The organism is Saprospiraceae bacterium (assembly GCA_016719615.1).
In the GTDB taxonomy this organism is placed as follows: Bacteria; Bacteroidota; Bacteroidia; order Chitinophagales; family Saprospiraceae; genus Vicinibacter.
The window spans coordinates 1,837,301-1,894,971 of record JADJYQ010000001.1 but is presented as its reverse complement, the minus strand read 5'-3'; the positions used below and the strand labels follow the sequence as shown (position 1 = coordinate 1,894,971).

Sequence of the window (57,671 nt, the reverse complement as noted above, 5' to 3'; positions counted from 1 at the left end):
CAGATTTCATGTACTTACGCAAACTCGATTCCAATTGATTGTAAGGTACTTCCTTTTGTTCGATATAATACCTTTTATCGATAGTTACCGAAATTGCGATGGGTTTCGTTGTGGTTTGCTCGCTTTGCTTAGAAGAAGGAAGTAACAACTTTATAACGTTCGGATTCGCAAGTGTAGATACAATTAAAAAAAATAACAAAAGGAAAAACATGATATCATTGAGTGACTCCACACTTAATTCAGCGGTTTCCCTTCTTCTTCCCCGTATGTTCATATTGGATAATTAAAAGGTTTACTTAACAGGAGTATGAAGAATATCCATAAATTCAATACTTCTTCTTTCTAATTTATTGACGAGTTCATCCAACATCATGGTCAAAAAATAATATCCCAGAAACGCAATAATACCCACTAACAAACCTCCGGCAGAGGTCAACATTTTTTGGTACAATCCACCTGAGATGACACCAACTGATAAATTATCAGAAAGTGAAATATCGTAGAAGATCTTGATAACTCCCATGATCGTTCCTAGAAAACCAAACATTGGGGCGATCCGGGCAATCAAAGAAAGATATGTTACTTTTTTCTCCAAACGGAAAGTTTCGACGCGACCCACGTTTTCAATCGCGTTTTCTATTTCGGGCATTGGCCTTCCCAATCTTGATAATCCTTTTTCAACCATTCGGGCAAGAGGCGTATCACTGCCTGCACAAATACTTTGAATAACCTGAATGTTTCCACTTCCAATATTGGCTCTCAGATTTTGCATTACGCGTTCATCTTCTTTAGCAAGCGCCTTAAAACTTAAAAAGCGTTCAATAAAAATATATAATGCTACAAATGATAGCACCAATTGTATGCCTATGATGCCCACGCCAATAGGTCCACTGGATAATATAATGTCTACAATGCTGGTTCTCGTAACTGCATCTGCGGCAGCTTCTGTTGCTTTTTCAGCCCAAATCAAGGTAAGTAATTGCATAATTTATAGATTCAATTCTTAGTTTAATCGTTAAAACCGTACTTTTTGGTATACCTAATCAAAACATTTGATTAAAAATCTCAATATATCAGGGCACAAAAGTAATGAATAGATTGATACTTAGCAATAGGTTCAAAAAAAATGTTTAATATTTATATAATTGATTATCAGTATTTTAAACTTGTATTCAGTTTCATACATGCGTACATTTGTTGATGTTTTCTCTTAAAACCATCTACTTTTATATAGAAATGGGAATCTGTCTCCTTTTTTCAGGATTGATTTCTAAAAATGAAATAAATTGCTGCTCTACAATATGGTTTTACTATTACTATGAATGGATTTGATTTTTGGCAGTTCATTGCCGGCGTTGCCGTCTTCTTATACGCTATGTCCCTCATAGAGGATTCTTTAAAAAATATTGCGGGCAGGTCTTTTAAAAAATTTTTGCAAAAGCAATCGCAAAGCAAATTCAAAATGATGCTTGCCAGCACTGCCATCACAGCTTTACTACAAAGTAGTTCTGTTGTGATTCTGATGGTGCTGTCATTCGTAGGTGCTGGATTAATCCCTCTAAAAGCGGCCCTTGCTGCAGCATTGGGCAGTAATCTTGGAACAACGTTGAGTAGTTGGCTTATCGCAATGATTGGTTTTAAAATAAACTTTACAGTCCTTTCTTTTCCTTTACTTGGTATCAGTTTGTTGGGCTTATTATTTTTTAAGAGAAATACGAATCTTGCATACATCACTTCATTTTTACTCGGTTTTGCATTCTTATTTATCGGCTTGGAATGGTTGAAAACCTCAGTCGGAAATTCTTTGGAACTTTATTTTCCTTTTTTTGTAAATCTTCATTATCTACTTTTTATTCCGCTGGGATTTATATTAACCGGTATCGTGCAATCCAGTTCTTTAACAATGGCATTGAGTTTAAGTGCACTTTACAATCATCTCATTCCAATTGAAAATGCAGCAGCTCTGGTAATTGGTTCGGAATTGGGGACTTCTCTAAAGTTTCTTCTGGCATCCAAAAGTGGAATTGTTGATAAACGGCGTCTTGCTTGGGGAAATTTTTTATTAAATATATTTACGATCGTGATGGCTGCGGCAATCCTCCGCCCATTTCTTGAGTTTATTAGCAATAACTTATGGATTCGGGATTCGCTCACACAATTGGTCGTTTTTCAAACAGGTATCAATTTATGTTCACTCTTAGTCTTTTATCCCATGCTGTCTGTCTTTGCAAAATTTCTCGAACGACGGATCAAAGAAGATACCCAATTAAGTATCACAAAATATATAGCAAAAGACTATCCCGTTTTACCAGGTGACGCAATGGATTTGGCAGAAAAAGAAATCTTTCATTTTCTCCAACTGACTCTTGATTTAAACAAGAATATTCTTGGACTAACAAATGTTCAGCAAAATGGAATCGTGGAAAACATTAAGCAATTGGCATCTGGTGATCAAATTCATTTTGAAGAACAATACTTGAAGTTAAAATTTATGCATGGCGAAATACAAGAATATCTTTCCGGGATCCAACATGAGCATCTTCATGAAGCGGAAATTCTTAAACTGGCTAAACTCATTCAAATTGCAAGATTGATTCTTAAGTCGATTAAAAACATGAAAGATATTCGCCATAACCTTTTGGAATTTGAAGTTTCGGCAAATGATGTAATTTATCTGAATTACCAGCAAATAAAAAAATGGAACTAAACTTTTACAAGCAATTCGGTTCATTTTTAAAGAATAACCCTATTATCGATGAAAAGCTCATCACTTATTTGACAAATGAAAATATCAAGCAATATGATCAAACTGTAGATGGTATTTTGAATTCCTTACATATGAGTGAGATTACTGAAATTGATTCGTCAAGTTTGCAAAATGTATATAGAGAAATTTATTCTTCCAATAAAGCTTTAATTCAGACATTTATGGAAATTGGTTTATTAAAATCCTTTAATAACTTATCATAAACCAATTTATAGATAGTTAACATGGATTTGTTTAGCTACAAATAACAATGGTTTATTGAGAGTACAATTTTTTGCATTTATTTAATAGATCAGGTGGATAATTAGGGAGCTTCGTAAATTAGATCCAAAATCAAAATAAACAGTTGGCAGATGAAAAGTTTAAGAAACTCTTCACATTCCTTTCCAGGAAATGCTGTAGTTTTGTTACTATTATTAATCACAATAAATTCTATTTTATGAGCTTACAAGACAAATATCGTTCAGTACTGGACTTAGGTACGGATCTGAATATCCAGCATGGTGACGTGCAAGAAGTTGATGGTGTTCTCAAAATGCGGGGAACTGCTCAAACACAATATGAAAAAGACCAAATTTGGGATAAGATCAAAGAAGTTGGAGGCGACAGCCCAAGCGATATTATTGCCGATATTGATGTTGCTTATACTGACTTCTATGCCAAACATACTGTAAAATCAGGGGAGAGTTTGAGTAAAATTGCCAAGCATTATTATAAAAATGCCGGTGACTATATGAAAATATTTAATGCTAATACAAATATTCTAAAGGATCCCGATGTTATCCATCCTGGACAAGAACTTACAATCCCCAATGCTTAAGTACAGGGATTTTTAAAAGATAAAAGGCTGTCAATTGACAGCCTTTTTTTATGGATCTACATCTATATGTATTCTTAAAGTGGAATATGATTTTAAGGACTTTAACTTCTGAATAGTGGCTTGTACTTCCGATTTTATTTTAAAGAGTTGCAGACTATCTCTTTCAATTTTGATTAAAATTTCGCGTACAAAAGCGCCTTTTATTTTAGATAAATGAGGCTCTGAAGGCCCTAATATCCTTTTTCCCAATAGTTTCTTTAATTCTTTACATAAAGTCTGTGCGGCTTCTTCCACAATTTGAGGTTTGGCATGTAGCAGCTGTAATCTTGCCAACCTTACGAAAGGTGGATAATTAAATTTTTGCCGCTCCGCCAATTCTTTGTGGTAAAATGATTCCTGATCGTGTAACATGACATATTGCAATACGGGATGGTCAATATGATAGCCTTGAACGATGACAGTTCCTTTATCAGTTCTTCTGCCGGCTCTGCCACTAACCTGTGTCAATAGTTGAAAAGCTCTTTCCTGGGCCCTGAAATCAGGATGAAACAAAATTTGATCAGCCTGCAATACTCCAACCAATCCAACATGCTCAAAATCCAAACCTTTTGTTACCATTTGGGTACCTACCAATATATCGGTTTCTTGGTCTTGAAATGATTCGATGATCTTTTGCTGCATTTTTCGGCTGCGGGCAATATCAAGATCGAGCCTTTGTAATCGTTTATTTGGAAATATCTCTTTTAATGATTCTTCTATTTGTTCCGTACCAAATCCTAATTGCCTTAAGGTAAATTGTCCGCAATCCGGACATCTTTCAGGCACAGGTTTGGCTTGGCCGCAGATATGACATTTTAATTTATTCAATTGTTTGTGCACGGTAAGCCTGATGTCGCAATGATTGCATACCGCCTCCCAATGGCAATTACTGCATTGTAAAAGTGGACTGTAACCTCTTCGGTTTCTAAATATAATTACTTGCTTTCCCAAATCAAATTGCGATTGCATTTCATCGATCAAGCGATTCGAAAAATGTCCTTGAATTTTGCCAAAGAGTTGTGCTTCTTGCATAGACACCGTTTGGATATCCGGGAGCTTACTATCCCCAAACCGCTGAAACAATTTAACATAATGGTATTTTCCTTCTTTGGCATTATAATATGATTCAAGTGAGGGAGTCGCGCTTCCTAGGATAATGTTGCATTGAAAATATTTACTTAGTATAACTGCGCAATCTCTGGCCTGGTAGCGTGGTGCCGGGTCGTTTTGTTTATATGATCCATCATGTTCTTCATCTACAATGATGAGCCCTAAATTTGTAAATGGTAAAAATATGGACGATCTCGCCCCAATAAAAACAGAATTGGAATCATGTGCTGCGTTCCAGACTGAAATTTTAGATTTGGGTGTAAGGTCTGAGTGATACTCAAGCAGACGATTTCCCAAATGTTGTTTTAGGCGACCAACCAATTGTGATGTCAAGGCAATTTCTGGAACGAGATACAATATCTGCTTACCCTTATTTAGAATTTCTTGAATAATTTTTAGAAAAATTAAAGTTTTCCCACTACCTGTTATTCCATGTAATAAAATGGGTTTTTGGTCAGTCATTTGGGCCATGATTTCCTCAAAAACATTTTGCTGCTCTGGGCTCAATAATATTTGTTTGGAGGGAGCGTCGGTCTCGGGATACTTGAATTTATCTAGTATTATTTCTTCATAAATTTCTTTTTGTAAAAGTGCTTGACTTACATCCGCTGGAGTTTTGCTCATTTTTTGCAGTTCTGTTCGCCGGATCCAGCCAAAATCCTTGCGTTGTTGTAAATAAGTTACAATGGACCTCGATTGTCTTTCAGATCTTTGAATTTGGTCGAGTGCTTTGTGCAATAAGTCTTGTTGCTGTTGGAGTAACGGATGCAGTCTTATCCAGGAAATCTTTATGGCTTCAGCTGCATCTTCTAGTTTTTCGTAAAGTTGTATCCATCTTTTTTCCAACATGATATGCAAAGTTTTTAAGACTGTTTTTTGTTGGAGTATATTTTGGACTTCCTGAATACTTAATTCTTTTCTAAGTTCTAGGGCTTCTAATATCAGATATTCATCTTCGCTTGCATCCGTGGGATATTTACCTTCTTCTAATATCGACACGATGATGGTCTCACTTCCTGGCCGAAATACGGAGGGAATTGCAGCACTCATGATCTCACCATAACTGCATAAATAGTATTCGTTGAGCCAATCCCAAAATTTGAGTTGTTTGGCAGTTAAAAGTGGATGTTCATCAATAATGGCTAGAATAGGCTTAGGCTTTGACCAATGTGTTTCTTTCGTTAAATTTTTTACAATGGCCGAATAATGTTTGCGTTTTCCAAATTCAACTTCCACCCTTTGTCCGATTTGAATGGAACCGTATAACTCAGAGGGAACAACATAGGTGAAAGTGCCTTCCACATATAAGGGTAAAATGAGTTCTGCAAATAGGGTGTTTTTATTTTCCATTTGATATCGATCAAATATAGAATTTGGGCTGGTAAATGTATTCATTGGCTATCTAAATATTTGTAAACTTTTTTTTTGATGGCAAATTATAAGCGTTTTTACTCAATTTGGGCGCCATCTGGCTTTGCCTTCGGAATTTGAATTTTAAGAAGGACTCCTGAATCAATTGCTGAATGATTCTCATTTTAATTATAAAATATTGAATTTCAGCTTTGTAATCAACGATAGAGCTGATCATTGCCAAATGTTAATTTTTGACGAGTGAGATTATTTGTATAAATTTGTAAATCACAATTGAGTATTTAAATTTTGACAAATCGGTTAATAGGCGTTTTTCTTATTTCATTGCTATGTCTTAACCTCGTTGCACAACCTACAGTTGAAGATTGTAATAATGGAGTTGATGATGATGGTAATGGGCTCGCAGATTTAAATGACCCCAACTGCAAATGCAATGGGATAAAAGATACATTATTTGTTCCTTCCTCCTTGATTCCAAATCCATCCTTCGAAGAATTTAATTGCTGTCCAACAGGCTTGGCCCAGTTAAATTGTTCAAAAGGTTGGATTCAGGCTTCTGCAGCCACCTCTGATTATTTTCATACTTGTGGCTTTCGGCAAGATCCTATGCGCGGCAGCCCACCACTGCCACTACCTGCCGGTAATGGATATGTAGGTTTTTTGGATTTGTATAATCATCCTGCCCGCAATGCTACCTATAAGGAATATGTCGGAGCTTGTTTAAATAGTCCGATGATCGCCGGCAGGGAATACACACTGAGTTTCTGGATAGGATTCGGTCAACGTGGCAATGCATATGGTCCTCGGGCAATAACGACTTTAGGAATATTTGGAACAGGTCAATGCAGCAGTTTACCTTTTGGCAACAACAATTCCTGGTTATGTCCTTCTAATTATGCGAATTGGTCTCAAGTAGCAAGCGTCACCGCTTCAGGCACTAATAAATGGGTAAAGGTGAATTTAAAAATAACGCCGACCTCAAATATAGCGGCAATGGCGATTGGCCCCCAATGCCAACGGGCTGATGGTTATTACTATTTTTTTATCGATGAACTCATTTTGGAGGAAACCGTTAAATTCGATTCCTTATTACTGAGCATTTCCGGGGATCCATGTAAAGATTCAGTCAGTTTGAATTCACCGGCTTCCAGGGTCACGCGGATTAAATATCAATGGTATAAAGATGGTGTCGCGATTGCTTCCGCTACGTTACCAAATTTTATCATTCCCCGCGGGCAAGAAGGAAGTTATGTGCTTAAAGCTATAGATGGTTCCGATTGTGAATTGAGTAACTCCTATCAATATCATTTGGATACCAGTTATTATGCATTGGATACCAACATCTGCTCCGGTGATTCACTATCCTTGGCCGGGCAAACATTTAAAAACACGGGCGATTATCAGCTATTGTTGCAAAATAGCATTGGTTGTGATAGTATTATTGATCTGAAACTCCAAGTAAATACTCCTGACGACCGATTTTTATCATCGATGTTGTGCGAAGGTCAATCAATACAATACAATGGAATAACTTATGACAAAACGGGTATCTATAACTGGTACGAGAAAGATATGAATGGTTGCGATAGTCTCACCCAACTCAATCTAACTGTTGCAAAAATAAAAAACACTGTATGGGATACTTTTATTTGTGAAGGCAGAGTCCTGATTGCCGGAATCGATACCTTTTCTTCTACCGGAATTTATACCCAGCATCACATCTCTGCAGAGGGTTGCGACTCTATTCACAGCATCCAATTAAAAGTAGCGCAAAATGCAAGTACCCAAATGGATACTTTTATTTGCGAAGGCCAATCGCTTCAATTACTTGGATACACTTTTGATACTGCCGGGAATTACCAGATCCAATTAAATACTGTAAAAGGTTGCGATAGTATTCTTAATCTACGATTGAGCTTTCATCCGAAATTTAACTTACGTTTGGATACCAGTCAGTGTGCAGGTGATACTTTGAAACTTGCTAATTTAAACATTTTTCAGTCCGGAATATACCAGATCCCATTGTTGAGTCAAAATGGTTGCGATAGTTTGATTACATTGAACTATTATTCCAAACCAAAAGCAGTTAAAAATATCGATACCCTTATTTGTTATGATCAAACAATTGTATTGGGAGCTATTCATTATCCTGATTCAGGGAGATTTCAACAATTTCATATCTCTGCAATTGATTGCGACAGTATTGTAAATATTCAAATATCAAAAACGCAGAAACCGGTATTGAATAGTACCGTGAAAAATATTTTGTGCCATCGTGAAAACAATGGTTCTATCACTACAGGGCTTACAGGTTCAACTCAGCCTTATAGCTATTTGTGGGAGGATGGTTCATCACAGAGTTTACGTCAACAATTAGCTAAAGGCAGTTATCAGTTGACGGTAACCGATAGATTTGGTTGTCGGATATTCGATACTTTCACAATTGCAGAACCTGACCCCATTAACTATGAGATTCAAACCAAAAATGCAAATTGCAAATCGATATCAACCGGAAAAATATTTTTAAACCGAATTGAAGGTGGTGTTGGGCCATATGTATTTAAAATCAATGGTTCAGAATATTCTTTTCAGAATGGAGTGGAAGATATAGCAACGGGCACACATACACTGGAGATCACAGATGCCAATGGCTGCAAAGAATTTGAGACTTTCACAATTCTGGATCCGGTGCTGGGTGCTGTTGATCTTGCCCCGGATAGCATTCACATCATTTTAGGAGATTCTGTATTTCTTATGGCGCAAGTACTAGCCCTTGATTCTATTGTCAGCGTTGAATGGTCAGGTCCCGGTATCATTCGGTGTACGAATTGTCTTTCAAGCTATGTTATTCCTGGAGCTAAGGGTGGTCTTTTTACTGTTAAAATTATCGATGGCTTTGGCTGTGAATATATTGCCTCTGTTTTTATTTCTGTTGAGCAAAAATATTTTGTGCCCAATGCCTTTTCTCCTAATGGAGATCAAATTAATGATTTTTTTAATTTATTTTCTGATAGATCTGTTGAAATGATCGATGTCTTAAAAATATTTGACCGGTGGGGCAACCTGCAATTTGAAGGTAAAAACATATCCCCGCACCGCCTTAATGACGGATGGAATGGTGAGTTTAAAGGACAGAAATCTTTGCCTGGGGTTTATGTTTACTTATTTCAGTTTCACGACAAAGCCGGAATTTTCCATCAGTTAAGCGGAGATGTCACATTGATCCGCTAAGCTCAAGTTGTCAACGAATTAAACTTATATCACCATATAATTTACGGATTTGATTTCCGGGAAACTCAAGTTCAATGGCAAATATGTAAACACCGGGATTCATTTTATCTCCGTTCAGCGAATTTCCATCCCAGCCCTTTAAGTCTCCAATACTTTTATTTCCTTCAGAGTATATCTGATTACCCCAACGATCAAATATAAAAAACGAACGAACGTTTGTTAGTTTGTTTTCGCTGATGATTCGAAATACATCGTTGATGTTGTCTCCATTTGGGGAAAAGGCATTGGGAACAAAAACTTGATCGTCAGCAAACAACCTTACGCGGATGTGTATGGTGATGATACACCCATTTTCATCTGTCAATGTTACGGTATAATCCTGATCTGAGTTCGGTGTTATGACGGGATTCAAACAATCAACACAACTTAAACCTGCAGTTGGGCTCCAGTTGATGGTGCTGGGATTAAAATTAGGAACGAGTTGAAGATTGTGGGAAGCGCCTTGAGATATAGCAACTTCAACCGGGTATTGTACCATCAGTTGACTAAATTGTAAATCAACATCTATTATGGAATCACATCCAAAGGAAGACGTTACGATGCTACTTCCGCTTGGATTGTTTTTATTATATCGAACCCCATGAATGAGAATTTCTTCCTCCTGGCATAAAGTATCCCTGATCATGTTTCTGCTTAAGGGTAGGAGTGTCACATTGACTTGTAGCAAACTATCACAACCATGAACAGAAGCTCCTGACAAAATCTCAATACCGCTGCTGTTATTTTTGTCATAACGGTTTCCATTGATAATTATACTTTCATTTTCACAGATACTGGTATCGACTAACTGCTGTCGTAAAGGGAGTAACTGTAAGTTTATGGTAACAATACTATCGCAACCACCCGTGGCTTGGGCAAATAAAGTATCTAGTCCCTGAGACTTGTTTTTAAAATAATATTTTCCATGAATGAAGAGGCTATCATTTTCACATACCATAGGAGTGTATTGTGACCGTACTGCATTTAAAAAACTTAATTGGATTTCCAGGAGACTATCGCAGCCAAATTGCGAGGCTTTTGAGAAAATTTCAATACCAGATGGATTGTTATTGTCGTAACGTTTACTATTAATGAGCAAAAACTCATTTTCACAAAGGGTGTCGTTCAGGATTTGTCTATTGACCGGATAAAAAGTGAGTTGAATATTCACGATACTGTCGCAAAGATTGGCAGCTCCGGATGGAATTGTATCCTGCAATCCCGGACGTATCTTACTGAAATAAACATTTCCGATCAGAACGCTGTCGTTCTCGCAGATAATATTGGAATAATTGAATACTCCATTTTGCAAGAGTACTATATTTACAAATACAATACTGTCGCACAAGTCGGGGTTGCTAGCAGCAAATGTATCTATGCCGGTCAGCTTGTTTTCATCATAAAATTGTTTTCCAATTTGAATGCGGTCGCCTTTGCAAATGCTGGCTTGTGAGCTGTCTATTTGAAGTGGTATAAAGCTAAGGCTTACATGAATAAAGCTATCACATCCGTAGCTACTTTGGTTCTTTAAGTTTACAGTGCCATTTGGATTGTTGATGTCGAAGATCACATTTCCAATCATCAAATTTTTGCTCGCACAATAGGTTTTTGATAAATTGGATTCTGATACGGGTAAAAAACTTAAATCGACATGGACTATGCTGTCACAACCTGATGCGGAAGCATTTTTTAAAGTAGCAATTCCGGAAGGCCGTTGTTTATCAAAAAGCTCTGTTCCAATCTGAAGTGTATAATCCGGACAAACATTGGAAAGGGAATAATTAGAGTTGATCTCTTGCAACAATTCTATCTTAAAACTATCCTCATCCGTACAATAACCTGTTTCAGATCCGAAAATATAAAGAGTTGATGTTGAGAAAATAGTATCACCTGTCTGATAATTTTTTCCTAGTCCGCCCGGCAAGGCGTAATATGCAGTTCTGCCATTTGTGTTTTTTCCAGTGATCGGAGGCAGGACAAAATAGCCACATTTTCTAATATCAACCGGTTGATCAATTTCAATTTTGGGATACACATCGATGCGCAGGGCAGATGTGTCTACCGGACAAGTAATGCCATCGCCAACCTGGTAAATGATGGTAAAGGAACCGAGCCCTGAAATTTTTGAATCCCACTGATTTTGACTAAGTGCTCCGGTTAATTGTGGATCTATAAAGAGTCCGCCGAAATCAGCATTGATCAATAAATTTTGAAGTTGAATTTGTTCATCTTCACAGATGCTAACGCTTGCATTATTGCCGGCATTTAATTGTTTAACGACCTGAATAGTGATGATCGAACTATCGCTGTCGCAATAAGAATTTCCATTGTGAATATAGGCAAACCTAAAGGTTTTGCCGTTGTGTCCGTTGCTGTCAAACAAACTATCCTGCAAACTTCCGGAGAAATCCAGATCTTCAAAATACCCGCCGGCATCATGGCCGGATAAGGCTGAATTTAGATTAAACACATTTCCTTCACAAATAGAAATACTCCAATCTATTCCGGCATTTGGTTTATGAATAATATCTACCCGGAAACTATCTAAATCAGTGCAATGAGCTAGTGTGTCTGTAAGAAAAATCCATTGGCTGATCAACAAACTATCACCTGCTTGTAGTCGGCTTCCAAATGCATTATAATAAGCTGCATTAGGGCTGAGTTTACTTCCTTTTAAAATTGGAAGAATATAAGTTTCGCATACAACAGTATCATTAGGTTTGGTAAAATACGGGGAAGCTAAAATATCAATAACTAGTTTTGTTGGATTTGAATTACATGGCGAATCCAAAATCACCGCATATAAAGTATCACCAGTACCTGTATAAGTTCCATTTATGACGTTTGTCATGAGGCTGTCTCTTGCAAACAATATTTGTTTTCCGGAATGCTGGGCCCCTCTGATGCAATCTTCCAAAGTGCTCAAAGGAAAATTTACCAGACCTAAACTATCTGAACAAAATTCAAATGTGCAGCTTTGCGCAACCGGGCGGTTCACAGATTCTAAAATGACAGGAATGTATTTCGAAACACAACTGTCCTTGCGCAGGAAGGCATAAATAGTATCAATTCCTGAAATATTTACAGGGGATATTAAAGTATCCACTTTCAAACTATCCCGATACCAACTCACTTTGATGCTTGTGTCTCCTTGTTGTAAATATCTCGTTGCTCCAAAAAGATTAAAAATTGCAGTTCCTGAACCATCATCACAAGCTCTGTCGGATAATAGTAAAACGGAATTCAAATCTGTTACTTTTAAGATGATCTCAACAGGATCTGAAACACAAGTTCCATCCGACACCGTAGCATAAATGGTGTCTCCTGCAGTCGTATAAGGTGGATTTATTTTTTTAAGGAGTAGATCTTCTTCATAAAAATTTACCGCATACCCGGAAGGATTGTTGGTAATTTTAGGAATGAGATCGATCAACAGGAATACAGCCAGTCCATTAGCTCCGGGGCAGGCACTGGCACTGACGGTTGTTGCAACAGGTTTTGGCAAAACCGTTAATTGAATGGCTACAGGTTTGGATTCGCATTTGCCATCGTGGATACAAGCATAGATAATAGTTGAATTTGTATTGTAAGGAGAATTGATTTCGTTCGTTTTGTTGATGTCCTCAAAAAATTTGACGCTCGCTCCATTATTTCCATTTTTAATAGTGTTTTCTAAATTGCTGAGATCAAAACTTGCAAAGCCACTACCATCATCGCATTGTTTATCGGATGTTGCTTTGGCAACAGGTAGCAAATTAACTTTTAACTGGATGGCAACAATATTGGATTTACAATTGCCATCTGAAATACGTGCATAAATAGTCGCATTACCAGATGTATATGGAGAAAAAATGCGCTGGGTTCCTGCCATATCCCGGAAATACTCGACAGTGCCGTTGCTGCTTCCAAGGACGTCTGCGTCTGCATCTTCCAATGTAAATACGGCCTGTCCGCTGTTGGTCTCACATGCTTCTATAATGCTGGTATTTGCAATTGGACATTTAACCCGAATCAATATCCGTTCTGTATAAATATTCATGCAACAATCGGGATCGGGTGCCGGATTGGGAATGCCTACTATTTCATAGTCTTTCTCGCACCAGCTTTGTGGTATCGTATACATAAACGGGCTGATGACACTTGTTGCAGCGGTATACGCAGGAGTAGAAAGCGATGGAACTGCACAGCCATTATTGCTGATGCTGCCTTCAGCCCAAAAGTCACCATTTCCGGTGAGCATCCCGGGGATATCGTAGCTTGCATTTGTTGAACATCCACAGCCCGTAATCGTCATGACCTGTGTGCGGGATCCTGGACTTGCATCAAAATTTGAGAAAGCCCCGATGGTTCTGGTGCAAGTACTTGCGGAAACATAAATTTTACAGCTCAATCCACAAACTGCACTGAAATCATAAGATGTTGATGCATTCGAACTCGTAAAGACAATCCAAATTGAGTTGGCCGGAATATTGAAATTTGCACCCACAGAAATAGCGCTGCAGCCTCCAACCAAACCGGATGGACCAGCCCCAATTCCACAGCCACCAGGCCCGATGTCTGCATTACCAGCACCTCCAGTGTTGTTTTGAGGCGCATAATCAAAATTGAAATCAGAGGTATTTAAACCACTGCCGCTCCACATAATCAGGAATTCATTAGGAGCTTCCGTGCCACAAGCATCAATCATAAAACCTAATAGGGAAGGGCAAATCCTGCATTTTGGATTGCTTGTCGTAATGTTAGCACTTCCAATTTTAACGCCTTGTCCGAGGTAAGGATCAAACCCCGCATTTATATCAGCATAATAATCAATTTTGCCATTGTGCGGGAGGTCGCCCCCCTGAACATTTATGGTAATTTGGTCTCCTCCACAACGTGTACTCTCAGGGATGCAATTAGGAACAGTAGTTGTATTGGTGATCTCAGGACATTGTGCAATGACTTGCAAGGAATATATTAATGCGAGTATGCCTGTAGCAAATCTAAGTTGCAACATGTATCCGGTTGTTTGCCCAAAGATAAGGAAGCATGGGGTATATTAGGCCTGTTCTTAATTTGTTAATAATTAGTAGGATGGAATTGAGATCAAGCAATATACCCTTTAAAACTTATGGTTATTTAACCAATTCCCCACTAATTCTCAGATATTCTAACTCTGCTACTTTGGCTTGGTATTTATATTCAAGCATTTGATGAATGCTGGCTTCCAGCTGGGTCTTTGCTTCTTTGAGTTCCAGAAACAAGGCTTCGCCTGACTGATATTTTTGGCTTACCAGCTCCAGTTGTTCTCTTGCTAATTTGGTGTTGCGTTCCTCTAATTGTAATATTTCTTGGGCCATCAAAAAAGAACTATATGCATCGCGAATTTTGGTCTCATTTTCAAGTTGAAGGGCTTCATACAATAAGCTGGATTTTAAAATCTGGATTTTTGAATTGGCGATTTCTTTTCTCAATTGATGACCATTAAATAAATTCCATTGGGCCGTGAGATTCGCATTCCAACCATGGTTTTTGTTGAATAATAAAAATCCAGCCTGATTTTCTGTATTATTATAACTATAGGCTGTATTGAGATATACTTTAGGGTAAAACTCAGCTTTAAGCTCCTTTAATTCAAATTCAGCTATTTTTTCTCTGATTCCAACAGTTTTAAATTTAAATTTTTTTGCAGAATCTGTGTAGGATCAAATATCAGAAGAGAACTTGTGGAAAGACCTTTTTCATCTTCTACAGCTATATTCGTCTCAGGATTTCTGGCAAGTAATTGATTAAAAATTCTTTTTGAACTTCTTTGCTCCTGTTGTTTCAGAATTAAATTCGCTTTCTGACGATTCAATTCAATTTCAGATTGAAGAAGATCAGTTTTGGGCAATTCTTCAATTTCAAATTTCTTATGATTCCAATCAAATTGCTCTTGCGCAAGTTGTAATAGCTCCCGATCGTATTTAAGGTCTAATTGCAGTTTGGCAAGGATAAGGTATTGCATGGAAAGTTTATAAACAAAATCTTCTATTTGAATTTTATAGAGCTGGTCGCTTTGATTTTTTAATGCGGCTAGTTTTTCAAAACTGATAAACATTTTTAATCCATCAAACAAAGTCCAATGAAGTGCAATTTCAGCATTGTATTGGCTAGATCGCGCATCCGATTTATCCACATTGTTTCCTGTGACAAACTCCTGTTTTGTATTTGAACTCGATTTTGTGAATCCGGCTGAGAGATCAATTGAAGGCAACATTCCTGCATTGCCACGTGTGTAATTATTGCTTGAAATATGCACATCCTCAACTGCCAATCTGATATTGAAATTTTGTTGAAGTCCGATTTCAAGGGCATTTTGTAAACTTAACGTATCTTGCCCATAACTACTAACAAATGTTAGTATGTAAACAAACACCATCAAATTAAATTTCTTCATATACCTTTTTGGACTTTGATAGATAAGAATACATGGCAGGTATAACATATAAGGTAAGGATCAGCGAAAACATGACGCCTCCCACAACAACAATTCCCATACCTTTTCGACTTACTGATCCGGCTCCCAATGCAAGCGCAATAGGAAGTGCTCCTAATGCAGTTGCCAGACTGGTCATGAGAATTGGACGTAATCGCAGGGCAGATGCATCCATAATTGACTGTTTCAAATCCATGCCTTTACGTTGAAGTTGATTTGCAAATTCAACGATAAGGATCCCGTTTTTAGTAACTAATCCAATCAGCATGATGATACCGATCTGACTAAAGATATTGAGCGATTGGTTGAATACCCAAAGTGACAATAATGCACCGGTTATGGCAAGGGGAACGGTCATCATAATAACCACAGGGTCTCTGAAACTTTCAAATTGTGCAGCAAGTACTAAGTAAATAAGGACCAATGCGAGTAAAAATGCAAACCATACATTCGAGGAACTTTCCGAAAAATCGCGCGAGGCACCTGTGAGATCTGTTGAAAAGCTATCGTCCAGTAGTTTTGAGGATATTGTTTCCATTTCATCAATTCCATCTTTGATGGTATAAGCTGATTGGAGTCCCGCAGAAACTGTAGCCGACATGTATCTGTTATAATGATAGAGTTGTGGTGGACTGCTATTTTCTGAAAAGCGAATTACATTTTCCAGTGCAATCGGCAAGCCGTCAGTATTGGCGACATAAAGTTTTCGGATGTCTTAAGGTGCGTCGCGAAATTCACGACTCACTTGTCCGATAACCTGGTATTGTTTACCATTTAAATTAAAGTAGCCAAACCGTTGTCCGCTGTAAGCCATCTGAATGGTTTGAGCAATTTTTTCTGTGCTCACCTTTAGACTGGCAGCTTTTTCTTTGTCGATCTCAACCAGCAATTCAGGTCTGTTGAATTTTAAATCGACATCTATGGATTGAAGAATTTCACTTTTGTTAGCTTCTTCAATAAATTTAGGAATGACTTCTTTTAATTTTTCAAAATTAGGCGCCTGAATTACAAACTGAACCGGTAAACCGCCACGTGGGCCACCGCCTCCGGTTGAAATTGTTTGTTCTTGTGCAACAAAGGTTCGGGCCTGATGTAGTGATGCTGTAAGCTTGGTTAAATTTTTAGCAATCTCATCTTGCGATCGATTTCGTTCTTCGGGTTGTGTTAATCGCAGTCTTACAAATCCTGAATTGACGGCACCTGAACCGGTAAAACCCGGCGCAGTTACCGAAAGTAATACTTGTTTCTCAGGAATGGAGTCATGAATAAGTTGTGCAAGTTGTTTCATGAAATGATCGGTATATTCATAAGAAACGCCTTCTGGTGCTGATACATTCAAGCGAAGCCAACTTCTGTCTTCTAGAGGAGCAAGTTCGGATGGAAGTTTTTTTCCGAGCCAAACGACTGTTAGTACGCAAACTAGGACAAGGACTAATGCCATCCACTTGAAATTCAAAAAAGCTGCCAGGCTTCTCTTGTAAAATGATTCCATTCCTATAAAAAAGGGTTCAGTCATTTCATAAAAGCGACTCTTTTTACTGTGGCTTCGAATCATTCGTGCATTCAACATAGGTGTAAGGGTCAATGATACAAATGCCGAGATTAAAACAGCCCCTGCCAGCACGATGCCAAATTCCCGGAAGAGCCTGCCCACAAATCCTTCCATAAAAATCACCGGTAGAAACACGACCGCTAAAGTGATGGAGGTGGCGATAACCGCAAAAATGATTTCAGTGGAACCCTGGAATGCAGCTTGCATTGGAGATAGACCTTTTTCTGCTTTTTTGAAAATGTTTTCAGTGACGACAATCCCATCATCCACCACCAATCCGGTTGCCAATACAATGGCTAATAGCGTAAGAACATTGATGGAATAATCCATTAAATACATGATAAAAAATGCTCCGATCAAAGAAACAGGTATATCGATAAGGGGCCTGAATGCGACTAGCCAATCTCTGAAAAATAGAAAGATGATCAAGACCACCAAAGCCACTGCAATAAAAATAGTTTCTCCTACCTCGGCCACCGATTGTTTGATAAATCGCGTGTTGTCTAATGCTATAGCCATACTAATGTCTTCGGGGATTTCCTTTTCTAGTTGTGCTTTTCGTTTGTAAAACTCATTTGCAATGTCGATATGATTTGATCCGGGTTGTGGAACAATTGCAAGTCCGATCATGGGAACCAGCGTTTCCCGAAGTATTGATTCTTCATTTTCAGGACCTAATCTCGCTTCTCCTACATCTTTTAGTTTTATTGCGCGACTATTTTCTGTTTTGATGATGAGTTCATTGAATTCTTTTTCTGTACTCAACTTTCCAATGGTTCTGATCGTTAATTCCGTTTGATCTCCGGCAAGTTTACCGGATGGCAACTCTACATTTTCCCGTTGCAATGCATTTTGAATATCCTGTGGTGTAATTTTATAAGCGGACATTTTAATAGGATCCATCCATAAGCGCATGCAATAACGCTTTTGTCCCCAAATTTGAACGGTGCTCACTCCGGGGATGGTAATGAATCTTTGTGCAAGTACGTTTTCAGCATAGTCTGTGATCTCCAGATGATTGCGGGTGTCGCTTCTAACGGTCATTGAAATGATCGCTTCAGAACTTGCGTCAGCCTTACTAACACTTGGTAGTCCATCAATGTCATTTGGCAGATCGCGCATCGCTTGTGATACTTTATCCCTGACATCGTTGGCAGCAGCATCCATATCATAACCCAATTCGAATTCAACGCGAATATTGCTATTGCCTTGAGCACTTGATGATGAAAGGGTCCGAATGCCGGATATACCATTGATGGCTCGTTCGAGAGGTTCTGTGATTTGAGATTCAATGATATCTGAATTTGCACCCGGATAATTGGTCCGAACGTTGATGACGGGAGGATCAATGGAAGGATATTCGCGTACGCCTAGAAAGTGGAAACCGATTGCACCAAAAATGACGATCAATAAATTAACTACGATCGCCAATACAGGCCTTCTAATAAATACATGAGAGAAATTACTCATGGATGTGTGGGTCTAAACTTTCAACAGATACTCCCTCTTTCAAACGCATGATTCCGCTCGTGATCAAGCTATCTCCATCGGTAAGGCCAGAACGGATCAAAACTTTGGTTTCATCTCTTTCACCCGTTTGAACAATGACTTCTTTTGCTTTTCCATTTTTAAGTATGAAAACCTTATATCCTTTGAGTATAGGAATTAATGCTTCATTTGGGATAAAGACCCCTTGATCTTTATCGTACCCGGAAAATTCTACTTTTACAAATGCTCCTGGTTTTAATTTTTGTTGTGGATTATTAAATCGGGCTCTGACTTTTAAGCTTCTGTCATTGGCATCAATAAATGGCTCAGAAGCGTAGGTTATCGCTTGCATCGTATCATTTAATCCGTCTGTGGTGAAGCTCACCTTTAGTCCGTTTTTTATGAGATAGGATTGGTGTTCCGGAACGCTAAATTCGATGCCGATCGGATCAATTTTAACCAATGAAATAACTGGCTCACCTTCCCGAATGTATGCTCCTTCACTCACATTTCGAAGCCCGAGGATGCCCCTGAATGGTGCGCGCATTTCTGTCTTTTGGATTCTGCTTAGAAGTATTTTCTTTTCGGCTTGTATGATTTGTAATTCACTCAAAGCCATTTCATATTCATCTTTGGATATTCCCTGGATTTCCAGTGATTTCTTTTTTCTTTTTTCCTTTTCAATCGCCAGGCTCTCTTGTGTATCCAGTTTTGCCAGCTGCGCCTTCAATTCTGAATCATTTAGTTTCATGAGGAGTTGGCCTTTTTCTATGGTCTTTCCTTCCGGTAAATTTAAAAAAATAATTTTGCCGGAGGCCTCTGCACTTAACATCGTCTGATCCAGGGCAATGAGACTGCCAATCGTAGAGATTTGATGATGGTATGCAGTCGTTTGAATCGTTTGAACCTGGACTTGTATAGCCCTGTTCTGTCCGGTTTTTCCTTCCTGAGCTTGTTTTGATTTTTGGGGATCAACCGTGCAAGTAAAATTTGCAAGGATGCCGGCGAAGACCAAAACTTGAAAATAGATTTTGCTGTGCTTCATGTAATGGTAAAATAAAACAACAAGCACCATCGAATATGGTTTTCAAGAAGAAAGTTAAAATGGCCGCTCAATGTATTTTTTGAATCCAGTTGATGGCAGCCCTGACTTTTTTGTCTGCTAATAGATTTGCAAAATTGTCACCTCTAAAGACCAATTGATCAGGTGAAACGGAATCATTATAGACAGATTGGGCACGATCCATAAGCGTATTTGAAGCAAAATCCATTTTTAGATCATTTGAAAAAGTATAAAACGTTGTAGAACTGGTATACCCTTTCGCCGTGGGCTCACCTATAAAAATGGTTTGTGGCCGGCGTTTAAACGCGATGGCAGTCATTGCACCTGAACTAGCCGTTAAAGGTCCGATCAGCACCGCAACTGGTTTTGATGATATGGGTTCTAATTTTCTGCTTTCAATATAGGTAAGTTGAATGCTGTCTGCAAAAACATTGGCTCCGGAAATGCTCCAGCTTCTGCTGATCCTTCCATCAGAATCCGATTCCTTGGCAATGATCCCATCACCCAACAAGGAACTTATTCCTGCAAGCATAGGATATACGTTTCCACCAGTATTTAATCTCAGATCAATAATATATCCTTTAACGCGTCCTGGCGTAAACAAAACTATCGAATCGTGGAGAGATTGTGCCAACTTATGGATACTTGCAGAATCTGACGGATCCATCGATGGTATGCGAATATAGACGATTCCTTGTAGGAATTTAAATCTGAAGATTTTATTCTTACGATCATCTGCAATTGTTTTTAAATCTTTTATTGCATTATATTCATAACTTGACAATCCTTCAAAGTGATTGTAAGTTTTGCCTTTAAAATAGATTCTACTGTGCACATCTCCTAAAGCTTTAAAAACATTGGAAAATGCCTTTACGCTATCTTGGTCCGTTTGACTTTGCTTTAATTGTAATTGAAGCAGACTATCTATGGACTCCCAGTTTACTTGGTTTTTGTAGATCGAATTGTTTTTGATAAAAGTATGGAGACTATCTGTGGGAATTCCGGTCTGACTTGTAATGCTGTTTGAATAAAGTAACAAAAATGCAAGTCCAAATACGAGTTTATTTTTCATGAGTGCTAATAAAGTTTCTATTTCTACGTGCAAAAATACGACCATTTCTTTTCTAAGTGCAAACTATAAGCAAGGACTGCATTTGTTGAAATTTTAAATAATCTTTCTTGGCGAAATCTATTTAAACTGCCACAGAAAATACTAGACTAGTAGATACATTTTTAGTTAAAATGACTTGAATATTTTAAAAAACCGGTGAAATATTCTGTATTTACTTGAAATTGCTTAATTTTAAAGTGCATTTCGGAAATAAGAGTGTTTCCTGGGAGCCTGGTAAAATTGGGGATGAGCAACAAAGTGTTGATTTAAATTCTTTGTGGACGTAGAAAGCGTTTTAGTGTTCCGGGGTGTCATCAATAGATAACCAACATTAAGGCATATGAAAAAAATCATATTATTGGTATTTGCATTCCTTCCATATGTCAAATTCCTCCATAGTCAATGCAGCCCTCAAATTTCTCAATCCTGTTCAGATGCTTTTGTCTTTTGTTCCCTCAGCGAAATGAATGGCTATGCCTGCAGTAACGCCAGTGGAGCTATAGCACCTTGTATTTGTGATAGCTATGCCTCACATAATACAAATTGGTGGGCATTTGCCAGTGAAGGGGGGCTCGTTGAATTTAATTTGACAGTAGGAAGCTGCGTAAACGATGTGGGCTTTCAGTATGGGATTTTTGAAGATTGTCCTTGTAATGTTAGTCTTGTGTGTTATGGTACTGTTCCTCCTAACTACACATCGACTTCCTTCGCTCACCTTAAAGCTTGTCAAACCTACTACTTTTTTGTAGATGGTTGGAACGCCGATGTCTGCGATTTTACCATCAATACACAGGCTGGCAATGCGCCCGTAATGTCACCCATAGGTTTTATTAATAACAAATCAAATGGAGTTATCGAGCAGGTATGTGTAGGTGTTTGCGATTACAAGTTGTTTGTAAATCCGCAACCGGGCGGTTGTGTTCCAAAGTATATTTGGACCCTAGATGGAAACGAAATCGGCGACTCCAAAAACGAATTGGTTTTGGATTTTCCCGATGAAGGTGATTTTCAGGTTTGCGTTTCAGCATACATCGGAAATATTCATAGTGGTTTTATATGTTCGCAAGCCGCCCCTCGTTGCGCAACGGTGAAAGTAAGACCCTTGCCGAACCGATTGGCTTCAAAGTCTGGAATATTATGTAATGAAAGTGTTCGTGGCGGCGGGTATAAATGGCATTCGAAATTTATTTATTTATCGGGAAGCTACGAGCAGACATTTAAAGAGGCGAACTGTTGTGAGTTCGATTCTATACGCGAATTCATTGTTTTAGATCCTCCAGAGGCAGGAGAAGTTATTTACCTGACCTGTGATAATGAACCCTATATTGACCTTTTTGGAAGAGCATGGAATCCCTGCACCCAAAATTTGAAGATTTCATTGCCCAAATCTTCAGAGCCCTATAAATGTGACAGCTCCATTTTACTAACGGCGGTTCATGTCAATTTTGACGCGAATATTCAGGTAAAAATTAGCGGTGATACTTTAGAATACAATCCAAATGTAGTGATCTTGGATGCTTGTGATGCTGGTGAGGTTTACGAATTTAAATATTCCTGGTTTGATAAAAATGATCCTCTGCAGACAGTTCTATCAAGCGAGGAGCGTTTTAAGCCTAAAAAGCCAGGTGATTATGTGCTGAAAGTAATCGTAACTTGTAAGTTGGGAACAGAATTTCTGGATTGTGAAAAGAGCTTCGAAGAAAATTTCGATGAATTTAATTTTTTGGACCAGCCTGATTTGCTCGCGGATAAATGGGTTTGCCCGGGCGAAGAAAAATGGTTACATGCTTCAAGTTGGATTTCAGATCCTTCGCTGATTTATGTTTGGACAATTCAAAACGGTAGCATCCTTACCAATCCGGATTCTTCTTCTGTTTTGATTCGATGGAACATAGCTCCCGGACAGAAAGGAAATGCAAGTGTAAAACTCAGATTTGGAAATTTTGAAAGCAATACTGCTGATTGTGATATCCTCATTCCTGCGGTTCAGTTTGCCGGAAGCGATGTAATCATCAATGGAAGGAAATATAAACTTCAGGCAAATCCAAGCATTCCTGGCAAATGGACTTTGATTTCCGGACCTGCAAATCTCATTTTGAGCGACTCAACAAAACCAGATGCAGAAATCAAAGTGGAAAAGCGTGGGCTTTATTGTCTGGAATGGCGTGGCAGTCAGGGCACCTGTTCAGAAGTCGATACAGTTTGTCTTACTTTTCAAGGTTTTGTTAGTAAAGATGATCCTCAATCGACAGATACACTTAAAACAGATACCTTTAATTTAAAACCTCAAAATAAAGTTGCTTATTTTTTGAAGAAAGACCAAAAACAATTGCAAGTTTACCAGTCAGGTCAACAATTAGCAGTTCAATTCGTCACCGGGAATTCTACCATTAAAAATTATGTTCTTCAAATTTTGGATTTACAAGGTCGTCTGATCAGTGTGGATGAGGGAATTCTGGAATTAAATAATAAGCCTTCTATTCCTGGAGTGTATTTATTGAGGCTATCGGTTGAGGATATCCATCATTTTCAAAAAATATTTGTGTACTAAATTCTAATCATGAGCTAAGTTTAACTTTAGACATATGAAAACATTCTTTACCCTTTGCATTTTAATCTTTTGTATCCATTTTAAATTGCATTCCCAATGCACACCTCCAATGGCTGAAATCTGCGAGGATGCAAATGTCCTTTGTTCGCTAGATGATCTAAATGGTTATGCGTGCAATAATCCAAGCACAATACCCAGTCCTTGTTCTCCGCTTTGTTCCCAAGGAGGAGTTGGTCACAACACGAGTTGGTGGGGATTTGTAACCCAGGGAGGGAACGTGACGATAACACTTACAATTGGGGGCTGTACTACTACTCAGGGTCTGCAATATGGCATTTGGGGTAATTGCTCTTGTTCTGAGGACGTTTTTTGTCGCTCCATCCCTTGCGTGCCTCCGGGAAGTGTGGAAGTTATAGAAGTTAATCTTATAGCTTGTAAAACATATTATCTCTGGGTCGATGGCTGCTCAGGCGATATCTGCGATTTTACTCTGAGCACAGGTGGAGGAGGAACACCTACTTTAAGTCCGCTCGGATTTATCAATGATGATTCTGATGGTGTGATCGATTCCGTTTGTATTGGGGCTTGTAATTATAAGTTTTTTATTGATACTTTATCAGCTTGTCAACCTACATACCAATGGACACTTGATGGGGATGAGTTTGGATCAAACAGCAATGAAATATTTTTAGATTTTCCTGATGTGGGTAATTTCGTATTATGCGTCACAGCTTATATCGGCAACCCTCAAAGTGGATCAATATGTTCTCAGGAAGGACCAAGATGTGCTACAGTGAAAGTAAGGCCGTTAGCCGATAGAATGGGTCCACCCAGAGTGATCTGTTATGAACAGGCCAATCCTGGTGGATTTAAATGGCATTCGCAAAGAGTGTTTTCAAGTGGAACATATCATCAGGAGTTTACAGATGCGAATTGCTGTAAATTTGATTCTATCATTCATTACACAGTTCTCAATAAAGTCTTGCCCGCCGATGTCTATCACATCACCTGCGATAATGAACCCTATATTGACCTTACCGGCCGGGCTTGGGTAGGATGTAAAAACCAATTCGAAATTCCATTGCCGAAAACTACAGATATCTATCAGTGCGATTCTTCTATTTTACTAACGTCTGTTAGTGTTAACTACAATGCACAAATTTCTGCGAATGTTGTAAATGATACTTTGATCTATTCACCCAATGTAAAAATATCAAATCCATGTAATGTTGGAGAAGTATATGAATTCGAATACAACTGGCGGTTAAAAGCAGATAGTACCAAAACAATACTTTCCAAAGATGAGCACTTCAAAGCTTTTGTTCCGGGAGACTACATTGTTGATGTTTTTGTAAAATGTTTGCTGGGCGCGGATTCTGCCGTTTGTACCCGGAGCTTTGAAGAGAATTTTGAAGAGCTTAAATTCTTAAATGGTCCGCTCATCATTGCGCAACGGGAAATTTGTCCGGCGGATACAAATTGGCTAACTGCTTTGGTGCAGCCACTACAGCCTTCCACTGTTTTTGTATGGGAAATTTCAGGAGGTAACATCCTGTCAAAACCCGATTCATCTTCTGTTCAGATTGTTTGGAATTTAAATATTGGAGATACGGGATTAGTAAAAGTACACTATGCCATTAATGGACAAGAAAGTAATCCAAGTCGGGTATATGTGCATACGATTTCTCCTTTATCTGCCGGTAAAGATTTTACCGTGTATGGAAAATCTACCCGGCTCAACGGGAAGTCAGCTCTGACCGGACGATGGAATCTCATCGGCGGTTCCTTATCAGCGATCATTGACGAACAAACGAACGTTCGTTCGTTTGTTACGGCTGAAGCTTATGGCGTTTATTGCTTTGAATGGCTGGCGCAGTTGGCCAATTGTGAAGAGAGAGATACGATATGTGTAAAGTTCAAAGAGCTGGCCACTTACGATGATAAAGAAGAAAGACAGGAAGAAAGAGGAGATTCTTTGTTTAAGAAATTGATACTTCGAAGAGATATCGTTGCAGAAACAGAAATTCGAATTTCTAAAATGACCAAAGAATTTATTGAATTGGAAATTCACCCGCAGGCAAAAACTATTATAAAATATGAATGGTTAGATTTATCAGGAAAATTGGTCAAGTCTGGTGAAGGGTTCGGTTTAAACGGGCAATCAAAACTGCAACTGGAAGGTCCGAATACAGCCGGAGTATATTTCCTTAAAGTGAATATTGGAATAGAAGTTTTTATTTTAAAGCTGATCATTCCAATGTAAATGCAATACCCAATTAGCTGCTTTTATACAGCTATAAATTAAGAATTATTTTCATGTATCTTTGCGGCTATAATCCGCAATATGTTACATTTGTCCGAACAAGAAATTGTAAGAAGAAATTCATTAACTGAAATCCAGAACTTGGGCATAAATCCATATCCCGCCCAGGCCTTTCACGTAAATACTAATTCGCTCAAAATTAAATCTGATTTCGACCAGAATCCTGAAGCCTTTAAAAGTGTAAGTCTTGCGGGCAGAGTCATGATGGTCAGAGATATGGGAAAAGCTTGTTTTGCAGAATTGCAAGATTCCAGTGGAAAAATTCAAGTTTACATTAAGCGGGATGAAATTTGTTCTGGCGATGACAAAACTCTTTTTGATGTAGTGTTTAAAAGGTTAACTGATATCGGTGATATTTTTGGAGTAAAAGGATATGTTTTTCGAACCAAAGTAGGGGAAATTTCTATTCACGTTTCTGAATTGACAATGCTTTCGAAATCTCTTCATCCTTTACCAATCGTAAAAACAGACACGGATGGCATCGTTCATGATGCTTACACTGATCCGGAGCAGAGATATCGGCATCGATATGTGGATCTTATCGTAAATCCCCACATCAAAGAAATATTTATCAAAAGGAGCAGACTCGTGCAATTGATGCGCGACTATTTTAATGCACATGGCTGGCTTGAAGTGGAAACTCCCGTCCTGCAAAGCATACACGGCGGTGCAGCTGCCAGGCCTTTTAAAACCCATCACAATGCCTTAGATCTTCCTTTATTTTTGAGGATCGCCAACGAATTGTACTTAAAACGATTGATCGTTGGTGGATTTGATGGAGTGTATGAATTTGGTAAAATGTTCCGCAATGAGGGCATGGACCGCACCCATAATCCGGAATTCACATCGATGGAAATTTATGTGGCCTATAAGGATTATATATGGATGATGGAAATGGTCGAAGATATGCTTGAAAAAGTTGTAAGCCAGGTTAATGGAACACATGAAGTTGAAATTGCCGGTCAAAATATTTCATTTAAAAAACCATTCCGCAGACTCACCATGTTTGAAGCCATCGAAGAATACGGAGGATTTCAAGTGGAAGGAAAAACAGAATCCGAATTGAAAGCATTTTGCAAATCAAAAAGTATCGCAACGGACGCTTCCATGGGAATCGGCAAACTGATAGATGAGATTTTCAGTGAATTGGTAGAACCCAATTTGATCCAACCCACATACATTATAGATTATCCCATCGAGATGACCCCTTTGGCAAAAAAACACCGTACGAAGCCGGGCCTGGTCGAAAGATTTGAATTATATATAAACCGGAAAGAAATAGCAAACGCCTATACGGAGTTGAATGATCCGATCGATCAGCGTCAACGATTCGAAGCCCAATTGCAATTGGCAGAAAGGGGCGATGAAGAAGCAATGGCCATGGATGAAGATTTTCTGTTATCGCTGGAGTACGGCATGCCACCCACATCCGGACTCGGAATAGGCATAGATCGACTTACGATGCTGCTGACTGGACAAGAGGCCATCCAGGAAGTGTTGTTATTTCCTCAAATGAAACCCATTAAAAAACAAAATGCCTCAATAGAATAAATCTATCAAGGCAATTCATTTTCAAGTTTTGTTGAATTGTGGAGGTGAGGGGAGTCGAACCCCTGACCCCTTGCATGCCATGCAAATACTCTAGCCAGCTGAGCTACACCCCCAATTCGGTGTGGGTGTGGGTGTGAGTGTGAGTGTGAGTGTGAGTGAAGTGTTCTAATCCAAATCCAAAAATAATTTTTTAAAACATCAAACATCTAAGTCGTCCAATCTACAAGCCTACAAGCCACAAAGAAACAGATATTCTCCAATTTTACTTCATCCAATTTTATGGAATAAACGCAATTACATCTTTATTGCCTTCCACCTTTTGGTCCATTTGTACCCTGACATCTGCGTTCAAGGGTAAAAACAAATCCACTCTGGATCCAAATTTAATAAAACCGAAATCTGTTCCTTGTTTGCAGGGGTCACCCGGTTTTGCATAACTACAAATCCTACGTGCTAACGCGCCGGCTATTTGACGCAATAAAACTTGAGTGCCATCTATGCGCTCAATTACGACTGTATTTCTCTCATTTTCAGTAGAAGATTTAGGATGCCAGGCAACCAGATATAAGCCCGGATGATACTGAGTATATACCACTTTTCCACTAAAAGGGTAACGATTCACATGCACATTTAAAGGATTCATAAAAATGCTCACCATTTTTCGCTTTCCTTTAAAAAATTCAGTTTCCTCGGTCTCTTCAATAACGACAATTTTACCATCTGCCGGTGCATAAACGTAGTGGTCGTCATATTTATCGATGGGACGTTCAGGATTTCTGAAAAAATTAAGGATCAACCAAAATGCGATACCAAGTATTATTACCAATGGCCAGAAAAGGAGTGGGTTTACATGGTGCAAAAGGATGATCAGCACAATGTAAAAAGTCAATGAACCCAGAACCCAGGATCTTCCTTCTTTATGTATATTCATGTTTTATAATTAAAAACTTAGCACAAAAATACCCACAACCACGACAAAGAAAAAACTATCAAAGCGATCTAAAAATCCTCCATGGCCCGGCAAGATACTTCCACTGTCTTTAATTCCAGCTAATCTTTTAAGTCTCGATTCGTATAAATCGCCGGTAGTACCTGCTACTGAAACGCATAAGCCCAGAAGCAAATATTTGAAAAATTGGGTAGGCGCTGATGAACAAAAACTGATTCACTAAAAATGCTGTTAGGATGCTTGCAATCATTCCTCCAATCGTGCCTTCTATTGTTTTGTTGGGCGAAATTTGAGGAGCCAGCGGCGTCTTTCCAATGAGCTTCCCTGTAAAATAAGCAAAGACATCATTGCTCCAATTTATAAAGACCAATCCCAATAAAATCCATTTATGTATTTGAAAATCCTGATGTAGAAAATGAAAACAAATCAGGATTGGAAAAAGTATATAAAAGATCCAATTATGCCAGGATACTGTTGAAGGGACTACTGTTTTGCTATATACTGCGCCTAAGGCTGTCAAGGCTAATAGAAATAAAGTCATTCCTGTGACGAACTCCATATGTAAAATTGAAACCTCAATAGTTTTAAGATATAGCAATAGGATCAAACACAAGACAATAATTGTAAAAATGATATAAACCAGTCGGATCAATGGGGAGTGTAAGCTCACAAAATGTTTAAACCATTCATAAGCCGATCCTAATAGAATCATTATTAGTAATAATAAAGCAGTCCACTCATACTGGGTCAGTGCAGCGATCATGAGAACTCCTAGAACCAAACCAGTGATACTTCTTTTAAGCATGTGCGATCTTTAATTTCGATTTAAATGCAATGATTCCAAACCAGATGGCAAGTAAGGTACAGATAGAGACAGCAAAGAGATTAGGCATCTCAGATTTTTCTAAAAGTGAATCAAGGCTATGATCTTGAATCGCATAAATTGCGACGAGTTGAGTGGCATTGTTGATAAAATGTAAAAAAATAGAATACCATAAATTGCCGGTTCTCAGAAAAATGAAACCAAGGATCCAACCTAGGATAAAACGTGGTAGAAAACCTAAAAACTGCATATGTACCGCGGAAAACAATATGGATGCCAGCAGCAATCCAATCCATTTTTTGCCGGTGAGTAACATTAAATAATTCTGTAGCACGCCTCTGAACGCCCATTCTTCTGCTATTGCTGGAATGATTGCAATGACGACAAGTGCCATTAAAAAGTCCAAAGTAGTTTTGGAATGGAACATTTTTTTCATGAGTTCCAGCATTTGCGTTTCTGAATTGATGACCCAATCCGAAACCGGTACGAGTTGATTGAGATAAGCGCTTAATCCGACGAGTGGCATGAGTAATAGAAAAAAGATAAGGGATTTGAAGAGCAATTTAGGTTCAATGACTCCACCTAATGAAAACGATGCATCTTTCATAAAAAACTTATGCAATAAAAAGCAGGGTAATATCAGACTACAAACTTGTGATATGAGTTGTTGGGTCATTAGCTGTCTGCCGGAGAGCTGTTGGACCCATCCTGCTGAGTCTTGCATTTGCGCTAGTCCAATGTCACCACTCATGGATAAGCTCAGAAAAAGTATCAATTGACTCAAGAGTAATCCTCCTAAAATGAAGCCAATAAAATACACGAGATGAATGGAAGTATTTTTGATCATAAATTTGAACCTGCCTATGAAAACAAGATTAAGCGTAAATATCAATAAAATTGCTTTACTGCGTAATGCCAGGGGCGGGAATCTTCCTGATTTAATACAAGTTGCGATGGATTGTGAGCGCTTTGGAGCGGAAGGTATTACGGTGCACCCTCGTCCGGATGAAAGACATATTCGCCGGGCTGACATTGCTCTACTCAAAAGTTTGGTCAAAACTGAATTTAATATGGAGGGCTACCCTTCAAGAAATTTTATGGATTTGGTCTTATTAAATAAACCTGATCAGGTGACCTTAGTTCCCGATCCACCGGAGGTTTTGACTTCGGATACTGGCTGGAATCCGGTTGAGAATAAAGACTTTTTAAGAGAAATTATCAGCGAATTTAAAGCTCAAGGCATAAGGGTATCCCTTTTCTTGAACCCTATACCGGAGTATGTGCCGGAAGTTGCAAAATTAGCAGCAGATCGGATTGAATTGTACACTGGGAATTATGCTCAAACTTATAGCAAGGACCCTCATTTGGCCATCCGGGATCATCTGGCAACTGCAAAACGCGCTGCAGATTATGGTATCGGACTGAATGCTGGACATGATTTGAATTTGGTCAATTTAAGATATTACAAATTGCACCTTGAAAACTTGTTGGAGGTGTCTATTGGACATGCCTTGGTCTGTGATGCACTTTATTTCGGCTTGGAAAATACCATAGGGATGTACAAATTTCAACTGAAGGAATCTTCCATTTAAGGCTCTCAAATTATACAAAATTCTTGTTTATATATTATTGTATATGAGTAATATACAGTTTATTAATTTGTTAATATATTAATGGTAGCATCCATATATTTAATTTTTTGGCCTTATTCTTGCTTTCCCCAAATTCATGTTAAATTCAATTAATTAATTGTTATTTAATAAAAAAATAACTAAAAATGCTTGGATTTTAGTTTGAATGCTATCTTTGAGGGTTAACAAAACATTTGTAAATTAAACTTACCAGATTATGAAGAAACTTTTATTCATTTTTCTGGCCCTGTTTACTGTTTTGCAGTATGCTGAGGCTCAGAGAGTTGTGAAAGGAACGATTACTGATAAAGAAGGTAATCCCATCATTGGGGCCAATGTGGTCGCCAAAGGCACAGCGATTGGAACCATTACCGACATTAATGGTAATTATTCACTTAGCGTCCCATCAGACGCAAACACATTAGTTGTGAGTTATACCGGTTATAATTCTCAAGACTTGATTCTCGGAGTTAGTAATACCGTTGATGTTACTCTGGAAGAAGGTGTCCTTCTGGGAGAAACGGTGATTACTGCGCTTGGTGTGAAAAGAAACAAAAGTGATGTGGTTTATGCCAATCAAACCATTGGTTCAGACGAACTAAACTCAACAGCTAATAAAAGCGTTTTAAATGCGCTTCAGGGGAAAGTTGCCGGCGTAAAAATCGGGCAGGCTTCCGGTGCTGTTGGTGCATCTACCAGAGTTGTCCTAAGAGGGGAAACTTCTTTAACCCAAGGCAACAATGCCTTGATCGTGGTTGATGGTGTCCCTGTCAACAACAGCAGTACTTCCGGCGGTGGAGGAACAGGTAAAGATGGTGACCGCGACAATTATGTAGATTTTGGTAACCGTGGAAATGACATCAATCCCGATGATATTGAATCAGTTACTGTTTTAAAAGGTCCGGCCGCAACAACACTTTACGGTTCAAGAGGTGGATCCGGAGTAATTTTGGTTACAACCAAATCCGGTAAAAAAGCTGCTAAACCAAATATTTCATTTAATTCATCCTTTAGTGTAGAAGAAGTTTTATTGCTTTATAAATATCAGGAACAATATGGTTCTGGTTATGAATCCTGTAACGGATGCGGCGGTGGAATCAATATTTTTATGGGCGAAAACTTTGCATGGGGTTCCAAATTTGATGGACAATTGCGTCCCTGGACTTCTGCACCGTTTGATGATCATGGTGATTTAATACCACTTTCTAATGGTAAGATCGAACAATTAATCAGACCTTATAGTGCGGTAAAAAACAATGTCAAAAACTTTTTTGAAATCGGCCAGACGGTAAGAAACAATTTCTCCATAAGCGGAGGAACTGATAAATTTAATTACCTTTTGTCCTATACCAATTTCAATAATAAGGGTATCGTTCTTAATACAGAATTGAACAAGCACAACATTCAATTAAATGCCGGAGCCCAGTTCTCTTCTAAATGGAGATCTGATTTTCGCATCAATTACTCAAAATTAGATCAAAGAGGTGCAACTGAAGGTGGATATCCATTTGGTTACTCAGCTGGTACACCTGCAATGTCATTTGTAACGCAAACACCTTCGAATATTCCTTTTGAAGAATTGCGCGATTATAATAGCCCTTATCATGATTTTAAAGGATTTTATGGACAGTATTCTATCAATCCTTATTTCATTCTAGATAACCAAGATTTGCGCAATTCAGTAGATAATGTATTGTCTAGTGCATCTTTATCTTTTAGTCCAACTGAAAAATTGACTTTCACAGGTCGCGTTAGTACGAACTTTATATCAAGCACAGTTACTGAGAAAGGTCCTAAGTTCGCATATCAAACAGCGTATACCTGGGCTGATGGTGAATTATTAGATGGAGGAAGAACTCCGGGTTCAGTTTTTAGTTTAGGATCCTACAAAGAAGCTTCTGCAAGAATCACAGATTTGATTTATGATTTATATGGCAATTATGCGACGCCTCTTGGTAGCGATTTTAAATTAAGTACTACAGTCGGTTTTAATTCAATTGATCAAGCAAGTAGAACCGTGAATGGTTCGACTGTAGGAGGATTGGTAATACCTGGATTTTATGATTTGACCAACTCTGTAGAACAACCTCGGGCGACTCGGAGATCTACCCAATACAGACTTTATGGAATTTACTTAAATAATTCCTTGAGTTATAAAAACTATGCAACTTTTGAATACTCTGCAAGACAGGATTATTCTTCTACTTTGCCAGACGGCAACAGAGGATTCTTTTATCAGGCAGTTGGATTTTCATTTGTGCCAACATCTTTACCAAATGTGGAATTAGGACCTATTAATTACCTTAAATTCAGAGGCGGAATAGGTAGCGCAGGAAAAGATGCTCCATTATATAGGTTGAATACCTATTATAATTTAAATCCATTATTATTGGATTTAGGTGATGATTACCAGACGCGTTTTCCATTTGATGGCCAAACAGGTGCGCAAAAAGGAAATAGCATTGGTAACCCGGATTTGAAACCAGAACTTTCAGTCACCACTGAAGTAGGTTTTGATATGGGATTGTTGAAGGATAGAGTAGAAGTTAATTTTACCTATTACAATATCAATTCAAAAAATCAAATAGTTGATGTAAATATTCCATGGTCATCAGGATTCGCTTTTGTACCGGTCAATATTGGACGAATGACAAATAAAGGCGTGGAAATAGGAGTGTCCTTAACTCCTGTACATACTCAAAATCTGACTTGGAAGGTATATGGTTCTTGGTCTAAAAACACCAATGAAGTTGTTGAAATTATTGACAACGGAATTGAAGGAGATGAGTTGAATATTTACACAAGTATCGTACACTTCACAGGTCATGGTAGTTTGAACCTGGTTGCTGTTGAAGGTCAACCATTCGGTACTTTTAAAGGAACAAATTACGTGTATGATGATCAAGGAAGAATCGTCGTAAATGCTAGTGGAAATCCTGAGAAGAGCGCTGAACTTGAATATCTTGGAAGTTATCAACCAGATTTCTTATATTCATTCGGAACTGAATTAAGAGTAGGTAATTTTACACTTAATGCTTTATTGGATGGTAAACAAGGCGGATTGTTCTATTCTGGTACAAAATTAAGTACTGAATTCAATGGTACAGCAATCACAACTCTTTTGAATGACAGACAACCATTTGTAGTTGATAACAGCGTAACAGCTAATGGTGATGCAAATACAAAAACAACTACAGCATATTCTTACTTTAGAGGATTGCCTGCTAGCGAATACTTGTTAGATGCATCATACCTAAAGTTCAGGGAATTGAGTTTGTTCTATGATTTTCCTTCATTTAAAGGAAAAAATGGTTTCAGTGCATTATCTCTTGGTGTGTTTGCTAAAAACTTAAAATTCTGGGTTGCTGAAGAAAATACTTTTGCTGATCCTGAAGTTGGAGGCGTTGGTGGAGCATCTGATGCTGTTGGTATTGAAACCACAACAACACCTACGTCAAGAAGTTTTGGAGTTGAATTAAGAGTAAAATTCTAATTAACCTGATTAAATATTATGAATATGAACTTAATTAAAAATAAACATATACTTTCAGTAATCATATTTCTGAGTATATTTATTACATCGTGCGACAATTATCTCGATGTAAATGTGGATCCTAACCAGTCGAATACTTCAGACCTAGGTTTGCAGTTGAGCTCTGGTCAGTTGTACACAGCCATTGGTTTCGGCCAAAGAATATTTCCTATTATCAGCATCTGGTCTCAATATCATACGGGCGGACCTGGTGTGTCTTTAGGAGATCCGGATCAACATATCCTTTCTTCAACAGAGGGAAATGAAATTTTCAGATCTGTTTACAGAGCTGCTAATAATATGAACTTTATCATTAAAGAAGCTCCTGAAGAAAAGTTTTATGTGGCAATGGCAAAGATTATGAAAGCCTATGGCATTCAAACCTGTGCTGACCTTTTCGGAGATATTCCTTATTTGGAGGCACTAAAAGGTGATATTGAAGATGGATCCATACTCCATCCAAAATACGACAATGCTAAAGATGTGGTTTATCCTGCACTTGCAGCGGAATTAATATCTGCAGCTCAGATTTTGCATGACGGAGGTTCTTTTAGACATCCTGCAGGCGATGATCTGGTTTATGGTGGCGATTTGGCTAAATGGGAAAAGTTTGCAAATACTTTGTTGTTGAAATTGTATTTGCGCTCAGGCAATACCGCTAAGGCTACAGAATTGATTGCAAGCGGTGCTCCATTTATTACGACCAATGATGAAGCTGCAATGGTTAGATTTCCTGGCGGTTCTACTGGTAGCAATCCATTTTGGACAGCTGCTAAAAGTACGGCACTTGGCAATTTCTATGTTGCTACAACAACTGCATTAAATTATTTGGAAAGTACGAACGATCCACGTATTGACTATCTGTATGATAGAAATGACAATGGAGATCACAAAGGAATGGATCCTGGTGACGTTGAACAAGCACCTACTAGTTCGGCTGTTTTTTCTAAACCTGCCGGCGCACTTAAATCCGCAGGTGGTTTAATTTTTAGCCCTACCGCTCCAGTCATATTTTTATCTGCTTGGGAAGGTAATTTGCTTTTGGCAGAAGCTGCAGCTCTTGGAGCCGGTGGCGATGCAAAAGTTTCCTATGAAAATGCAGTCAAAGAAAGTTTTGCTTATTTGGGTGTTACTGCAGGAGCTGATGCAACCTATCTGGCCGGTAAAGGTGCCTTCGATGCTGCAAATCCAATAAAATCCATAGCATATCAAAAATGGGTCTGTATGAATGGCCTTCAGCCAATCGAATCCTGGATTGAAACCAGAAGAATGGATGACGCCGGACAGCCTTTATTTGCAAGCAATGGCGGTATATTTAAGAGCCCAACAAAAAATGCATTAGGTACTGGAATATTTCCAAGTATACTTCCATATCCGGAAATTGAGGAAAGCTTGAATCAGAATTTTGTTGGACAACATGGTTTAACTGCGAAAGTATTTTGGGATAAATAATTAAACTTACAATGACTATGAAAAATAAAATCTATTATTTAGCTTCGATATTGTTCTTGACACTGCTCATAAATGCGTGTAAAGACGACGATCTTGTACCTTCGACTCCACAACAAATTAGTTTGCCTTTTATTGCTGAAAAGTTGATGGCAGATTCATATGTATATGGAGTTGGACAGGCTACACTTTTAGCCGATTTACCTGAAGTAGTGGCAATTGCAGTGGATACTGTTTTTGGAATGGTAGGAGGCCATGGCGGAAAAACAGGATCAGATTCTGTGAATATTCTTAAGTCCGAGAATCTGGGCGTACCAGATTTATCTGAGATAGGAGGTTACAGTATTGGTTTTGAAAAATTTAACAAGGGTGGTTATAAAGTAACTACAAGTGCCAATATCGTAATTGCCGGTCCAATCGCTAATCCAGGCCCAACCGCAATGGAAGGTACTTACAGAAGAACTGCTAACGGACATTTGCAGGATATCACTAAAGTTTTTGATGGCGTGTATATCATTGGCCAACCAGGAGGCGCTGCTGTCACATTTGTACCTTATTTGCTATATAATTTTAAGAACCAATCCGGAGGTGATTCATTGGCCTTTCCGGTCCAAACCGATGGTTGTGGAGGTGGATTAAGATTGGTAGCACCTGCAGCTCCGGTCTCAAAGACTGCGGGCGAATATGATGCATTCCCACCGGAAATTGCTTCCTTAAGCCCAATTACTTTCAGATGGAAAGTGTTCGAATTTCCTTCTGCAAACAATTCTTCTTTGCATCCCGATGGTGCCTTATGTGCCTGGGGTCACACTGCGATAAGAGTGTTTGAAAAACAATAAATTCTTATCTTTTAGATAAAAAAATAGCGGATTCTTTAATCCGCTATTTTTTTTTATGGGATAACTCAAATAAATTTTACCTTTGCGGTCCAAACATTAAAAGAAAATATGCTCATTATTGATGTAAAAGAAATGGAATCCATTGACAGGGCGCTCAAGAAGTATAAGAAAAAATTTGAGCAATCTCAGACTTTGCGCCAATTGCGCAAGCGCAAGCACTTCACGAAGCCTTCTGTATCGCGTAGATCTGAAGTTCTAAAAGCTGTGTACCGTCAGGAGTATGTAGCTAAGTACATGTAATAAATTTCTTTAATATTTAAATAATTCGTTAGTTGTTAGTTAGCTTTGCTAACGGATGAACTATTTAGATTTATTTGAATCCTACCTTAGGGCAGAAAAACGCTATTCAGAGCATACTTGTCAGGCTTATCTTAGCGACATTGCCCAGTTCTCGAACTATCTTACTATTCATTACGATAGAATGTCTCCAGAGGGGGCTGAATTTTTGCATTTGCGATCCTGGTTGGCTCACCTGAGTTCTGTAAAGATTGAGCCACGGTCAGTAAGGCGTAAAATATCTTCGCTTAATGCATTTTATAAATTTTTGAAGAAGCGCAAAGGTTTAAAAATCAACCCGGCGTCCAAATTAACGGTGCCTAAAATAAAAAAGAGATTACCTGTTGTCATTAGATCGCAGGATCTCTTATGCCTAAAGGACCTTCCCGAAGAGGAATCCGATGACCTTATGTTTCTAAATTTTGCGGTGTTGCGGTGTTTGTATGAGCTTGGTTTAAGAAGAGCTGAGTTGGTGGCACTAAAACTTACGGACCTTAATTTGCATTATCGCCAATTAAAGGTTTTGGGAAAGGGAGGAAAAGAGCGAATTATTCCATTTGGAGAAGAACTTAAAGCAGTATTTTCTCGTTATTTAAGATATAGGGCAAAAGTAGATAGCTCTGGTTTGCAATATTTATTCCTCTTGAAGAACGGTAAGCAATTATACCCCAAAATGGTCTATTTGATAGTCAAAGGCTGGCTTGTTGACAAAACGACAATATTAAAAAAGAGTCCTCATGTGCTGCGCCATTCTTTTGCAACACATTTGGCAGATAGCGGGGCTGACATCAATGCCGTAAAAAGCCTTTTGGGGCATTCAAATTTGGCAGCAACCCAGATTTATGTACACAATTCAATTGAACAATTGAAAAAGGCCTATACCAGTTGTCACCCAAAAGCGGAGTGAACAAATGAATCTTTAATGATATATTATTATTTAACCTAAAATGATAAAAATGATGACCAGAATTCAATCCATTCATTTTGATGCAGACACCAAATTACTTCAATACATTGAAGAAAAATTAGCCAGGTTTGGCAGGTTGTTGGGACAGGATAATCTAGAAGCAAAAGTCATTTTAAAGCTTGAAAAAACAGGCCAGGTACAAGACAAAGTGGTGGAACTTATCATAAATATTCCCGGACATCCTCTTATTGCTAAATCTACCCGAAAATCTTTTGAAGAAGCCATTCGAGATGCACTTAACATTCTCAAAATACAATGGGGGAAATACAAAACAAAAATACAAGCGAAGCATTAATAAGGAGCGAAGCTCATTTTTTAGTACATATTGTATTGATATTCAATTTGATATGTAGTATAGTAATGATTAACAATTACTTGTATTTTTTTTTGAGCCATTTTTTCAAATAGTTATATCTTTGCAATCTCTTTTTTGGAGGGTATAATCGTATGCCTTTTAATAAGCAGAAGCCAGTGTAGCTCAGTTGGTAGAGCAGCTGACTTGTAATCAGCTGGTCGGGGGTTCGAGTCCGTCCACTGGCTCAGTTCTTTGATGGGGGTGCGCCGGAGTTGGAGAGCCGGGCCAGACTGTAAATCTGGTGTCTTTGACTGAATGGGTTCGAATCCAATCACCCCCACAATTCAGTGTTAGTGAGGGTCTGAATGAGCTAGAGAGGGAGAGGTATCGAAGCAGAATTTTAAAGAAATGCCTGCTTTTATCACGAACCCAAAAAGACAAGCAGAGATTTAAAACTGAGGAATTGGAGAATTTTTGATGTTAGGCAGATTTTCATATGCCTGAGTTCAAAAACCACAATTCAAAAATAAAAAATAGATTATAAAGATAAATCTATAAAGAAATTAGCCCTTATCACACACATGCACACACGCATACACATGCCGAATTGCGGGAGTAGCTCAGTTGGTAGAGCATTAGCCTTCCAAGCTAAGGGTCGCGGGTTCGAGTCTCGTCTCCTGCTCAATTAAATCGTGATTAGATTCAATAATATGAATTTATAATCACAGAGGTATGAAACAGGGTTGAAAGCAACATTTGGTGTCAGACAAAAGTGTTTGACAAGAATAGGAAGAAAGAAATGAATATAAGACCTGATCCAACCATCATTAGTAAAAGTAAAACTAAGGTGGTATACAGCACTTTTAGCGCCAGGATTCATGGTTGAGAAGAAAAGATTTCACAAAAGTGTGGAAAATTAAAAACAAAGTCGAGAAGGTAAAAAACCGGATCCAACTATTTCTAGCCAATGTAGCTCAGGGGTAGAGCACTTCCATGGTAAGGAAGGGGTCAAGGGTTCAATTCCCTTCATTGGCTCAACAGGTAATATTATCTTATTTAACATAAAAGCAAAAATAGTCAACAATGGCAAAGGAAACATTTAATCGGTCAAAACCGCACGTCAACATCGGTACTATCGGTCACGTTGACCACGGTAAAACAACCTTGACATCTGCTATCACTATGGTTTTGGCAGAGAAGGGACTTGCTCAAAAAAAGGATTACGATTCAATTGATAATGCTCCCGAAGAAAAAGAAAGGGGTATTACCATTAACACTGCGCACGTAGAGTACGAAACTCTTAAAAGACATTATGCGCACGTAGATTGTCCGGGTCACGCCGACTATGTAAAAAACATGGTAACAGGTGCAGCTCAAATGGACGGAGCAATTCTCGTTGTAGCTGCAACAGATGGACCTATGCCTCAAACCAGAGAACACATTCTGTTGGCAAGACAGGTAGGTGTACCAAGTGTTGTGGTATTCATGAATAAAGTGGACTTAGTTGACGATCCTGAAATGTTGGATCTTGTAGAGATGGAAGTTCGCGAACTTTTAAGCAAATATCAATTTGATGGTGACAATGCTTCTGTAATTAAAGGGTCAGCCTTAAAAGCATTGGAAGGCGAAGAGGGAGGAAAGAAAGCTATCATGGATTTGATGGATGCTGTGGACAATGAAATTCCTGAACCAGTGCGTTTGGTGGATCAACCATTCCTAATGCCTGTTGAAGATGTATTTTCAATCACAGGTCGTGGAACTGTTGCAACCGGAAGAATTGAAAGAGGTATTATAAAAGTAGGTGAAGGTGTTGAAATTATTGGGATGCAGGCACCTGGTGAAAAAGCTTTGACTTCAACTATAACAGGAGTAGAAATGTTCCGTAAATTATTGGATCGCGGTGAAGCTGGTGATAATGCAGGTCTTTTATTGAGAGGTATGGAGAAGGATGATATCCGCAGAGGAATGGTTATTTGTGCTCCAGGTTCTGTAAAACCGCATATGAAATTTAAATGAGAAGTATACGTACTTTCAAAAGATGAAGGTGGTCGACATACTCCGTTTTTCAAAGGATACAGACCTCAGTTCTATTTTAGAACAACGGATGTAACTGGAGAGTGTTTATTACCTGAAGGAGTAGAAATGGTTATGCCGGGTGATAATATTTCTTTGGAAGTTACTTTGATCAATCCAATTGCCATGGAGAAAGGTTTGCGTTTTGCAATCCGAGAAGGTGGTCGTACGGTTGGTGCAGGTCAGGTAACTGAAATATTAGATTAAATAAGATAATTCACGTCTTCATTTTGCTTAATGTAAAAATTAAACAGAATGAAACAAACGGGCATAGCTCAACTGGCAGAGCGACGGTCTCCAAAACCGTAGGCTGAGGGTTCAAGTCCTTCTGCCCGTGCAAAGGCAAATGAAAATGGATAAATTCGTATTATATTTCAAAGAAAGCTATCAGGAACTTGTTGACAAAGTAACTTGGCCAACAAGAGAAAATTTAGTAGATAGTGCAAAAGTAGTCGTGTTTTCAGCACTGCTGCTCAGCCTTATGGTATTTGGTATGGATTTTATTGTGAATCAGGTACTAAACTTTGTCTACAGTTTATAATACCACCAAAATGAGTGACGAAAAAAGGTGGTATTCACTTCGGGTGATCAGCGGTAAAGAAAAGAAAATCCGTGAAAGACTCGAGCTTGAAATTAACAGATCCGGATGGTCTGAACTTATTACACAGGTAATAGTTCCTTCGGAAAAAGTATATAAAATCCGAAATGGCAAAAAAGTAATCTTGGAAAGAAATATTCTGCCAGGTTATTTGCTTGTGGAAGCGATTCCAACAAAGTTAACGGGTGAAATTGTTCAACATATCACAAATATGCCAGACATCATTCACTTTTTAGGAAAGAATAATCCTATACCGATGACACAGGTTGAAGCCAATAGGATGTTAGGTAAAGTTGACGAATCCCAACAAGTTGGGGAAACCATGATTGAACCGTTTATTGTTGGGGAAACTGTGAAAATTGTAGATGGTCCATTCAATGAATTTGTTGGCGATATCAAAGAGGTCAATGAAGAAAAGAAAAATTGAAAGTAATTGTAAAAATATTCGGACGAGGAACAGAAGTCGAATTGAATTTTATGCAAATTGAAAAAACGAATTAATTAAGGATTATGGCAAAGGATATTGAAGGTTATATAAAATTACAGGTTAAAGGTGGACAAGCAAACCCTGCACCGCCTGTAGGTCCGGCATTAGGTTCGAAAGGTATTAATATCATGGAGTTTTGTAAGCGATTTAACGCAAAAACGCAAGACCAACCTGGAAAATTATTACCTGTGTTAATTACCCTTTTTAAGGATAAATCCTTTGATTTTGTAGTAAAAACACCTCCTGCAGCAGTGCAGTTGATTGAAGCTTCAAAAATAAAAGGGGGTTCTCCTGAACCGAACCGCAAGAAAGTAGGTTCTGTAAGCTGGGAACAAGTGGAAACGATTGCGAAAGATAAAATGCCCGACTTAAATGCATTTACGCTGGAATCTGCTATGAAGATGGTAGCCGGAACTGCTAGAAGTATGGGTTTGACCGTTTCCGGGGATGCCCCATGGTCTAAGTAAATAATTTTTTATAATAAGGGAGTTTCGCATAAACAACGAAACGTTGGTACCTAAAAATTTTAAAGTATGGCAGATCTTACCAAAAAAAGAAAAGCAGTAAATGAAAAAGTAGATCCAAAGAAAATGTATAATTTGGATGATGCTTGTGGTCTTGTAAAAGTTGTGAACACCACTAAATTCGATGCTTCGGTTGACTTACACATTCGCTTGGGAGTAGATCCTAGAAAACCAGACCAGGCTATTCGTGGAACTGTTACTTTGCCGAATGGAACTGGAAAAACAAAAAGAGTTTTAGTGCTTTGTACACCCGAAAAAGAAGCCGAAGCGAAGGCAGCTGGAGCAGACCATGTAGGACTTGATGAGTATATCCAAAAAATTGCCGGAGGTTGGTCAGATATCGATATCATCATAGCAATGCCAACCGTAATGGCCCAGTTGGGTAAAGTGGGTAAGATATTAGGTCCTCGGGGACTGATGCCTAACCCTAAAACAGGTACCGTTACAATGGATCTTGCAGGTGCCATTAATGATGTGAAGGGCGGAAAAATTGCATTTAGAGTTGATAAATTTGGAATCATACATGCATCTATAGGCAGAGTCTCATTCACTGCTGAAAAACTTAAAGAAAATAGTATGGAGTTGATTCATGCAATCAATAAGCTAAAACCTTCTTCAGCTAAAGGAGCTTATTTTAAATCTATTTCTATGGCATCAACGATGAGTCCGGGTATTAAATTGGATCCTAAAGTGGCTCATTAATTTTTCTCGCTTTCAAATTTAAAGACATGACTAAACAAGATAAATCAAACGCAATTCAGGAATTAAAAGAACGCTTTTCAAAAGCACAATTTTTTTATGTTACCGATTCATCGACTTTAACGGTCGAACAAGTGAATAAACTTCGCAGAAAATGCTTTGAACAAGGTATAGAAATGAAAGTTGTAAAAAATACACTTGCCGTAAAAGCATTACAAAGTTTAGAAAACGAAGGATACGCAGAAATCTATAGTGCTTTCGAGGGTCCTTCATCTTTGATGTTTACGGATAATCCTTCTGCTCCTGCACGCCTGATCAAAGCATTTCGCGAACACGCTGACAGGCCTTTGATAAAAGCAGCTTATATAGATAGCGCAATATTTAGTGGCGATGACCAACTGGATGTTTTGGTTGCATTAAAATCGAAAGACGAGTTGGTAGGTGATATTATCATGCTGTTACAATCTCCAGCAAAGAATGTGATTGGAGCATTGAAGAGCGGTGGACAAACTATTGCTGGTATTTTAAAAACGCTCGAAGAAAGAGCAAGTGCCTAATCGCACAATTATAAATTTGGCTTCCAAGTATTAAACGCATAAAATTATTAACAACGAAAACAATTAAAACATGGTAGATGTAAATGCTTTAGCAGATCAGCTGGTAAATCTTACGATCAAGGAAGTAACTGAGTTAGCTTCTGTGCTAAAAGATAAGTACGGAATTGAACCCGCAGCGGCAGCAGTAGCTGTAGCAGCAGGTCCTGCAGGTGGCGGAGCCCCGGCAGTAGCAGAAAAAACAGAATTCGACGTAGTCTTGATTTCTGGTGGCGCAAACAAATTGAACGTCATTAAGGAAGTAAAGAATTTGTTGAACCTTGGTCTAAAAGAGGCTAAAGACCTCGTAGATGGAGCTCCTTCTGCATTGAAGCAAGGTGTGTCTAAAGAAGAAGCAAATTCTTTGAAAGATACACTCACAGCAGCAGGTGCAGAAATCGAAGTAAAATAATTTTACATTGATTGATCATCGTACACCTTTGAAAGAAAAAGGTATACATAAAACGTATGGCCCGGGTTATAAGGAAAATTTATGACCCAGGCCATATATTATTTATTGGTAAGGTTCTGGAATTTTAAATAAATTAAACCATAATGGCTTCAGTCGAAACCAAATCACAATTGAGAACGCGGCATAATTTCGGAAGAGCAGTTTTACAAGTGCCATATCCGGATTTTCTTGAAATTCAAATTAAATCCTTTAAAGAGTTTTTTCAGTTGGAAACTACTCCGGATAAAAGGATCAATGAAGGTCTCTTTAAAGTTTTTAAAGAGAATTTTCCAATTTCTGATGCCAGAAACATTTTCGTACTCGAATTTTTAGATTACTATGTCGATCCTCCTCGCTATTCCATTGATGAATGCGGGCAAAGAGGATTGACGTTTTCAGTTCCACTAAAAGCCCGATTGCGCCTTTCATGTAATGATGAGGAGCACGTAGATTTTAAAACCATTGAGCAGGATGTATTTCTTGGAAATATTCCTTACATGACCCCAAAAGGTACTTTTGTAATCAATGGAGCTGAAAGGGTAGTTGTGTCTCAATTACATCGTTCTCCTGGCGTATTTTATAGCCAAACTTACCACCCCAATGGTACTAAAATATTTTCAGCCAGGGTCATTCCATTTAAGGGTGCTTGGATGGAATTTGCTACAGACATTAATCTTGTCATGTATGCTTACATCGATCGAAAAAAGAAATTTCCTGTAACTACCTTGTTAAGGGCGATTGGTTATACTTCAGATAAAGACATTCTGAAATTATTTAACCTTTCTGAAGAGATCAAATCTACACAGAAAGATCTCAAAAAAAGCCATCGGTAGAAAATTAGCGGCAAGAGTTTTAAGGAGATGGACCGAAGATTTTGTTGACGAGGATACTGGTGAATTGGTAACTGTTGAAAGAAATGAAATTATTCTTGAAAGAGATACCATTCTCGATGAAGAAAATGTAAAATTGATCGCAGATGCCAATGTAGATACTATCATCCTTCAAAGAGAGGATATTACTGAAGATTATTCGATCATTTATAACACTTTGCAAAAGGATCCTTCCAGTTCTGAAATGGAAGCCGTTATCCATATTTATCGCCAATTACGTGGTTCAGATCCACCAGATGACGACACAGCCCGGGGCATCATTGATAAATTATTCTTCTCCGATAAGAGGTATAATCTTGGAGATGTTGGGCGTTATAAAATTAATAAAAAACTAAATCTAAATACTTCTGACGAAACTTTGGTCTTGACCAAGGAAGACATCACTGAGATCGTGAAATATCTCATTTCTTTGATCAATCAGAAGGCTGAACTTGACGATATTGATCACTTGAGCAACAGACGCGTCCGCACAGTTGGTGAACAGTTGTATGCTCAATTCGGCGTTGGACTTGCACGTATGGCAAGAACCATCAGAGAGCGCATGAATGTAAGAGACAATGAGGTTTTTACACCAATTGACCTGATCAATGCACGAACACTTTCATCAGTTATTAATTCATTTTTCGGTACGAGTCAGTTATCGCAGTTTTTGGATCAAACCAATCCACTTTCTGAGATTACACATAAGCGAAGAATTTCAGCTCTAGGGCCTGGGGGTTTATCCAGGGAACGCGCCGGTTTTGAGGTGCGAGATGTTCACTATTCGCATTACGGTCGTTTGTGTACAATTGAAACTCCTGAAGGTCCTAATATCGGATTGATTTCTACACTTTGTGTACATGCGAAAATCAACAGTATGGGATTTTTGGAAACACCCTATTGGAAAATAGATTCCGGAAAGGTGAGTGTGAAAAATGGGATCCAATATTTGTCAGCAGAAGAAGAGGATTATGCTCGAATTGCACAGGCCAATGTTCCTGTCGACAAAAAGGGTGAATTCCAAATTGCTAAAGTAAAAGGTCGTGAACACGGGGAATTTCCGGTATTAGATAAGGAAGATTTGCATTTCATGGATGTTGCTCCCAATCAGATTGTTGGAGTATCCGCATCCTTGATTCCTTTTCTCGAAAACGATGATGCTAACCGTGCTTTGATGGGTTCAAACATGCAACGTCAGGCGGTTCCATTGATCAGACCTCATGCGCCAATTGTAGGTACTGGTCTGGAAGCAAAAGTTGCTCACGATTCACGCATGTTGATAACTGCAGAAGGTGATGGGGTCGTTGAATACGCTGACGCAAACAAAATTGTAATCAAGTACGATCGCAATGCTGAAGATAATTTAATTTCTTTTGAAGATAGTTTTAAAGAGTACCATCTTACAAAATTTGCACGTACCAACCAGGCTACCTGTATCAATTTAAAACCATTGGTTAAAAAAGGCGAACGCGTAGCGCTTGGTACTATTCTTTCTGATGGTTATGCTACTGAAAATGGGGAATTGGCATTAGGCCAAAATCTACAGGTTGCTTTTATGCCTTGGAAAGGTTACAATTTTGAAGATGCTATTGTAATTTCTGAGCGCGTTATTCAAGAAGATATTTTTACTTCCATCCACATCGAAAGTTTTGAATTGGAAGTACGAGATACCAAGTTAGGGGAGGAAGAATTGACAAATGATATACCGAATGTAAGCGAAGAAGCTACAAAAGATCTGGATGAGAATGGTATTATTCGCATAGGAGCAAATGCTGAAGAGGGTGATATATTAATTGGAAAAATTACCCCAAAAGGAGAAACTGATCCTACCCCTGAAGAAAAATTGTTAAGAGCAATTTTTGGGGATAAAGCAGGAGATGTAAAAGATGCTTCCTTAAAAGTTCCGCCATCTGTTGAAGGTGTGGTTATTGACAAACAACTTTATGCACGCGCCAAAAAAGATAAGTTTCAAAAAGTTCAGGAAAAAGATTTGTTGACTCGTCTAGATGACAAACATGACATTATTCTGAATGAATTAAAAACAGTATTGATTGACAAATTATTGAAAATAGTTAAAGATCAACTATCATCTGGTGTGAAAAGCATTTATGGAGAAGAGCTTATTCCAAAAGGTAGTAAATACACAAATCCACTTTTGAAAAAATTAGATTTTACAAAAGTTGATTATTTTAATTGGACTAAAGAGACTGAAAAAAATGAGTTGGTAAGTAAATTACTCCATAACTACAACATTAAAGTTAATGAGGAAGTTGGTAAGTATAAACGCGAAAAATTCAACATTAGCATTGGAGATGAATTGCCAGCAGGTGTTTTGAAATTGGCAAAAGTATATATTGCCAAAAAACGAAAATTAAAAGTCGGAGATAAGTTGGCAGGAAGACACGGTAACAAAGGTATCGTTTCCAAAATCGTTAGGGTCGAAGATATGCCTTTCCTTGAGGACGGTAGTCCTGTAGATATCGTGTTGAATCCATTAGGGGTTCCATCAAGGATGAATCTTGGACAGATTTTTGAAACAGTATTGGGCTGGGCCGGTAAAAAAATGGGACTGCATTATGCAACACCCATTTTTGATGGAGCTACCATCCATGATATTGAAGAGCAAATTAGAATTGCTGATTTACCACAATACGGACAGACCTATTTGACGGATGGCGAAACAGGTGATCGATTCCATCAACAGGCCACCGTGGGAGTTATTTATATGTTGAAATTATCTCACATGGTTGATGATAAAATGCACGCAAGGTCCATTGGTCCATATTCTTTGATTACGCAGCAACCATTAGGAGGTAAAGCTCAGTTCGGAGGTCAGCGTTTTGGAGAGATGGAGGTTTGGGCATTGGAAGCATTTGGTGCAGCAAATATTCTAAGAGAATTGTTGACCATCAAGTCAGATGATATTATTGGTCGTGCTAAAACTTATGAAGCAATCGTCAAAGGTGATAATCTTCCGGAACCCAATATTCCTGAATCATTTAACGTATTGATTCATGAATTAAGAGGACTTTGCCTGGATGTTAAATTTGAATAATTTCCTTAATAATCTGAAATATGAACTTTAAAAATAGAACTATAAAGCAAGATCAGGAATTTGATAAAATTACTATTAGCCTAAGTTCTCCAGATGATATTTTGGAGCGCTCATTTGGCGAAGTACTCAAACCTGAAACGATCAATTACCGGTCATACAAACCTGAACGAGACGGATTGTTTTGTGAACGCATTTTTGGTCCTGTCAAAGATTACGAATGTTATTGTGGAAAATACAAGCGCATTCGTTATCGTGGAATTGTTTGCGACAGATGTGGTGTTGAAGTTACAGAAAAGAAAGTGCGCCGCGAACGGATGGGTCATATTAAACTTGTAGTACCGGTAGTTCATATCTGGTTCTTTAAGAGCTTACCTAATAAAATAGGTTATCTGCTTGGCTTATCTTCTAAAAAGTTAGAGTCTATCATTTATTATGAACGATTTGTAGTAATTCAACCAGGTATTGCAGCTTCAAATGGTTCTAGCTATCTTGATTTAATTACAGAAGAAGAATATCTTGATATCCTCGAGGCTTTGCCAAAAGAAAACCAATTATTGGATGATAAGGATCCCAATAAGTTTGTTGCTAAAATGGGCGCTGAAGCGGTGTTTGATCTTTTAACCCGTCTTACTTTAGATGACCTTTCATTTGAGTTAAGGCATCAGGCATCTAATGAATCTTCTCAACAAAGAAAATCCGAAGCGCTAAAAAGGCTTCGCGTTGCAGAAGCTTTTCGGGAAGGTTTAAATTCAAAAAACAATAAACCGGAATGGATGATAATCCAATATCTTCCGGTTATTCCGCCCGAATTGAGGCCATTGGTTCCACTGGATGGTGGCAGGTTCGCAAGTTCAGATTTAAATGATTTGTATCGCCGGGTCATCATTCGAAATAATCGTTTGAAGAGATTGTTGGAGATTAAAGCTCCTGAAGTTATTTTGAGAAATGAAAAAAGAATGCTTCAGGAAGCAGTAGACTCATTATTCGATAACTCCCGTAAATCAAATGCAGTAAAAGCAGAAGGTGGACGTGCTCTTAAATCATTAAGTGATATTCTCAAAGGAAAACAAGGACGTTTCCGTCAAAACCTACTAGGTAAGCGTGTGGATTATAGTGGTCGTTCGGTAATCGTTGTCGGACCATCCCTTAAATTACATGAGTGTGGGTTGCCGAAAAATATGGCGGCAGAATTGTTCAAGCCGTTTATCATCCGTAAGTTGATTGAAAGAGGTGTCGTTAAGACCGTTAAATCTGCTAAGAAATTAGTAGATCGCAAAGACCCTGTGATTTGGGATATTCTTGAGAATATTCTTCGCGGGCATCCCGTATTATTAAATCGTGCGCCGACACTGCACAGGTTATCTATACAAGCGTTTCAGCCCGTATTGATCGAAGGAAAAGCAATACAATTGCATCCATTGGTGTGCGGAGCGTTTAACGCTGACTTTGATGGTGACCAAATGGCGGTTCACGTGCCTCTTGCCAATGCATCTATTCTTGAAGCGCAGTTATTGATGCTTGCAAGTCATAACATGCTTAACCCACAAGACGGATCACCAGTCACGCTTCCATCTCAGGATATGGTTTTGGGATTGTACTATCTGACCAAAGAACGCATCACTGATGTAGTTAAGAAAGAGCGAGTTTACTATGATAAAGAAGAGGTAATGATCGCTTTTAGTGAAAAAATCATTGATTTGCATGAACCAGTTAGTGTCAGAGCTAGAGTTGAAACAGAAGAGGGAGAAATGGGCTGGAAGGTCATCAAAACTACCGTAGGTAGAGTACTTTTTAATGAGGCTGTTCCTGAGTCTGTTCCGTATGTAAATGAATTATTGACAAAGAAAAATCTCAAGATCATTATTGGTATGATTATACAGCGTACCAATTTTCAGGTTACCGCTAAGTTTTTGGATCATATAAAAGATCTTGGTTTTTATTGGGCATTTAAGGCAGGCCTTTCTTTTAACTTAGGTGATTTAATTACACCTTCTATCAAGCAAAAAACGCTTGATGATGCTCAACGTGAGGTAGATGAAATCTGGGATAGCTATAATATGGGTCTAATTACCAATAACGAGCGTTATAATCAGATCATCGATCGCTGGACTTATGCAGATAACAGGATTACCGATAATCTTATGAAAGAATTGGCTACGCATAAGGGTGGCTTTAATTCGGTTTATATGATGTTGCATTCCGGCGCAAGGGGTTCAAAACAACAGATTAAGCAGTTGTGCGGTTTGAGAGGTTTGATGGCAAAGCCAAGAAAATCAGGTGATACAGGAAGTGCAATTATTGAAAACCCGATCTTATCGAATTTTCAGGATGGGCTAAGCGTTTTGGAATATTTTATTTCTACACACGGTGCTCGAAAAGGTTTGGCTGATACGGCTTTAAAGACAGCAGATGCTGGTTATTTGACGCGTCGTCTTGTCGATGTGGCTCAAGATGTTGTTGTTTCAGAACTGGATTGTAATACTTTGAGAGGGATTGAAACTACAGCTTTGATCGATAATGATAAAGTGATTGAAAACTTATCATCTAGAATAGTTGGCCGATTTACCCTACATGATATTATTCATCCAAATACAGATGAAATTCTTTTATCTGCAGGAGATTATATCAATGACAAGGCAGCTAACTTCATTGAAGAAATAGGTATTGAATCTGTTACTATTCGTTCTGTATTGACTTGTGAGTCAAGAACAGGCGTTTGTAATAAATGTTATGGTAAAAATCTGGCAACAGGCAGAAATGCAGAGGAAGGTGATGCTGTAGGTATTATTGCAGCACAGAGCATCGGTGAACCGGGAACGCAGCTTACACTTCGTACCTTTCACGTGGGTGGTGTTGCAGCAGTATCAAAAGCAGAATCTGAGATTACTACAAAGTTTGATGGTATCGTAGAATATGATGGTTTGAAAGTCTCTTTGTTTATGCAGGAAGGCAACAAAACTACGATTGTATTATCGCGCTCGGGAGAATTGAGAATTCTCGATAATGAATCGAAAAAGATGTTGACGAGTATGCATATTCCTTATGGTTCTACACTTTATGTAAAAGAAGGACAGACTGTTTCAAAAGGTGATTTGATATGTAACTGGGATCCGTTTAATGCATTAATAGTATCTGAATTCCCCGGGATCATTAAATATGATTCTATTGAAGAAGGTATTACTTTCCGCATGGAACGAGATGACCAGACGGGTTACTCGGAAAAGGTAATTATCGAATCTAAGAATAAGAAAAAGATTCCAACTATATCCATTGTTAATGCAGCTGGTGAAGAATTGAAAAACTATTCTCTACCGGTAGGTGCATATATTGCAGTTGATGACAATTCGGAAATCAATTCTGGACAAATCATTGGTAAAATGCCAAGAAATGTAAGTAAGGTTTCGGATATTACCGGTGGTCTGCCACGTGTAACAGAATTGTTTGAGGCAAGAAATCCATCAAATCCGGCCGTAGTTTCAGAAATTGATGGAATTGTTTATTATGGAAAGATTAAGAGAGGAAATCGTGAAATATTTGTAGAAGATGAACGAACCGCTCAACGTCGAAAATATTTAATTGGATTATCAAAGCATATTCTTGTTCAGGAGGGTGATTTTGTGAGAGCCGGTACGCCTTTGTCTGATGGTAATATTGCACCACGCGATATTATGATGATCAAAGGATTGTTTGCAGTGCAATATCATCTTGTAAATGGTGTCCAGGAAGTTTATCGATCACAGGGTATCAATATTAATGATAAACATATAGAAGTGATCGTTCGTCAAATGATGCGTTGGGTACAAATTGAAGATCCGGGTGATACTACTTTGCTGGAAGGCGAACCTGTTGATCGCTGGGATTTTATTGAAGCAAATGACGATATTTTTGATAAAAAAGTTGTTACTGAAGCGGGCGATTCCGGTAAACTTAAACCAGGGCAGTTGATTAATATCCGGCAATTACGCGAAGAAAATTCTTTCTTAAAGAGAAATGATAAAAAATTGGTGGAGGTTCGCGATGCAACGCCTGCAACGGCAAGTCCTTTGTTATTAGGTATTACCAGAGCTTCATTGGGTACAAGTAGTTGGATTTCTGCGGCTTCGTTCCAGGAAACTACCAAAGTCTTAAGTTCTGCAGCAATGGCTGCTAAAAGCGATGACTTGTCTGGACTCAAAGAAAATGTAATCATTGGTAAGAAAATACCAGCAGGTACTGGCTTGAAGAAATTCAAAGATGTGTTTGTCCGGGTAGGTGAGAAGGCCGCTGAAATAAGCGAATAAATAATATTTAAAAGGGCTTTTAAAAAAGCCCTTTTTTATTTGAGGAGATTGTGAGCTCTTAAAATATATTTCCCTAGCATATCAAATTCAATGTTTACGAAGTCTCCTTTTTTAAGAAACTGCAATTGTGTATGCCTCCAGGTATATGGAATGATCGAGACGCAAAATGATTTCTTTTTTAAATTTATTACTGTAAGGCTTACCCCATTTATACAAACAGATCCTTTTGGGATTAAGTAAATTCGATCCTCACTTTCGAGTTTGAATTTCAAGATATAACTGCCTTTCTGGTCTTCTATTTTTAGAAGCTGCGCAGTTGTGTCAATGTGACCACTAACCAGATGTCCGTCAATTATTTGTTCAAATTTTAAGGCGCGCTCTAAATTTATGGCATCACCTGAATTCAACAAATTCAAATTTGTTTTCATTAAAGTCTCGTGGACAGCCGTAACAACATGAGTGTTTCTTGTTTTTTTGATGACAGTCATACACACACCATTATGTGCCACACTTTGATCAATTTTGAGCTGATTAGATATCTTAGAACTGATTACAAAATCAATATTTTGCCCATTTTTATTTAATGATTTGAGGGTTCCAATGGTTTCTACAATTCCTGTAAACATAAATCTAATTATTTTTGACCACTTCTTAATTCAATAAAGCCATTCAATTGATTCGTAGGATTTGAATGAACTAAAAGCCCGGAATAATACACCAGACAAGTATAATAATAGGTGCCATCTGAAAGCCTTGAGCCGGATGATGATTTACCGTCCCATAATATATCCGGATTTTCTGTTTGAAATACAAGGTTACCCCAACGATTAAATACTTTAAATTCGACTTTATCTATAAATCTGTAAGGAAAAGGTTTGAATAAATCATTATGCCCATCACTATTGGGTGTAAACGTATTTGGCAAATTATAAATAGGGCAATATTCTATGCAGACTGAATCAACATTTATACATTCATTTCCAGCAAGGTCATAAGTAGTTACGAGATAACATTCCGGAATGCTGTCTAATAGAAAATGTTCATAAGTTTGGGTTTGAACATTTTCAATGGTTTGAATTAGTTTTTGTTGTTTATTGTAGTAAGCATAAATTTTATAACCTATCGCATCATCGGCCTTACATATATCAGGAAATGTCCAACTCAATTTATTTTTTAATTCAAGCCCAGGAGTTTGCAATTCATCATCACAAGGATCTGAAACCATCAATTTTGGACAACATGGCGGAATATTATCTATCGCAGTTGCACAGGAGATATTCGAATGATTTATGAGTGGTTTTTCAAATCTTGAAACCCCATATGCGCCATATCCTTTAATGTAAACGCAATATTCTAATTCATTGGTCAATTTCTGAATTGTAAATGTGTTTAAGTTTGTTGAAGCTATTGAATCAAAGACTAGTGTGTTATTATTAAAAAGAAAAATATCATATTTGTAATTTGTCCAAGGGGTAACTGCATTCCAGTTTAATGTTAAACTGCGATCGCTTCCTTGGGTGCTTAGAAATATCATATCCGCACTATCCGAAAAATGTTCATTTAGTGGAGTTGACAATAATTCAACATAATAAGAATATTGAAGATGAGCTGTATTTAATCGTGTATGGTGAAATATAGTATCGATGATAGAAGAATAGGAGTTATAACTGTGTTCAGAATTCAATATTTTTTCCCACTGATTATTTTTTGTTTTGAAATAGATGCTAGTCTTGTAAGGGGCTTTGAATTTAATGGTATCAAATTCAATTGGACTAGGTTTGGTCCAACGAACAGAAATTTCGCCTAATAGACTGTCAGTTTGTGTTACGTCAACGTTGAGTAAAACTGGTATATTTAATGGCAAACTATTGCAAGTTTCATTAGAGTGTAAACTACTTACGAAATTAATTGGAAATCCTGACTGGCTGGTGGTCGCAAATTCAGCCTGAACCCGATAGCAGTAAAATTTTCCTTCAACAATCGTACTATCCTGGTAATGGTAATTCATACCATCAAAATTATTTACCAAATATGCTATTTGCTTGTAACTAGATGCCTGTAGGCCAGGATTGCAGGTGTCTAAAGGAATATTTGATGATCCCTCTTTTCGCCAGACAGAAAATCCTTTAAAATAATCAGGAAAATGAGTACACGCATAAGGATGGTTCCATTTGATCTTGATTGATTTTGAATCTGCTTCACTTTGAAGGTTTTCAGGTGCAGGTCCGACGACTTTAATACGAAGCGTATGTAGGCTTGAAATTCCAGTGCTATCAAGTATATTATCTGTCGCTTTAATAACAAGTGTATAAAATTCCTTTCTTACCAGAGAACAATCTGTTACCCAGGTCAATTTGGCATTAATTGGGGAAGTTGTATACGATGTTAGAGCCATTAATACCATAGTCGGGCTTGTAAAAAATGGGGCACCACTCACTTCGATTTTAATTTTTGATCCCAGTGAAAGGGTATCAGGATCAGTTACCGTGATTGGTAACTCCAGAATAGTGCCGGCAACAATGCAGGTATCAAATGCAGATGTAATGACAGGAGGTGTATTTTTACTACAATCCTGACGCACAAATATTTGCATATCCCGAATGGTGCTTGCGATGCGAACTCCTTTTCTGTATTCGTGAATAATGAATGCAATATTATATTCACCAGCTTTTTGCGGGCTAGCCCAAGTAAATGTACCTTTTTGCGAATCCAACATTATTGCATTATTAATGCCCGGATTTATTTGGTTTGGAAAAATATAATTAGGTACTGGCAAATTGTTATCCATTAATGGAACTGAAAATTCAAAACTTAAACTATCTCCATCCGCATCATATGCAGCCGGATTATGCTGAAATACAACGCCTACACATGCAAAATCTATGGGAGCTTGTAGGAGCTGTACAGATCTGTTGGGTGATTGAAACTGCAAATTCAGGAGACTAACAGTTGTTTGTATATAAAAGGGTATATTGACACTATTTGGTGGATCAATATTTAAAATATTGTCTACGCGGTTAGGATCCATTACGCTTATTTTGTACGTACTCCTTCCCGGATAGTTGTGCGTTGCAATGTAGTAATTTCTCTTGGTATTGTTCGAAAGTAATTCGCCTGATCCATTGGATCTTAACACGGTACTAGAGCTCCCATCGCCCCAATTTATAATCAAACTATCCCGATCAGCTGCGGTGCTGCTGGCTTTTGTATAAGTAGTGATCGTCGCTTGGATGCTAAAATCTGATAATTGAATAAAACTTATTTCACCTGCCCGATTATGAGTGGCTTCAAGATTTAGCGTACAGCAGCTAATGACAACTAATGCAATAAACTTATACATTTTCATGTGCACGGTCTTTATTATTGGGCAAAATCCTATCCAAGCATTCATGTAAAGCTACTTTCCAGGTGGGTATATTAAATTCAAATTGTTGCTGAATACGCGAACAATCGAGTCCACTATAGCTTGGCCTTGGTGCAGCAGCTCCAAAATCATTCGTGCTAATCTTTTCAAGCTCCACATTTATTTGACTATATTTAAAAATTTCAATTGCAAACTCATACCAGGTACAGGTACCTTGGTTTGAATAATGAAAAACCCTATTCTTAAGATCTAACGTTTTTCCTGCAGTTTGTGTTATCATTTTTAAGAGTGCATGAGCCAAATGCCGCGCGTATGTTGGACTTCCCGTTTGGTCATTTACTACTTTAATTTTGCTACTTTTTTGTCCTAAATGCAACATTGTTTTAACAAAATTATGTCCATAACTGCTGTACAACCAAGATGTTCTTATGATAAGACATTCTGGCAAAATATCAAGTATCAAATCCTCTCCCAGGCTTTTTGATTTAGCATAGACGCCCTTGGTTGCTTTAGGAGTATCTTCAGTTATAAGTGCAGGTTCATTATTTGAAAAAACGTAATCACTTGAAATGTAAAGCATGCGGGTTTTGTATTTTTTACAAATTCCTGCAATAAATTGAGGTGCATAGGCATTCAATTGAAAACAAATTTCTGAATTTACTTCAGCAAGATCAACTTTTGTATAGGCTGCTGTATGGATGAGATAATCTGCTTTTTCTATTTCCAGAATTCTTTGAGAATGGATTTCTGAATTGATGTCCCATTCATTTTTTGCGTAAAATTTAATATCTAAATCCGGATACTGGTTTTGAATATCTTGCAACTCTTTTCCCAGTTGCCCATTCGAACCGTTGACTAATATTTTAATGGGCATTTTTGAGATATTCTGACAGCATGGGTAAAGCGAGGTCTTTTGCTGAAATAATTAATTCAGTTTCAGGAATTCCCCATTGAATATTTAATTCAGGATCTAAGGGATGGATCCCACCTTCGCTCGCGGGTGAATAATAGTTGTCGCATTTATAGGAAAAAATAGCGGTTTCACTTAAGACGCAGAAGCCATGTGCAAAACCTCTCGGAATCAATAACTGTTTTTTATTGGATGCTGAAAGAATGATATTATAGTGTCTAAGAAAAGTTTTGCTATCAGGCCTTAAATCAACTACGACATCAATTACTTCCCCATAAACCACCCGGACTAATTTTGCCTGGGCATTGTTACCAAATTGGAAATGCAGGCCTCTTAAAACACCATAAGAAGAATGGGATTCATTATCTTGAACAAAAAAGTATTCGTTTTTATGAATTAAAAATTCCTTTGAATTAAAGGTTTCGCTGAAGTAACCTCTCGCATCAGAAAATACCTGTGGTTCGATAATGACAAGGCCTTGAAATTCTGTATGAGAAAATAAAAATTTCATTTTTCTTTAAATAATAATCGAATAGGTGCACCCGTAAAATTAAAAAGAGCTCGCATTTGATTTTCCAGATAATGTTTATAAGATCCTTTAATTTGCTCGGGGTAATTGGTAAAGAAAGCAAAAGTAGGGTATGGCTTTTTGATCTGAGTAATATATTTTATCTTGATCAAATGATTTCGATACGATGGTGGTGGAATTTTTCCAATGGCTTCCAGCATTTTATCATTGAGCTCAGAAGTTTTTATTTCTCTGCGCAGATTTGTAAATACATCCAATCCTGTTTCCATAGCCTGGTAAATGCGTTGTTTGTCTTTGACAGAAATAAACACAACCGGGACGTCTGAAAAAGGTGCCAGTTTAGACTTTATTTGCAATTCAAACTGTTTCATAGTGTTGGTGTCTTTTTTCAACCAAATCCCATTTGTTTACCAGAACAACCAGTCCTTTGTTTCGTTTGACAACCAGAGAAACCAATTCCATATCCTGAGACTCTATACCTAAACTAGCATCCATCATAAGATAGCAAACATCGCATTCTTCAATAACACGAATAGCTCTGATTACAGAATAAAACTCGAGATCTTCAGAAACTTTTGATTTCTTTCGAATACCGGCTGTATCGACAAGAATAAATTCTTTACCATATTTTTTATAAACTGTATGAATGGGATCTCGGGTAGTGCCTGCTATTTCGGTCACAATATTTCTTTCTTCATCAAGTAATGCATTTAAAAAACTTGATTTGCCAACGTTGGGTTGCCCGATGATGGCGAATTTAGGTAAATCAGTTTCAAGTTTTTCTTCATCTGGAACAAGTTTACTAACTTCATCTAGTAAGTCGCCTGTGCCGCTTCCGGATATTGCGGAAATTGTATACATCTGATCAAATCCAAGGCTCCACATTTCATGTGCCATAAATGCCCTTTCAGGATTATCAACTTTATTGACGACGAGAAAAACTTT

General features: G+C 38.1%; 36 protein-coding genes, 6 tRNA genes and 5 pseudogenes (2 of these 47 running past the window's edge). 28 read left to right on the top strand and 19 right to left on the bottom strand.

The window, feature by feature from the left end:
- Nucleotides 1–274, bottom strand: the 5' portion of a protein-coding gene (locus IPM92_07775; protein ID MBK9108265.1) for a biopolymer transporter ExbD. The gene continues 125 nt to the left of window position 1, outside the view; only the first 274 of its 399 coding nucleotides appear in the window; its start codon is at nt 272–274; the stop codon falls past the left edge of the window.
- A gap of 18 nt (nt 275–292) precedes the next feature.
- The gene (locus IPM92_07770) at nt 293–985 is read right to left on the bottom strand and encodes a MotA/TolQ/ExbB proton channel family protein (protein MBK9108264.1); all 693 of its coding nucleotides are present in this window, start codon (nt 983–985) and stop codon (nt 293–295) included.
- Nucleotides 986–1,318: 333 nt separating this feature from the next.
- Between IPM92_07770 and IPM92_07765 the strand changes: the two genes are divergently transcribed.
- The 3 genes from IPM92_07765 (at nt 1,319) to IPM92_07755 (ending at nt 3,587) form a co-directional block, all read left to right on the top strand.
- Complete coding sequence (locus tag IPM92_07765; GenBank protein MBK9108263.1) at nt 1,319–2,707, top strand: Na/Pi cotransporter family protein; 1,389 nt, start codon at nt 1,319–1,321, stop codon at nt 2,705–2,707.
- Nucleotides 2,698–2,970, top strand: a complete 273-nt coding sequence (locus IPM92_07760) for a hypothetical protein (protein ID MBK9108262.1) — start codon at nt 2,698–2,700, stop codon at nt 2,968–2,970. Before IPM92_07765 ends, IPM92_07760 begins: the two co-directional genes overlap by 10 nt.
- A gap of 236 nt (nt 2,971–3,206) precedes the next feature.
- Entirely contained in the window at nt 3,207–3,587 is a 381-nt protein-coding gene (locus IPM92_07755; GenBank protein MBK9108261.1) for a LysM peptidoglycan-binding domain-containing protein, read from the top strand.
- Between the two features lie 48 nt (nt 3,588–3,635).
- Here the strand turns inward: IPM92_07755 and priA are convergent, their stop codons facing one another.
- Nucleotides 3,636–6,131 carry a primosomal protein N' gene (priA, locus tag IPM92_07750; GenBank protein ID MBK9108260.1) on the bottom strand — a complete coding sequence of 832 codons (2,496 nt, stop codon included), beginning with the start codon at nt 6,129–6,131 and terminating at the stop codon, nt 3,636–3,638.
- A gap of 264 nt (nt 6,132–6,395) precedes the next feature.
- On the opposite strand from priA, the gene IPM92_07745 reads away from it, so the two are divergent.
- Complete coding sequence (locus IPM92_07745) at nt 6,396–9,338, top strand: gliding motility-associated C-terminal domain-containing protein (GenBank protein MBK9108259.1); 2,943 nt, start codon at nt 6,396–6,398, stop codon at nt 9,336–9,338.
- Nucleotides 9,339–9,348: 10 nt separating this feature from the next.
- On the opposite strand, the gene IPM92_07740 is transcribed toward IPM92_07745, so the two are convergent.
- The 6 genes and pseudogenes from IPM92_07740 to IPM92_07715 form a co-directional block, all read right to left on the bottom strand.
- Nucleotides 9,349–14,373, bottom strand: a complete 5,025-nt coding sequence (locus IPM92_07740) for a gliding motility-associated C-terminal domain-containing protein (protein MBK9108258.1) — start codon at nt 14,371–14,373, stop codon at nt 9,349–9,351.
- A gap of 118 nt (nt 14,374–14,491) precedes the next feature.
- A complete protein-coding gene (locus IPM92_07735; GenBank protein MBK9108257.1) occupies nt 14,492–15,016 on the bottom strand; it encodes a TolC family protein in 525 nt (174 codons plus the stop codon).
- Nucleotides 15,001–15,795: a TolC family protein gene (locus IPM92_07730; protein ID MBK9108256.1), complete on the bottom strand. Its 795-nt coding sequence runs from the start codon at nt 15,793–15,795 to the stop codon at nt 15,001–15,003. Before IPM92_07730 ends, IPM92_07735 begins: the two co-directional genes overlap by 16 nt.
- Nucleotides 15,782–18,856, bottom strand: a pseudogene (locus IPM92_07725) (efflux RND transporter permease subunit). The gene IPM92_07730 and the pseudogene IPM92_07725 overlap by 14 nt, the downstream one beginning before the upstream one ends.
- Complete coding sequence (locus IPM92_07720; GenBank protein ID MBK9108255.1) at nt 18,849–19,919, bottom strand: efflux RND transporter periplasmic adaptor subunit; 1,071 nt, start codon at nt 19,917–19,919, stop codon at nt 18,849–18,851. The pseudogene IPM92_07725 and the gene IPM92_07720 overlap by 8 nt, the downstream one beginning before the upstream one ends.
- Nucleotides 19,920–19,986: 67 nt before the next feature.
- A complete protein-coding gene (locus tag IPM92_07715; GenBank protein MBK9108254.1) occupies nt 19,987–21,009 on the bottom strand; it encodes a hypothetical protein in 1,023 nt (340 codons plus the stop codon).
- 379 nt (nt 21,010–21,388) lie between these two features.
- On the opposite strand from IPM92_07715, the gene IPM92_07710 reads away from it, so the two are divergent.
- The 3 genes from IPM92_07710 to lysS all read left to right on the top strand — a co-directional run bounded on the left by IPM92_07710 (nt 21,389) and on the right by lysS (nt 27,473).
- Nucleotides 21,389–23,599, top strand: a complete 2,211-nt coding sequence (locus IPM92_07710) for a hypothetical protein (GenBank protein MBK9108253.1) — start codon at nt 21,389–21,391, stop codon at nt 23,597–23,599.
- A 34-nt stretch (nt 23,600–23,633) separates the two neighbouring features.
- The gene (locus tag IPM92_07705; protein ID MBK9108252.1) at nt 23,634–25,862 is read left to right on the top strand and encodes a T9SS type A sorting domain-containing protein; all 2,229 of its coding nucleotides are present in this window, start codon (nt 23,634–23,636) and stop codon (nt 25,860–25,862) included.
- Nucleotides 25,863–25,943: 81 nt separating this feature from the next.
- A complete protein-coding gene (gene lysS, locus IPM92_07700; protein MBK9108251.1) occupies nt 25,944–27,473 on the top strand; it encodes a lysine--tRNA ligase in 1,530 nt (509 codons plus the stop codon).
- Nucleotides 27,474–27,512: 39 nt separating this feature from the next.
- Here the strand turns inward: lysS and IPM92_07695 are convergent.
- The 5 genes from IPM92_07695 to IPM92_07675 form a co-directional block, all read right to left on the bottom strand.
- Nucleotides 27,513–27,586 (bottom strand) — tRNA-Ala (locus tag IPM92_07695).
- Nucleotides 27,587–27,750: 164 nt separating this feature from the next.
- Entirely contained in the window at nt 27,751–28,404 is a 654-nt protein-coding gene (locus IPM92_07690) for a phosphatidylserine decarboxylase family protein (GenBank protein ID MBK9108250.1), read from the bottom strand.
- 9 nt (nt 28,405–28,413) lie between these two features.
- Entirely contained in the window at nt 28,414–28,596 is a 183-nt protein-coding gene (locus tag IPM92_07685) for a phosphatidate cytidylyltransferase (protein ID MBK9108249.1), read from the bottom strand.
- On the bottom strand, nt 28,532–29,227 hold the full coding sequence (locus IPM92_07680; protein MBK9108248.1) for a phosphatidate cytidylyltransferase: 696 nt from the start codon (nt 29,225–29,227) through the stop codon (nt 28,532–28,534). The genes IPM92_07685 and IPM92_07680 overlap by 65 nt, the downstream gene beginning before the upstream one ends.
- Entirely contained in the window at nt 29,220–30,092 is an 873-nt protein-coding gene (locus IPM92_07675) for a CPBP family intramembrane metalloprotease (protein ID MBK9108247.1), read from the bottom strand. The genes IPM92_07680 and IPM92_07675 overlap by 8 nt, the downstream gene beginning before the upstream one ends.
- Nucleotides 30,093–30,108: 16 nt before the next feature.
- On the opposite strand from IPM92_07675, the gene IPM92_07670 reads away from it, so the two are divergent.
- The 21 genes and pseudogenes from IPM92_07670 (at nt 30,109) to rpoC (ending at nt 51,923) form a co-directional block, all read left to right on the top strand.
- Complete coding sequence (locus IPM92_07670) at nt 30,109–30,837, top strand: pyridoxine 5'-phosphate synthase (GenBank protein MBK9108246.1); 729 nt, start codon at nt 30,109–30,111, stop codon at nt 30,835–30,837.
- A 256-nt stretch (nt 30,838–31,093) separates the two neighbouring features.
- Nucleotides 31,094–34,369, top strand: a complete 3,276-nt coding sequence (locus IPM92_07665) for a SusC/RagA family TonB-linked outer membrane protein (protein ID MBK9108245.1) — start codon at nt 31,094–31,096, stop codon at nt 34,367–34,369.
- A gap of 24 nt (nt 34,370–34,393) precedes the next feature.
- Nucleotides 34,394–35,860 (top strand): SusD/RagB family nutrient-binding outer membrane lipoprotein, encoded by a 1,467-nt coding sequence (locus IPM92_07660; GenBank protein MBK9108244.1) that lies wholly within the window; start codon nt 34,394–34,396, stop codon nt 35,858–35,860.
- A gap of 17 nt (nt 35,861–35,877) precedes the next feature.
- The gene (locus IPM92_07655; GenBank protein MBK9108243.1) at nt 35,878–36,696 is read left to right on the top strand and encodes a hypothetical protein; all 819 of its coding nucleotides are present in this window, start codon (nt 35,878–35,880) and stop codon (nt 36,694–36,696) included.
- 108 nt (nt 36,697–36,804) lie between these two features.
- Nucleotides 36,805–36,996 (top strand): 30S ribosomal protein S21, encoded by a 192-nt coding sequence (locus tag IPM92_07650; protein ID MBK9108242.1) that lies wholly within the window; start codon nt 36,805–36,807, stop codon nt 36,994–36,996.
- 55 nt (nt 36,997–37,051) lie between these two features.
- Nucleotides 37,052–37,939, top strand: a complete 888-nt coding sequence (locus IPM92_07645) for a tyrosine-type recombinase/integrase (GenBank protein ID MBK9108241.1) — start codon at nt 37,052–37,054, stop codon at nt 37,937–37,939.
- Nucleotides 37,940–37,988: 49 nt separating this feature from the next.
- Nucleotides 37,989–38,294: a ribosome-associated translation inhibitor RaiA gene (locus IPM92_07640; protein ID MBK9108240.1), complete on the top strand. Its 306-nt coding sequence runs from the start codon at nt 37,989–37,991 to the stop codon at nt 38,292–38,294.
- Between the two features lie 172 nt (nt 38,295–38,466).
- Nucleotides 38,467–38,539, top strand: a tRNA-Thr gene (locus IPM92_07635).
- 12 nt (nt 38,540–38,551) lie between these two features.
- Nucleotides 38,552–38,634, top strand: a tRNA-Tyr gene (locus tag IPM92_07630).
- Between the two features lie 269 nt (nt 38,635–38,903).
- Nucleotides 38,904–38,976, top strand: a tRNA-Gly gene (locus IPM92_07625).
- 281 nt (nt 38,977–39,257) lie between these two features.
- Nucleotides 39,258–39,329 (top strand) — tRNA-Thr (locus tag IPM92_07620).
- A gap of 48 nt (nt 39,330–39,377) precedes the next feature.
- Nucleotides 39,378–40,574: pseudogene (gene tuf, locus IPM92_07615) on the top strand (elongation factor Tu).
- 57 nt (nt 40,575–40,631) lie between these two features.
- A tRNA-Trp gene (locus IPM92_07610) sits at nt 40,632–40,704 on the top strand.
- A gap of 15 nt (nt 40,705–40,719) precedes the next feature.
- Entirely contained in the window at nt 40,720–40,908 is a 189-nt protein-coding gene (gene secE / locus IPM92_07605) for a preprotein translocase subunit SecE (protein ID MBK9108239.1), read from the top strand.
- A 10-nt stretch (nt 40,909–40,918) separates the two neighbouring features.
- Nucleotides 40,919–41,466: pseudogene (gene nusG / locus IPM92_07600) on the top strand (transcription termination/antitermination factor NusG).
- Between the two features lie 9 nt (nt 41,467–41,475).
- The gene (rplK, locus tag IPM92_07595) at nt 41,476–41,919 is read left to right on the top strand and encodes a 50S ribosomal protein L11 (protein MBK9108238.1); all 444 of its coding nucleotides are present in this window, start codon (nt 41,476–41,478) and stop codon (nt 41,917–41,919) included.
- Between the two features lie 66 nt (nt 41,920–41,985).
- Entirely contained in the window at nt 41,986–42,678 is a 693-nt protein-coding gene (locus IPM92_07590) for a 50S ribosomal protein L1 (protein ID MBK9108237.1), read from the top strand.
- A gap of 26 nt (nt 42,679–42,704) precedes the next feature.
- Nucleotides 42,705–43,232 carry a 50S ribosomal protein L10 gene (locus tag IPM92_07585; protein ID MBK9108236.1) on the top strand — a complete coding sequence of 176 codons (528 nt, stop codon included), beginning with the start codon at nt 42,705–42,707 and terminating at the stop codon, nt 43,230–43,232.
- A gap of 70 nt (nt 43,233–43,302) precedes the next feature.
- Entirely contained in the window at nt 43,303–43,680 is a 378-nt protein-coding gene (gene rplL, locus IPM92_07580) for a 50S ribosomal protein L7/L12 (GenBank protein ID MBK9108235.1), read from the top strand.
- 143 nt (nt 43,681–43,823) lie between these two features.
- Nucleotides 43,824–47,643, top strand: a pseudogene (rpoB, locus tag IPM92_07575) (DNA-directed RNA polymerase subunit beta).
- 20 nt (nt 47,644–47,663) lie between these two features.
- Complete coding sequence (gene rpoC, locus IPM92_07570; protein ID MBK9108234.1) at nt 47,664–51,923, top strand: DNA-directed RNA polymerase subunit beta'; 4,260 nt, start codon at nt 47,664–47,666, stop codon at nt 51,921–51,923.
- A 35-nt stretch (nt 51,924–51,958) separates the two neighbouring features.
- Here the strand turns inward: rpoC and IPM92_07565 are convergent, their stop codons facing one another.
- From IPM92_07565 to der, 5 genes and pseudogenes are all read right to left on the bottom strand, one after another.
- Nucleotides 51,959–52,549 carry a riboflavin synthase gene (locus IPM92_07565; protein ID MBK9108233.1) on the bottom strand — a complete coding sequence of 197 codons (591 nt, stop codon included), beginning with the start codon at nt 52,547–52,549 and terminating at the stop codon, nt 51,959–51,961.
- A gap of 8 nt (nt 52,550–52,557) precedes the next feature.
- Nucleotides 52,558–55,269: a gliding motility-associated C-terminal domain-containing protein gene (locus IPM92_07560; GenBank protein ID MBK9108232.1), complete on the bottom strand. Its 2,712-nt coding sequence runs from the start codon at nt 55,267–55,269 to the stop codon at nt 52,558–52,560.
- Nucleotides 55,256–56,161, bottom strand: a complete 906-nt coding sequence (rfbD, locus tag IPM92_07555; protein ID MBK9108231.1) for a dTDP-4-dehydrorhamnose reductase — start codon at nt 56,159–56,161, stop codon at nt 55,256–55,258. The genes IPM92_07560 and rfbD overlap by 14 nt, the downstream gene beginning before the upstream one ends.
- Complete coding sequence (gene rfbC, locus IPM92_07550; protein MBK9108230.1) at nt 56,151–56,708, bottom strand: dTDP-4-dehydrorhamnose 3,5-epimerase; 558 nt, start codon at nt 56,706–56,708, stop codon at nt 56,151–56,153. Before rfbC ends, rfbD begins: the two co-directional genes overlap by 11 nt.
- Nucleotides 56,705–57,671: pseudogene (gene der, locus IPM92_07545) on the bottom strand (ribosome biogenesis GTPase Der); it runs 336 nt beyond the window's last position. Before der ends, rfbC begins: the two are co-directional and overlap by 4 nt.

What these genes read in the sequence shown, in the direction of transcription:
- rfbC (MBK9108230.1), bottom strand. Translation starts at nt 56,708, where the DNA reads ATGAAATTTTTATTTTCTCATACAGAATTTCAAGGCCTTGTCATTATC.
- IPM92_07715 (MBK9108254.1), bottom strand. Translation starts at nt 21,009, where the DNA reads ATGAAAAATAAACTCGTATTTGGACTTGCATTTTTGTTACTTTATTCA.
- IPM92_07740 (MBK9108258.1), bottom strand. Translation starts at nt 14,373, where the DNA reads ATGTTGCAACTTAGATTTGCTACAGGCATACTCGCATTAATATATTCC.
- IPM92_07730 (MBK9108256.1), bottom strand. Translation starts at nt 15,795, where the DNA reads ATGAAGAAATTTAATTTGATGGTGTTTGTTTACATACTAACATTTGTT.
- IPM92_07655 (MBK9108243.1), top strand. Translation starts at nt 35,878, where the DNA reads ATGAAAAATAAAATCTATTATTTAGCTTCGATATTGTTCTTGACACTG.
- IPM92_07670 (MBK9108246.1), top strand. Translation starts at nt 30,109, where the DNA reads ATGAAAACAAGATTAAGCGTAAATATCAATAAAATTGCTTTACTGCGT.
- IPM92_07560 (MBK9108232.1), bottom strand. Translation starts at nt 55,269, where the DNA reads ATGAAAATGTATAAGTTTATTGCATTAGTTGTCATTAGCTGCTGTACG.
- IPM92_07565 (MBK9108233.1), bottom strand. Translation starts at nt 52,549, where the DNA reads ATGTTTACAGGAATTGTAGAAACCATTGGAACCCTCAAATCATTAAAT.
- IPM92_07590 (MBK9108237.1), top strand. Translation starts at nt 41,986, where the DNA reads ATGGCAGATCTTACCAAAAAAAGAAAAGCAGTAAATGAAAAAGTAGAT.
- lysS (MBK9108251.1), top strand. Translation starts at nt 25,944, where the DNA reads ATGTTACATTTGTCCGAACAAGAAATTGTAAGAAGAAATTCATTAACT.
- IPM92_07665 (MBK9108245.1), top strand. Translation starts at nt 31,094, where the DNA reads ATGAAGAAACTTTTATTCATTTTTCTGGCCCTGTTTACTGTTTTGCAG.
- IPM92_07755 (MBK9108261.1), top strand. Translation starts at nt 3,207, where the DNA reads ATGAGCTTACAAGACAAATATCGTTCAGTACTGGACTTAGGTACGGAT.
- IPM92_07650 (MBK9108242.1), top strand. Translation starts at nt 36,805, where the DNA reads ATGCTCATTATTGATGTAAAAGAAATGGAATCCATTGACAGGGCGCTC.
- IPM92_07645 (MBK9108241.1), top strand. Translation starts at nt 37,052, where the DNA reads ATGAACTATTTAGATTTATTTGAATCCTACCTTAGGGCAGAAAAACGC.
- IPM92_07660 (MBK9108244.1), top strand. Translation starts at nt 34,394, where the DNA reads ATGAACTTAATTAAAAATAAACATATACTTTCAGTAATCATATTTCTG.
- rfbD (MBK9108231.1), bottom strand. Translation starts at nt 56,161, where the DNA reads ATGCCCATTAAAATATTAGTCAACGGTTCGAATGGGCAACTGGGAAAA.
- secE (MBK9108239.1), top strand. Translation starts at nt 40,720, where the DNA reads ATGGATAAATTCGTATTATATTTCAAAGAAAGCTATCAGGAACTTGTT.
- priA (MBK9108260.1), bottom strand. Translation starts at nt 6,131, where the DNA reads ATGAATACATTTACCAGCCCAAATTCTATATTTGATCGATATCAAATG.
- IPM92_07760 (MBK9108262.1), top strand. Translation starts at nt 2,698, where the DNA reads ATGGAACTAAACTTTTACAAGCAATTCGGTTCATTTTTAAAGAATAAC.
- IPM92_07585 (MBK9108236.1), top strand. Translation starts at nt 42,705, where the DNA reads ATGACTAAACAAGATAAATCAAACGCAATTCAGGAATTAAAAGAACGC.
- IPM92_07765 (MBK9108263.1), top strand. Translation starts at nt 1,319, where the DNA reads ATGAATGGATTTGATTTTTGGCAGTTCATTGCCGGCGTTGCCGTCTTC.
- rpoC (MBK9108234.1), top strand. Translation starts at nt 47,664, where the DNA reads ATGAACTTTAAAAATAGAACTATAAAGCAAGATCAGGAATTTGATAAA.
- IPM92_07710 (MBK9108253.1), top strand. Translation starts at nt 21,389, where the DNA reads ATGAAAAAAATCATATTATTGGTATTTGCATTCCTTCCATATGTCAAA.
- rplK (MBK9108238.1), top strand. Translation starts at nt 41,476, where the DNA reads ATGGCAAAGGATATTGAAGGTTATATAAAATTACAGGTTAAAGGTGGA.
- rplL (MBK9108235.1), top strand. Translation starts at nt 43,303, where the DNA reads ATGGTAGATGTAAATGCTTTAGCAGATCAGCTGGTAAATCTTACGATC.
- IPM92_07705 (MBK9108252.1), top strand. Translation starts at nt 23,634, where the DNA reads ATGAAAACATTCTTTACCCTTTGCATTTTAATCTTTTGTATCCATTTT.
- IPM92_07690 (MBK9108250.1), bottom strand. Translation starts at nt 28,404, where the DNA reads ATGAATATACATAAAGAAGGAAGATCCTGGGTTCTGGGTTCATTGACT.
- IPM92_07680 (MBK9108248.1), bottom strand. Translation starts at nt 29,227, where the DNA reads ATGCTTAAAAGAAGTATCACTGGTTTGGTTCTAGGAGTTCTCATGATC.
- IPM92_07675 (MBK9108247.1), bottom strand. Translation starts at nt 30,092, where the DNA reads ATGATCAAAAATACTTCCATTCATCTCGTGTATTTTATTGGCTTCATT.
- IPM92_07770 (MBK9108264.1), bottom strand. Translation starts at nt 985, where the DNA reads ATGCAATTACTTACCTTGATTTGGGCTGAAAAAGCAACAGAAGCTGCC.
- IPM92_07640 (MBK9108240.1), top strand. Translation starts at nt 37,989, where the DNA reads ATGATGACCAGAATTCAATCCATTCATTTTGATGCAGACACCAAATTA.
- IPM92_07720 (MBK9108255.1), bottom strand. Translation starts at nt 19,919, where the DNA reads ATGAAGCACAGCAAAATCTATTTTCAAGTTTTGGTCTTCGCCGGCATC.